Annotated in this window: 53 protein-coding genes; 35 read left to right on the forward strand and 18 right to left on the reverse strand. The window is 73.2% G+C overall.

The window, feature by feature from the left end:
- Positions 1-802: 802 nt before the first annotated feature.
- Positions 803-1,861, reverse strand: a complete 1,059-nt coding sequence (locus ACWEJ6_RS38950) for a Glu/Leu/Phe/Val dehydrogenase dimerization domain-containing protein (RefSeq protein ID WP_452430396.1) — start codon at positions 1,859-1,861, stop codon at positions 803-805.
- Between the two features lie 170 nt (positions 1,862-2,031).
- Entirely contained in the window at positions 2,032-3,891 is a 1,860-nt protein-coding gene (locus tag ACWEJ6_RS38955) for a trypsin-like serine peptidase (RefSeq protein WP_452430398.1), read from the reverse strand.
- Between the two features lie 331 nt (positions 3,892-4,222).
- Between ACWEJ6_RS38955 and ACWEJ6_RS38960 the strand changes: the two genes are divergently transcribed.
- A complete protein-coding gene (locus ACWEJ6_RS38960; RefSeq protein WP_452430400.1) occupies positions 4,223-5,191 on the forward strand; it encodes an NAD(P)-dependent alcohol dehydrogenase in 969 nt (322 codons plus the stop codon).
- Position 5,192: 1 nt separating this feature from the next.
- Here ACWEJ6_RS38960 and ACWEJ6_RS38965 read toward each other — a convergent pair whose 3' ends face one another.
- On the reverse strand, positions 5,193-5,921 hold the full coding sequence (locus ACWEJ6_RS38965) for a ThuA domain-containing protein (RefSeq protein ID WP_452430403.1): 729 nt from the start codon (positions 5,919-5,921) through the stop codon (positions 5,193-5,195).
- Positions 5,922-6,066: 145 nt separating this feature from the next.
- On the opposite strand from ACWEJ6_RS38965, the gene ACWEJ6_RS38970 reads away from it, so the two are divergent.
- Positions 6,067-7,137, forward strand: coding sequence for a hypothetical protein (locus ACWEJ6_RS38970; protein ID WP_452430405.1), 1,071 nt, complete (start codon positions 6,067-6,069; stop codon positions 7,135-7,137).
- Here the strand turns inward: ACWEJ6_RS38970 and ACWEJ6_RS38975 are convergent.
- Positions 7,077-7,682: a TetR/AcrR family transcriptional regulator gene (locus tag ACWEJ6_RS38975; protein ID WP_452430407.1), complete on the reverse strand. Its 606-nt coding sequence runs from the start codon at positions 7,680-7,682 to the stop codon at positions 7,077-7,079. The two genes, ACWEJ6_RS38970 and ACWEJ6_RS38975, sit on opposite strands and share 61 nt — an antisense overlap.
- Before the next feature lie 115 nt (positions 7,683-7,797).
- Between ACWEJ6_RS38975 and manA the strand changes: the two genes are divergently transcribed.
- On the forward strand, positions 7,798-8,967 hold the full coding sequence (gene manA, locus ACWEJ6_RS38980; protein ID WP_452430409.1) for a mannose-6-phosphate isomerase, class I: 1,170 nt from the start codon (positions 7,798-7,800) through the stop codon (positions 8,965-8,967).
- 59 nt (positions 8,968-9,026) lie between these two features.
- Positions 9,027-9,641, forward strand: coding sequence for a flavin reductase family protein (locus ACWEJ6_RS38985; protein WP_452430411.1), 615 nt, complete (start codon positions 9,027-9,029; stop codon positions 9,639-9,641).
- A gap of 13 nt (positions 9,642-9,654) precedes the next feature.
- Here the strand turns inward: ACWEJ6_RS38985 and ACWEJ6_RS38990 are convergent, their stop codons facing one another.
- Positions 9,655-10,338, reverse strand: a complete 684-nt coding sequence (locus tag ACWEJ6_RS38990; RefSeq protein ID WP_452430414.1) for a hypothetical protein — start codon at positions 10,336-10,338, stop codon at positions 9,655-9,657.
- Between the two features lie 266 nt (positions 10,339-10,604).
- On the opposite strand from ACWEJ6_RS38990, the gene ACWEJ6_RS38995 reads away from it, so the two are divergent.
- The 4 genes from ACWEJ6_RS38995 (at position 10,605) to ACWEJ6_RS39010 (ending at position 13,863) form a co-directional block, all read left to right on the forward strand.
- A complete protein-coding gene (locus ACWEJ6_RS38995; RefSeq protein ID WP_452430416.1) occupies positions 10,605-11,114 on the forward strand; it encodes an N-acetyltransferase family protein in 510 nt (169 codons plus the stop codon).
- A gap of 172 nt (positions 11,115-11,286) precedes the next feature.
- A complete protein-coding gene (locus ACWEJ6_RS39000) occupies positions 11,287-12,183 on the forward strand; it encodes an alpha/beta fold hydrolase (RefSeq protein ID WP_352363708.1) in 897 nt (298 codons plus the stop codon).
- 25 nt (positions 12,184-12,208) lie between these two features.
- Positions 12,209-12,670, forward strand: a complete 462-nt coding sequence (locus ACWEJ6_RS39005) for a nuclear transport factor 2 family protein (protein WP_352328301.1) — start codon at positions 12,209-12,211, stop codon at positions 12,668-12,670.
- Between the two features lie 113 nt (positions 12,671-12,783).
- A complete protein-coding gene (locus ACWEJ6_RS39010) occupies positions 12,784-13,863 on the forward strand; it encodes a hypothetical protein (RefSeq protein WP_452430418.1) in 1,080 nt (359 codons plus the stop codon).
- Positions 13,864-13,914: 51 nt separating this feature from the next.
- Here the strand turns inward: ACWEJ6_RS39010 and ACWEJ6_RS39015 are convergent, their stop codons facing one another.
- Together ACWEJ6_RS39015 and ACWEJ6_RS39020 are read right to left on the reverse strand one after the other, a co-directional pair.
- Entirely contained in the window at positions 13,915-15,165 is a 1,251-nt protein-coding gene (locus tag ACWEJ6_RS39015) for an MFS transporter (protein WP_452430420.1), read from the reverse strand.
- A complete protein-coding gene (locus ACWEJ6_RS39020) occupies positions 15,162-15,542 on the reverse strand; it encodes a MerR family transcriptional regulator (protein ID WP_352330857.1) in 381 nt (126 codons plus the stop codon). The genes ACWEJ6_RS39015 and ACWEJ6_RS39020 overlap by 4 nt, the downstream gene beginning before the upstream one ends.
- Positions 15,543-15,826: 284 nt before the next feature.
- Here ACWEJ6_RS39020 and ACWEJ6_RS39025 point away from each other — a divergent pair, with 284 nt between their 5' ends.
- The 17 genes from ACWEJ6_RS39025 to glgB are packed head-to-tail and all read left to right on the forward strand — an operon-like array spanning position 15,827 to position 34,718.
- Complete coding sequence (locus tag ACWEJ6_RS39025) at positions 15,827-16,072, forward strand: hypothetical protein (RefSeq protein ID WP_352363715.1); 246 nt, start codon at positions 15,827-15,829, stop codon at positions 16,070-16,072.
- Complete coding sequence (locus ACWEJ6_RS39030; protein ID WP_452430423.1) at positions 16,069-16,377, forward strand: Nif11 family protein; 309 nt, start codon at positions 16,069-16,071, stop codon at positions 16,375-16,377. The genes ACWEJ6_RS39025 and ACWEJ6_RS39030 overlap by 4 nt, the downstream gene beginning before the upstream one ends.
- Entirely contained in the window at positions 16,374-17,903 is a 1,530-nt protein-coding gene (locus tag ACWEJ6_RS39035; protein ID WP_452430425.1) for a GMC family oxidoreductase, read from the forward strand. Before ACWEJ6_RS39030 ends, ACWEJ6_RS39035 begins: the two co-directional genes overlap by 4 nt.
- A gap of 6 nt (positions 17,904-17,909) precedes the next feature.
- Positions 17,910-19,517: a GMC family oxidoreductase gene (locus tag ACWEJ6_RS39040; RefSeq protein WP_452430427.1), complete on the forward strand. Its 1,608-nt coding sequence runs from the start codon at positions 17,910-17,912 to the stop codon at positions 19,515-19,517.
- On the forward strand, positions 19,514-20,215 hold the full coding sequence (locus ACWEJ6_RS39045; protein ID WP_452430429.1) for an EthD domain-containing protein: 702 nt from the start codon (positions 19,514-19,516) through the stop codon (positions 20,213-20,215). The genes ACWEJ6_RS39040 and ACWEJ6_RS39045 overlap by 4 nt, the downstream gene beginning before the upstream one ends.
- Positions 20,212-21,039, forward strand: a complete 828-nt coding sequence (locus tag ACWEJ6_RS39050; RefSeq protein WP_357981149.1) for a type 1 glutamine amidotransferase domain-containing protein — start codon at positions 20,212-20,214, stop codon at positions 21,037-21,039. Before ACWEJ6_RS39045 ends, ACWEJ6_RS39050 begins: the two co-directional genes overlap by 4 nt.
- Before the next feature lie 9 nt (positions 21,040-21,048).
- The gene (locus ACWEJ6_RS39055) at positions 21,049-22,689 is read left to right on the forward strand and encodes a thiamine pyrophosphate-binding protein (protein ID WP_452430431.1); all 1,641 of its coding nucleotides are present in this window, start codon (positions 21,049-21,051) and stop codon (positions 22,687-22,689) included.
- Complete coding sequence (locus tag ACWEJ6_RS39060) at positions 22,686-23,285, forward strand: DJ-1/PfpI family protein (protein WP_397157748.1); 600 nt, start codon at positions 22,686-22,688, stop codon at positions 23,283-23,285. Before ACWEJ6_RS39055 ends, ACWEJ6_RS39060 begins: the two co-directional genes overlap by 4 nt.
- A gap of 8 nt (positions 23,286-23,293) precedes the next feature.
- Positions 23,294-25,096 (forward strand): AGE family epimerase/isomerase, encoded by a 1,803-nt coding sequence (locus ACWEJ6_RS39065; protein ID WP_452430434.1) that lies wholly within the window; start codon positions 23,294-23,296, stop codon positions 25,094-25,096.
- A gap of 11 nt (positions 25,097-25,107) precedes the next feature.
- A complete protein-coding gene (locus ACWEJ6_RS39070) occupies positions 25,108-25,467 on the forward strand; it encodes an STAS domain-containing protein (RefSeq protein ID WP_352363731.1) in 360 nt (119 codons plus the stop codon).
- The gene (glgX, locus tag ACWEJ6_RS39075; RefSeq protein WP_452430436.1) at positions 25,464-27,596 is read left to right on the forward strand and encodes a glycogen debranching protein GlgX; all 2,133 of its coding nucleotides are present in this window, start codon (positions 25,464-25,466) and stop codon (positions 27,594-27,596) included. Before ACWEJ6_RS39070 ends, glgX begins: the two co-directional genes overlap by 4 nt.
- A 19-nt stretch (positions 27,597-27,615) precedes the next feature.
- Entirely contained in the window at positions 27,616-27,936 is a 321-nt protein-coding gene (locus ACWEJ6_RS39080) for an anti-sigma factor antagonist (protein WP_352329001.1), read from the forward strand.
- Positions 27,920-28,351, forward strand: a complete 432-nt coding sequence (locus ACWEJ6_RS39085; protein ID WP_452430438.1) for an ATP-binding protein — start codon at positions 27,920-27,922, stop codon at positions 28,349-28,351. The genes ACWEJ6_RS39080 and ACWEJ6_RS39085 overlap by 17 nt, the downstream gene beginning before the upstream one ends.
- A gap of 9 nt (positions 28,352-28,360) precedes the next feature.
- Positions 28,361-29,533 carry a PP2C family protein-serine/threonine phosphatase gene (locus ACWEJ6_RS39090; RefSeq protein ID WP_358297562.1) on the forward strand — a complete coding sequence of 391 codons (1,173 nt, stop codon included), beginning with the start codon at positions 28,361-28,363 and terminating at the stop codon, positions 29,531-29,533.
- The gene (locus ACWEJ6_RS39095; protein WP_358297565.1) at positions 29,530-30,837 is read left to right on the forward strand and encodes an NDP-sugar synthase; all 1,308 of its coding nucleotides are present in this window, start codon (positions 29,530-29,532) and stop codon (positions 30,835-30,837) included. Before ACWEJ6_RS39090 ends, ACWEJ6_RS39095 begins: the two co-directional genes overlap by 4 nt.
- A gap of 3 nt (positions 30,838-30,840) precedes the next feature.
- Positions 30,841-32,823 (forward strand): alpha-1,4-glucan--maltose-1-phosphate maltosyltransferase, encoded by a 1,983-nt coding sequence (locus tag ACWEJ6_RS39100; protein WP_387682311.1) that lies wholly within the window; start codon positions 30,841-30,843, stop codon positions 32,821-32,823.
- Positions 32,823-34,718, forward strand: a complete 1,896-nt coding sequence (glgB, locus tag ACWEJ6_RS39105) for a 1,4-alpha-glucan branching protein GlgB (protein WP_452430441.1) — start codon at positions 32,823-32,825, stop codon at positions 34,716-34,718. Before ACWEJ6_RS39100 ends, glgB begins: the two co-directional genes overlap by 1 nt.
- A 22-nt stretch (positions 34,719-34,740) precedes the next feature.
- Here glgB and ACWEJ6_RS39110 read toward each other — a convergent pair whose 3' ends face one another.
- Together ACWEJ6_RS39110 and ACWEJ6_RS39115 are read right to left on the reverse strand one after the other, a co-directional pair.
- On the reverse strand, positions 34,741-35,379 hold the full coding sequence (locus ACWEJ6_RS39110) for a response regulator transcription factor (RefSeq protein ID WP_358297574.1): 639 nt from the start codon (positions 35,377-35,379) through the stop codon (positions 34,741-34,743).
- Positions 35,357-36,238, reverse strand: a complete 882-nt coding sequence (locus tag ACWEJ6_RS39115; RefSeq protein WP_397157765.1) for a sensor histidine kinase — start codon at positions 36,236-36,238, stop codon at positions 35,357-35,359. The genes ACWEJ6_RS39110 and ACWEJ6_RS39115 overlap by 23 nt, the downstream gene beginning before the upstream one ends.
- A gap of 331 nt (positions 36,239-36,569) precedes the next feature.
- Here ACWEJ6_RS39115 and ACWEJ6_RS39120 point away from each other — a divergent pair, with 331 nt between their 5' ends.
- The 3 genes from ACWEJ6_RS39120 (at position 36,570) to ACWEJ6_RS39130 (ending at position 39,922) form a co-directional block, all read left to right on the forward strand.
- The gene (locus ACWEJ6_RS39120; protein ID WP_397157767.1) at positions 36,570-37,721 is read left to right on the forward strand and encodes an IS701 family transposase; all 1,152 of its coding nucleotides are present in this window, start codon (positions 36,570-36,572) and stop codon (positions 37,719-37,721) included.
- A gap of 35 nt (positions 37,722-37,756) precedes the next feature.
- The gene (locus ACWEJ6_RS39125; protein ID WP_387682322.1) at positions 37,757-38,869 is read left to right on the forward strand and encodes a low temperature requirement protein A; all 1,113 of its coding nucleotides are present in this window, start codon (positions 37,757-37,759) and stop codon (positions 38,867-38,869) included.
- 90 nt (positions 38,870-38,959) lie between these two features.
- Positions 38,960-39,922, forward strand: a complete 963-nt coding sequence (locus tag ACWEJ6_RS39130) for a hypothetical protein (RefSeq protein ID WP_452430445.1) — start codon at positions 38,960-38,962, stop codon at positions 39,920-39,922.
- Positions 39,923-40,005: 83 nt separating this feature from the next.
- On the opposite strand, the gene ACWEJ6_RS39135 is transcribed toward ACWEJ6_RS39130, so the two are convergent.
- From ACWEJ6_RS39135 to ACWEJ6_RS39145, 3 genes are read right to left on the reverse strand one after another with little or no spacing between them, the layout of a single operon-like run.
- Positions 40,006-41,340: a sensor histidine kinase gene (locus tag ACWEJ6_RS39135; RefSeq protein ID WP_452430447.1), complete on the reverse strand. Its 1,335-nt coding sequence runs from the start codon at positions 41,338-41,340 to the stop codon at positions 40,006-40,008.
- A complete protein-coding gene (locus ACWEJ6_RS39140) occupies positions 41,337-42,008 on the reverse strand; it encodes a response regulator transcription factor (RefSeq protein WP_358297590.1) in 672 nt (223 codons plus the stop codon). The genes ACWEJ6_RS39135 and ACWEJ6_RS39140 overlap by 4 nt, the downstream gene beginning before the upstream one ends.
- 51 nt (positions 42,009-42,059) lie before the next feature.
- Complete coding sequence (locus tag ACWEJ6_RS39145) at positions 42,060-42,611, reverse strand: hypothetical protein (protein WP_452430450.1); 552 nt, start codon at positions 42,609-42,611, stop codon at positions 42,060-42,062.
- A gap of 260 nt (positions 42,612-42,871) precedes the next feature.
- On the opposite strand from ACWEJ6_RS39145, the gene ACWEJ6_RS39150 reads away from it, so the two are divergent.
- The gene (locus tag ACWEJ6_RS39150) at positions 42,872-43,747 is read left to right on the forward strand and encodes a diacylglycerol/lipid kinase family protein (RefSeq protein ID WP_452430452.1); all 876 of its coding nucleotides are present in this window, start codon (positions 42,872-42,874) and stop codon (positions 43,745-43,747) included.
- Positions 43,748-43,751: 4 nt separating this feature from the next.
- Here the strand turns inward: ACWEJ6_RS39150 and atpB are convergent, their stop codons facing one another.
- From atpB to ACWEJ6_RS39175, 5 genes are all read right to left on the reverse strand, one after another.
- Positions 43,752-44,528 carry a F0F1 ATP synthase subunit A gene (gene atpB, locus ACWEJ6_RS39155; RefSeq protein WP_364420372.1) on the reverse strand — a complete coding sequence of 259 codons (777 nt, stop codon included), beginning with the start codon at positions 44,526-44,528 and terminating at the stop codon, positions 43,752-43,754.
- A 135-nt stretch (positions 44,529-44,663) separates the two neighbouring features.
- Positions 44,664-45,257, reverse strand: a complete 594-nt coding sequence (locus tag ACWEJ6_RS39160) for a response regulator transcription factor (RefSeq protein ID WP_358297601.1) — start codon at positions 45,255-45,257, stop codon at positions 44,664-44,666.
- The gene (locus ACWEJ6_RS39165; RefSeq protein ID WP_452430455.1) at positions 45,254-46,750 is read right to left on the reverse strand and encodes a histidine kinase; all 1,497 of its coding nucleotides are present in this window, start codon (positions 46,748-46,750) and stop codon (positions 45,254-45,256) included. Before ACWEJ6_RS39165 ends, ACWEJ6_RS39160 begins: the two co-directional genes overlap by 4 nt.
- A gap of 140 nt (positions 46,751-46,890) precedes the next feature.
- On the reverse strand, positions 46,891-48,327 hold the full coding sequence (locus ACWEJ6_RS39170; protein WP_452430457.1) for an MFS transporter: 1,437 nt from the start codon (positions 48,325-48,327) through the stop codon (positions 46,891-46,893).
- Entirely contained in the window at positions 48,320-48,913 is a 594-nt protein-coding gene (locus ACWEJ6_RS39175) for a winged helix-turn-helix domain-containing protein (protein ID WP_352365705.1), read from the reverse strand. Before ACWEJ6_RS39175 ends, ACWEJ6_RS39170 begins: the two co-directional genes overlap by 8 nt.
- Positions 48,914-49,049: 136 nt before the next feature.
- Here ACWEJ6_RS39175 and ACWEJ6_RS39180 point away from each other — a divergent pair, with 136 nt between their 5' ends.
- The 6 genes from ACWEJ6_RS39180 to ACWEJ6_RS39205 all read left to right on the forward strand — a co-directional run bounded on the left by ACWEJ6_RS39180 (position 49,050) and on the right by ACWEJ6_RS39205 (position 54,215).
- On the forward strand, positions 49,050-49,472 hold the full coding sequence (locus tag ACWEJ6_RS39180) for a nuclear transport factor 2 family protein (RefSeq protein ID WP_452430460.1): 423 nt from the start codon (positions 49,050-49,052) through the stop codon (positions 49,470-49,472).
- A 178-nt stretch (positions 49,473-49,650) separates the two neighbouring features.
- A complete protein-coding gene (locus tag ACWEJ6_RS39185; protein ID WP_452430462.1) occupies positions 49,651-50,166 on the forward strand; it encodes a (2Fe-2S)-binding protein in 516 nt (171 codons plus the stop codon).
- Positions 50,163-51,170, forward strand: coding sequence for an FAD binding domain-containing protein (locus ACWEJ6_RS39190; protein ID WP_452430465.1), 1,008 nt, complete (start codon positions 50,163-50,165; stop codon positions 51,168-51,170). The genes ACWEJ6_RS39185 and ACWEJ6_RS39190 overlap by 4 nt, the downstream gene beginning before the upstream one ends.
- A 122-nt stretch (positions 51,171-51,292) precedes the next feature.
- Complete coding sequence (gene pip, locus ACWEJ6_RS39195; protein ID WP_452430496.1) at positions 51,293-52,264, forward strand: prolyl aminopeptidase; 972 nt, start codon at positions 51,293-51,295, stop codon at positions 52,262-52,264.
- A gap of 107 nt (positions 52,265-52,371) precedes the next feature.
- Positions 52,372-53,043 carry a LuxR C-terminal-related transcriptional regulator gene (locus ACWEJ6_RS39200; RefSeq protein WP_452430467.1) on the forward strand — a complete coding sequence of 224 codons (672 nt, stop codon included), beginning with the start codon at positions 52,372-52,374 and terminating at the stop codon, positions 53,041-53,043.
- Positions 53,040-54,215 carry a sensor histidine kinase gene (locus ACWEJ6_RS39205; RefSeq protein WP_452430469.1) on the forward strand — a complete coding sequence of 392 codons (1,176 nt, stop codon included), beginning with the start codon at positions 53,040-53,042 and terminating at the stop codon, positions 54,213-54,215. Before ACWEJ6_RS39200 ends, ACWEJ6_RS39205 begins: the two co-directional genes overlap by 4 nt.
- 157 nt (positions 54,216-54,372) lie before the next feature.
- Here the strand turns inward: ACWEJ6_RS39205 and ACWEJ6_RS39210 are convergent, their stop codons facing one another.
- Positions 54,373-55,182: a cytochrome P450 gene (locus ACWEJ6_RS39210; protein WP_452430471.1), complete on the reverse strand. Its 810-nt coding sequence runs from the start codon at positions 55,180-55,182 to the stop codon at positions 54,373-54,375.
- Positions 55,183-55,828: the final 646 nt, after the last annotated feature.

The raw sequence follows: 55,828 nt of genomic DNA on the forward strand, positions 1-55,828 counted from the left end.
AAGTCCAAGAGCCGTCCCGGCCTCGGGAGCCGTCCGGGTCGGGAGCCAACAGGGGCGGGGGCCACCGAGGGCGGGGGTTATCGGGTCGCCGGAGACCCGAGGCCCCGCCGGACTCTGGGCCGCCCGTGGTCAGAAGCGTCCACCCAAGTCCAAGAGCCGTCCCGGCCTCGGGAGCCGTCCGGGTCGGGAGCCAACAGGGGCGGGGGCCACCGAGGGCGGGGGTTATCGGGTCGCCGGAGAGCCGAGGCCACGCCGGACTCTGGGGCGCCCGTGTTCAGAAGCGCCCACCCAAGTCCAAGAGCCGTCCCGCTCCCGGAACCGTCCCGGCCTCAGGAATTGGCCGGGGGCGGGGGCGGGGGCTCCCAGATCACCAGAACCAAGAGACCGCCGCCGGAGCTGCCCGAACCTCGGGCACCCCGCCGGAGTGCAGAGCCGCCCGAACCTCGGGCACCCCGCCGAAGGCCGGAAGCCGCACGGACCTCGGGAACGCCGCCGCGCTCTGGGCCGTCCGAGTCCAGGAGCCGCCCCGTCCTCAGGGGTCGCCTGGGATGGGGCTCGGGGCGGGTCGGGCGGGAGGTGCTCGGTCGCCAGAGTCCTGGGCGGCGCCGCCAAGGTCAGAGGCGGCCCGGGTCTCGTGGGCGGCCAACCCCCCAGAATCCGCCACCCACTTGGGGCCGCCCGCTCAGGAGCCGCCGCCCGCTCAGGAGCCGCCGCCCGCTCAGGAGCCGCCGCCCGCTCAGGAGCCGCCGCCCGCTCAGGAGCCGCTGGCCGCTCAGGAGCCGCTGGCCGCTCAGGAGTCGTCCTAGTGGGAGGAGTCCTCAGGGTCGGGGGCCAGTGGTGGGGTGGGGGGGAGGTGCCAGGTTGTCAGGAAGGTCTTGGCCAGGGTGCAGGCGCCGGCGTACGGGCCCTCGGTATGGGACAGGGCGGCGGCGGTGATCTCCGCGACGCGGTTCTCGACCAGGTGGCCGACCTCGTCCGCGGTGGAGACCGTTCCTGCCCGTTCGGCGAGGTAGCCGATCGTGGCACCCGCGCCGCAGACGAAGTCCGCCAGCGTCACCACGCCCCGCTCCCCCAGCGTCCGCAGCCCCCGGGCGGTGTAGGGCACGTTCGCGGCCGGCGCGACCAGGCCGGCCCGCACCGTCGCCGCCCGCCGCGCCGACAGGGTGCCGGTCCGCGCCCCGGGAACCAGCACGTCGGCGGGCACCTCGTACAACGCCTCGGGTGGCAGCACGGGCAGGCCGAGCCGGGTCACGCAGGCGTCGCCGTGCTCGGCGCGCAGTTCCTCCAGGGCCGCGACGTCCAGGCCGGCGGGGTCGCTGACGCACCCGTGCAGGGTGGACAGGGCGACCAGGCGCGCGCCGCGCCGCGCCGCCTCGCGCACGACGGCGCTGCCCACCTTGCCGAAGCCCTCCACCGCGAGCGTCCGCCCGGCCAGGCCGCCGAGCGCCGTCGCGGCGGCCACGACCACGCCCAGCCCGGTGACGACGGTGTCCACCAGCTCGCCGCCGGCCTCCCCGTGCATGATCGAGTCGACCCGGTACCCGGGCAGCGGCGCGAAGTCCTGCGTCCGCGTGCCCAGGTCCGAGGAGGTGAGGAAGGTGCCCTTCTCGACCAGCGGCGCGACCTCCCGGCAGAAGCGCGCCACCGTGCCCGCCCGGTCGGCCGGCGAGGCCCGCAGCACCGCCTTGGCCCCGCCGATCCGCTCGCCGAGCACGGCCAGCTTGTACGTCATCGCCCGCGCCAGCAGCCCCGCCTCCTCGCGGGTGACGTCCGGCGCCAGCCGGGTGCCGCCCGCGCTGACCGGGCAGTCCAGGTCGAAGGCGATGCAGCCGTCCACCGAGACGAGTTCCATGATCCTCATCCGCGCTCCCCGCGTCCGTGCGAACCGTGCCTGCCGCCCAATCTCCGCGCCGCCCGGCCGCCTGTCCATGGGTCACCGTCGATCGGAATGACCGCCCGGAACACGCTCCAGCGCCGGGCCCCCTGGCCATGGGTCAGCCCTGGCCGGGAAGCCCGGACGCCTGTCCAGGGTCAGGGAGCGTTGTATCCCAAGGTGTACGGACCGGTGCCGGAATAGGAGTGCACCCGGTAGCGGTAGTAACCGGCCGCGCCGGTGTAGGTGAGCGTCTCGTCGGCTCCCGACCCGGCGCTCTGCGCGACCGTCGCCCACGTGGACCCGTTCCAGCGCTGCAGGTACAGGTCGAAGTCGGCGCCGGACGGGCCGTCCAGGCACGCCTGGTGCGGGCCGGTGACGGTGGTCTGCAGATACCCGCCGTCGGGCTGGTACTGCTCCGCCCCGGAGGCCAGCGTCCCGGACTTGGTGGTCTCGTAGCCGGAGCAGCCGCCCGCGGCGGCCACGGACAGGGCGAAGGTGAGCGTGTGGGTGGCGGCGGGGCCGGTGGCGGTGACCGTGATCACGTACATGCCGCCGGGCGTCTGCGCGGAGGTGGAGACCGTCATGACGGACGTGCCGCCCGACTGGACGGTGGGCGGCGCGAACGTCGCGGCGGCCCCCGCGGGCAGCCCGGCGGCGGCGAACTGCATCTGCTGGGGCCCGCCGCGCGTGACGGCGGTGGAGATGGTGGTCGTGGTCGACCCGCCCGGCGTGACGCCGCCGCTCGTGGGCGAGAGCGAGATCGCGAAGTCGTCGCCGCCGCCGTTCGGCGGGGTGTTGTCGATCATGCCGGAGATCTCGTTGTACACCTCGGTGATGCGCGTCCCCCAGTTGGGGCAGCCGCCGAGGTGGTGCAGCGCGATCACCTTGTGGCTGGAGGCGGCGATCACCGGGGAGCCGGAGTTGCCGCCGGAGGTGTCGCAGCGGTAGCCGGTGTTGACGCCCGACGACACCACGTCGATCTTGCAGGCCGCGCCGCCCTGCGTGTCCTCGTACAGGGACAGGCGCTTGGGCAGGGTGTCGCCGTGGCCGGGGATGTAGATGCGCTCGCCCGCCACCGGGGGACACGGATCGAGGTACAGGGTGCCGAACTGCTGGATCGCGGCGAAGTCGGCGACGCTGAAGAGCGTGTAGTCGAGCGCTTCGAGTGCGCTGGTCTTCAGGAACTGGCCGCCGCCGACCTTCGTCCCGGCGCCCGGGTTGTCGCCGCCGCAGGTGGCGCAGTCGTAGTCGAACTGGAACTCGCTGGCGCTCAGGTCGGCGGCGCTCTCCATGCAGTGGTGGTTGGTCAGCATGCGGTTGGTGTTGCCGACCCGCCAGGCGGTGCAGTAGCCGAGGCCGTTGAGCAGCTGGCGGGCCACGGCGCGGCTGCGGGCGTACTCGGTGGGGTTGCTGTCCTTGTAGCAGACCACGTCCCGCCGCGCGTCGGTGCCGCAGACGCTGAACGTCCGCGGCGTCAGGGCCGCGGCCTCCTGGGTGGTGTAGCCGCGGAAGTACCGGTCGATGCGCACGCCGAAGCCCTGCCGGGCCAGCCGGACGGCGTTGCGCGGCCCGGACGCGTGCAGGGTGACCACCGCCGTGTCGCCGTCCACGGAGAGCGCGGCGAAGCCGGGGACGCCGTGCAGCGTGTACCCGGAGCCGGCCGGGTAGCGCCCGCGGGTGGGGTCGCCGTAGTAGGTGTGGGTCTCGCGGCCGTCCGGCGAGGCGACGGTGACGTAGTCGCCGGGCACGAGGGTGAGCGCGGCGAAGTGCACCTTGACGTACCGGGAGCCGGGCCGGGTGACGCGCGTGCTCCAGCTCCGTCCGGCGGCGCCGTAGGGCAGGGGCAGGTCGGCGAGCACCTCCTCGCCGGCCGGGGAGACCCGGCTGCCGAGCTGCGCGTGCAGGGGTGCGGCGGCGGGGGCCTGCGCGAGGGCGGGGGCCGGGGTCGCCGGCGCGACGACGGCCAGCGCGGCGATCAACGCCGTGGCCGCCGCTCTCCATCGGGAAGGACTCATGCGGGGGACACCTCACGTGAGGGGTGACCGAAGCAGGCCGCCGATCGCCGGGAGCCGGGCCCGGTCCGGGCGCGTAGGCCGCGCCGGCCAGGGGCCGGCGGAGCCGGCGAACAGGCGGCCCGCCGTGGTGGGGGGTGGGCAGAGGGTAACTCCGCCTCCCATCCGTACCGTTATCGGTAGCGATACCGATATTTCGGGTTATCGGGTGGAAAGCTCCAGCGCGTCACATCAGGCAGCCCTCCCCGAGCCGACTGATGTACAAAATCATTGACATGATGTCCGCCTTCTTTTACGTTCATCATGTCTACTTTCTTTGACATGGAGACCTGCCTTGAAGGCCATCACCCGGCACGTCTACGGCCCCCCGGCCCTCACCGACCTCGACCGTCCCGCCCCCGGCCCCGGCGAAGCGCTCCTGCGCGTGCACGCCGCCTGCCTCGACCACGGCGTCTGGCACCTCGGCGCCGGGCTGCCCTATCCCGTCCGCCTCGCCACCGGGCTGCGCCGCCCCCGCTCGCCCCTCCTCGGCCGCGACGTCGCCGGGACCGTCGAGGCCGTCGGCCCGGGGGTCACCGGTCTGGCGGCCGGCGACGAGGTCTTCGGCGTCTGCGACGGCGCACTCGCCGAGCACGCCGTCGCCCGCGCGGACCGTCTCGTCCCCAGGCCGGCCGGTCTGTCGTCCGAGGCCGCCGCCGCCGTCCCGACCAGCGGGCTGACGGCGCTCCAGGCGCTGCGCGACCACGCCCGCCTGCGCCCCGGGCAGCGCGTGCTGGTCATCGGCGCGGGCGGCGGGGTGGGGACGTTCGCCGTCCAGCTCGCCAAGGCGCGGGGCGCGCACGTCACCGGCGTGTGCGGCCCCGGCAAGGGCGACCTCGTCCGCTCACTCGGCGCGGACGAGGTCGTCGACTACACCCGCCAGGAGCCGGCCGCCGGCCGCCACGACGTCGTCCTCGACACCGCGGGCAACCGTCCCCTGCGGGACCTGCGGCGGATGCTCACCCCGCGGGGCACGCTCGTGATCGTCGGCGGCGAGAACGCCTCCGGCCGCTGGCTGCACGGCACCGGCCGCCAGCTCCGGGCGACGGCGCTGTCGCCGTTCGTCCGGCACACCCTGCGCGCCCCGATCACCCGGACCGATCCGGCGGACCTGCGACACCTGGCCGGCCTCGCCGCGACCGGCGAGCTCACCCCCGTGGTCGGCAAGACGTTCGAGCTGGCCGGCTTCCCCGACGCGATGGATCACCTGCGGTCGGGCCACGTGACCGGCAAGGTCGTCATCGTCATGCCCGGCCCGAGGTAGGTCACCAGTCGCCGGCCTCGACGCGGGTGTTGCGCAGCGGTTCGCCCGCGTCCCCGGCCGGCGTCGCCCACAACACCGCGTTGGCCAGGATCCGCCGCACGCCCGGCTGGTGGAAGACCGGGTAGTTCTGGTCGCCGGGGCTGAAGTAGAAGACGCGTCCCTTGCCGCGCCGGTAGCAGCAGCCGCTGCGGAACACCTCGCCCCCGGAGAAGGAGCTGACGAACACCAGCTCGTCGGGCGCCGGCACGCCGAACGGCTCGCCGTAGGTCTCCTGCTCGGGGATGACCAGCGGCTGGGGCACGCCCGCGGCGATCGGGTGGGCCGGCTCCACCGTCCAGACCAGCTCGCGGTCGGCGGTGTCGCGCCAGTTGACCGTGCAGGTGGTGCCCATGAGGGCGCGGAAGACCTTGGAGTAGTGGCCCGAGTGCAGCACCAGCAGGCCCATCCCGGCCCAGACGCGCTCGCACACCCGCGCCACGACCTCGTCGTCCACCTCCTCGTGCGCCGCGTGGCCCCACCAGGTGAGCACGTCGGTGCCGGCCAGCGTCGCGGCGTCGAGGCCGTGCTCGGGGTCCTGCAACGTCGCGGTGCGCACGCGCACCCGCTCCCCCAGGTGCTCGCGCAGGCCGCCGGCGACCGCGCCGTGCATGCCCTCGGGGTAGCGGCGGCGCACCTCCTCCTCCCGCTGCTCGTGTACGTTCTCGCCCCAGACGGTCACGTTGATGCTCACGCGCGATGTTCTCCCTCCGGACCTTCCGCACCTGCCGTCCGGTCCTTACCCGCCCGTCCGCCGGTTCCGCCTCCGATGGGCGGGCGGAAAATGTCTCGCGGGAGGAAGAACGGTTTGGGTAGGTTCGCCAGTGACCATGGAAGTCATGCGAAGCCGCGCGCCGGACGGCCCTCCTGTCGAGATCGCCTGCGACGAGTCCGGCGCGGAGGGCGAGAAGCTCGTCGGCGGCAACACCGACGTGTTCGCCCACGCCGGCGTCTCCCTCGACGTGGCCGCCGCGGCCGACTGCGTGCGCGAGCTGCGTCTCAGGGCGCCCTCACCGGTCACCGAGTACAAGGCCGGGCACGTGCTGCGCGAGAAGAACCGGGCCACCCTGGTCTGGCTGCTCGGCCCGTCGGGCCCCATCCTCGGGCAGGCCCGCGTGCACCTGACCGACAAGGCGTACTTCGCCGTCAGCAAGGTGACCGACCTGCTCACCGGCCACCACTCCAGCCTCGGCCTCGACCAGGACGAACGCTCGGCCGCCCTGGCGGCCACCCTCTACCAGGAGGGCCGCCACGCCTTCGGCCCCGCCCGCTGGACGGCCTTCCTCGACGCCTTCAACCACCTGCTGCGGGCCAGGAACGGCCGCGGCCCCGAGATCTCCGCCGAGTCGGCCTTCGAGCTGGTCGCCGACCTGCGCACCACCCCCGGCCCGGCCGGCGAGATCATGGACGAGCTGTGGGCCGCCCGGCCGCTCGTGGACGCCTTCACCGCGCGCCTGCTCGACGACCCGCACGTCTTCCCCGCGCTCGACCCGCTGATCCCGGCCATCGCGCACGCGGTCGCCCACTGGGGCGCGGGCGGCCGGCCCGTCTCGGTGGTGCACGACCGGCAGACGACGCTGACCGAGGAGCGCATCGAGCGGCTGCGGCTGCTGCTGGCCCGCCCGGACGGCCCCGCCGGCCCGCTGGTGCTGACCAGCCTGACGCTGGTCGCCTCGCACCTGGACCCCCGCGTCCAGGTGGCCGACATCGTCGCCGGAGTGGCGCGCAAGATCGCCTCCGAGGAGCTCAACGGCCGCGGCGACCCCGAACTGACCGGCCTGCTCCGCCCGTACGTGGACCTCGCGTCGGTCTGGCCGGACGAACGCAGCCGGGCCGCGCTGATCGCGGGTCAGCCGAGCCAGGCGCGCGCCTCGGCGGCGGCCTCCGGGTCGAGCACCGGCTGGGAGTAGACCTCGATCAGCGTGCGCATCAGCAGGCGCTCGCCCTCCGGCGTGGACAGGTCGGCGCCCATGCCGCGGCAGACGTGCGGGTACAGGACCGTGACCGACAGCGCCATCGCGGCCATCACCGCCGCCCGCGCCCGCGGCGGCACGTCGGGCGGATCGGCGCGGTCCCGGTCGGCGGCGGCCAGCCAGCGCTCGCCGAGCCGGGTCATCTCGTCGAACAGCGGCGCGGCCCAGCCCTCGGTCAGCGCCCGCGCCAGATAGGCGCGGTAGGGGCCGAGCGCGGCCACCGGGTTGAAGCCGGCCGGCGGGCGGCCGGCGGCCTCGGCGTTGAGCCGGCGCACCGTCTTCATCAGGTGCTCGTCGCACGCCTCGCGCAGCGCCTGCTTGGAGCCGAAGTGGTGGCGGACCAGGCCGAGCGAGACCCCCGCCGACTCGGCGATGTCGCGGATCGTGGCCCGCTCGAACCCGTGCTCGCCGATGTGCCGGATCGCCGCGTCGCGGATGCGGGCCCGCGCGGTGAGGTCCTCCGGGTCCTGGACGGTTGTCATCACACCACCGATTCGTACAGCGGACTGTTCACGGGAAAAGCATCCTATACCGGCGTACAGCCACGCCCGGCCCCGGTCGCGCGGGAGGGGCCGCCGGCGACTACGCTCCTGCCCTGTGCCGACGTTCGAACTGCCCCTGCGCCTGGACACCACGATCCGGCCCTACGACTGGGGTTCCGTCACCGCCATGCCCGAGCTGTTCGGCACCGAGCCGACCGGCCGCCCGCAGGCCGAGCTCTGGATGGGCGCCCATCCCGCCGACCCGTCGATCGCCGGCGGCGTGCCCCTCGACCGGCTCATCGCGGGCGACCCCGTCGCCGCCCTCGGCGCGCCGGCGGTCGCGAGGTTCGGGCCCGCGCTGCCGTACCTGCTGAAGGTGCTCGCGGTCGCGCGGCCGCTGTCGCTCCAGGTCCACCCCACGATCGCGCAGGCCGAGGCCGGGTTCGCCGCCGAGGAGGCGCGCGGCGTGCCGATCGGCGACCCGGCCCGCACCTACAAGGACCGCTCGCACAAGCCGGAGATGGTCTGCGCGGTCACGCCCTTCCACGGGCTGTGCGGCTTCCGCTCCCCCGTGATCACCGCCGGGCTGCTCGCCCGGCTCGGCGTGCCGGGCCTGCAGCCCTGGATCGACGCGCTCGCCGTCCGGCCCGCCGGGCAGGCCCTGCGCACGGTCTTCGCGCAGATGCTGGACGACGCCTCCGCGCCGCTGCGCGCCCAGGTCGAGGACGCCCTCGCCGCCGGCTCCGACCCGGACCTGGCCCCGTACGCCGACATCGCCGCGGCCTGCCCAGGCGACCCCGGAGTCGTGGCCGCCCTGCTGCTCAACCACGTCGACCTGCGGCCCGGCCAGGCCCTCTACCTCGGCGCCGGCGTGCCGCACGCGTACCTGGGCGGCGTCGGCGTGGAGATCATGGCCAGCTCCGACAACGTCCTGCGCTGCGGGCTGACCACCAAGCACGTCGACGCGCCCGAGCTGATGCGGGTGGTCGACTTCACGCCCGCCGAGCCGCACCTGGTCGAGCCCGAGCGCCCGGCCGGCGGGGAGCGGCGCTACGTCCCGCCCGCCCCCGAGTTCGCCCTCACGCGTTACGACCTCGGCGAGGCCGCCTCCTTCGAGCTGCCCGCCGGGCTGCCCCGGATCGTGTTGTGCCTGGAGGGCGAGGCCCGTCTCGGCGAGCTGACGCTGCGGCCGGGCGAGTCGGCGTTCGTCCCGGCCGTCGCGGGCGCGAGCCTGTCCGGCAAGGGCGTGGCGTACACGGCCCAGCCAGGCGCCTTTACGATGTAGATCAGCGCGACGGGGACATTTCGGCCGGCGGTTGAACGTCGTCTTCCTAGGCTCCTGCCATGAACACGGCAACCCTCGGCCACGTCGCCATCGAACCCAGCATCCTCTACTTCGGCACCCCGGTCGTGCTGCTGAGCACGGAGAACCCCGACGGCACGGCCAACCTGGCCCCGATGTCGTCGGCCTGGGCGCTCGGCCGGACCGTCGTGCTCGGCCTCGGCGCCGACGGGCAGAGCGCGCGCAACCTGGCCGAGCGGCCCGAACTGGTCGTCAACCTGCCGGCCCCGCACCTGTGGCCGCAGGTGGAACGGCTGGCGCCGCTCACCGGCCGCGACCCGGTGCCCGACACCAAGGCGGCCGGCTGCCGCTTCGAGCCCGACAAGTTCGGCGCGGCGGGCCTGCGCCCCGAGCCCTCCGAGACCGTACGTCCGCCGCGCGTGGCCGAGTGCCCCCTCCAGCTGGAGGCGGCCGCGACGCGGATCATGCCGAACGAGTCCGAGGACTTCGTCATCGTCGAGGCCGTCGTGCGCAGGGTGCACGCCGACCCGCGGATCGTGATCCCCGGCACCCAGCACGTGGACCCGTCCGCGTGGAGCCCGCTGCTGTACAACTTCCGCCACTACTTCGGCCTCGGCCCGGAGCTCGGCCACTCCTACCGGTCGCAGACGGCCTGAGCGCCGCGGCGGGTCAGCCGGCCCCCGAGGCGCACCCGGCGTACGACCCGACCGGCGACGAGACAGACGACTGTGCCGAGGCCAGCGCAGAGGGCTCCTCCAGCCCGCGCGGCGGCGGCGTGGGACGGTCGGCCGCCACGGTCAGCACGAGCGGCCCGAACCGGCGCCACCACCCGTGCGCCACCCCGCGCCCGCCCGCGCGCACGGTCAGCCCGCTCCACCCGTCGCGGGGCCGCCCGCAGCCCAGCGACACCTCCAGCGCCCGGTGCTCGGCGCGGCGCAGCACCTGCGCCGCGCTCTCCTTGGCCGACCACAGCAGGCTGCCCAGCAGCGGGTCGTCGCCGGCGATCCGCTGCTCCTGGCGGGTGAACCGGTCGGCGACGAACCCCGGGCCGCGCGGCTCGACCAGTTGCAGGTCGCAGCCGACGGCCCCCGGCTCCAGGCCCAGCAGGCACACCGCCCATCCGGCGCGGCTGGTGACCGAGATGCCCACCGGCAGCGGGCGGCCGTCCCGCCACGCCTGCGCCGCGCCGTCGGGGCGGCGCCGCACGTCGGGGTCGCCGGCGGGGCCGGGGCAGACCAGGTGCAGCGCCTGACTGACGGTCCAGCGGGCGAGCGGGTGCTCGGCGGGCCGCCCGTCGCCCGTCCGGTCCTCCCCCGCCGGGAGTTGCCCCTCCCCGCGAGCCAGCCACCTCATCGAGCCTCCATTCCGCGCTCCCGCGCTACGGATGACCTCCGGCCGCGGCACGGCGGCCGGGATCGCGTGATCGACCGACCCGGCCGCCACGCCCGGACGGCCGTCTCGCGCAGCTTCTCCGCCCGCACCTCCTCGAACGCCTCGAACGTCTCGAACGCCTCGCGCGGCGGCGGACGCGCCGAGCGCCGCCCCGCGTGCGTGCATACCCGTACGTGCCCGCGCTCCGCCGCCGGACACCCGTGGGACCTCTCGACTAGTGTGATCTTGTGACCGGAATTTTCACAGTGTTCCCAGCCTCGCCGGGCGACGGTGAGACGCTGGGAGAGATCCACGCCGAATCCTGGAAGGCCGCCTACGCCGGCTTCTTCTCCCCCGACTTCTTCGACCAGGCCGTGCGCCACCGGCGCGGCAAATGGCACGACGTGCTCGCCGAGACCCCGGCGGGCCTGGTGCTGGCCGCGCTCGACGGGCGCCGGCTGGCCTTCGCCCACTTCGGGCCCTCGCCGTCCCGGGCGGGCGCGGCGGAGCTCCTCGGCTTCTACGGCCATCCCGACGGCTGGGGCACGGGCGTGGCCGCCGCCCTGATGACCGACACCCTGCGCCGCATCCGCGACGAGGGCTTCACCCGGGTGCACCTGTGGACACTGCGCGACACGCCGCAGGCCCGCCGGTTCTACGCCAAGAGCGGCTTCACCGAGTCCGGCGCGGCCCGCACCCACGACTACGGCGACGGCAACCCCGTCGAGCAGGTCGAGTACGAGCTGTCCTTCCGCTGACCGCAGCCTCCTTCCCACGCGTGCCGACTTGACAGAGTTCCCCGGCGTATTTCGCGGTGAATACCCCGGCGCGGGCTCTTTCGTTGACCGTCTCCATGGCCCATGGCAACCATTCTTGAGTATGGCCAAGCGGGCACGAGAAACGGTCGAGTGATCGCGTGAGAGGAATGGCATGAGCGCGAATGCTTTGTACGCCGGTCGAGACTGGAAACTCGACCACGACAAGCGAGTCAAGGTCAGCAACGCGGAACTTCGTTACACCGTCGTGGGGCGCGGCGAGCCCGTCCTGTGCATCCACTGCACCTCCATTTCGGACGGTCTCATCACGCCGCTCCTGAAGTACAACCCGGAGCTGCTGGACAAGTACCAGTTCATCAGCTATTACCGCGCCGGTTACAACGGCAGCACGCTGGAGAAGGACAGCCTCAGCATCGAGGAGGGCGCCGAGCACGCCAAGCAGCTCCTCGACCACCTCGGCATCGACAAGGCGCACGTCATGTCGTACTCCTTCGGCGGGGTGATCGGCTTCCAGTTCATGCTCTCCTACCCCGAGCGCACGCACTCGGCGGTGCTGCTGGAGCCGTACCTGCCGCGTGAGGGCGCCGAGGCCGAGAAGGCCAACAACGACGCCGTGATGACGGCCATCGAGCTGGTGCAGAAGGGCGACAAGCTCACCGCCGCCTGCGACTTCATGGCCGCCGTCTGCGGCCCGAGCTACCTCGGCTCCGTGGACATGACCTGCCCCCTCGACGTGTGGGAGCGGGTCGAGGAGTGCGCGGACGTCACGTTCAAGGTCGACTTCCCGGCGCTGGGCGGCTGGGGCTTCCGCATGTCCAAGGCCGACCAGCTCGTGCCGGACAAGCCGCGGATGCCGGTGCTGGCCGTGATGGGCCTGGACAGCGAGGCGGCCATGCCCGGCTTCCGCGAGGCGCAGCACTTCCTCATGAACTGGCTGCCCCAGGCCGAGCGCTGCGGCATCGTCGGCGCCACCCACGGCCTGCAGATCATGAACCCGAGAGCGGTCGGCGAAGGCGTCTCGGCCTTCCTCGCCAAGCACCCGATGCAGTAGCACCCGAGGCAGTGAGAGGAGAGCAATGTCGGATCTGACGGCTGAGCGACTGGCGGCGGCACATCAGGCGCTGCGGTCCGGCGACCGCGAGCGCGCGCTGGAGTACTGGCACCCCGACGTGCGGTTCCAGTCCCCCGGCAACCACCCGTACGCCGGCTGGCACGACGGCCTGGACGCCTTCATGGGCTTCATCAAGACCTGGCAGCGGCTGGCCGGCGGCACCCTGCGCATGGAGCAGATCGCCTGCCTGGTCAACCCGGTGGACGGCTACACCATCGACGTCAACCGGTGCACCGCCGTGCGCAAGCGCACCGGCTCGGACGGCACCTCCTTCTACGAGCACCTGCAGATGGAGGGGGTGGACCTGATGCGGTGGGAGAACGGCCGCATCGTGGAGGGCCGCGGCGGCATCTTCGGCGACGGGACCGCCAACTTCAGCTCGTTCTTCGGCCCGATCGGCCCCGACGGGCGCAGATCCGACGACTGAGCGGGCGATCCCCGGCGGGCCGGTCGGTACCGGCCCGCTTTCTCGTGCCCGGGGCCCGTCCCGGCCCTTCTTCGTGCCCCTTTTTCCGCAGGAACGCGCCCACAGGAGAAGACATGACCCGTTTCCGTGGCGTCCTCCGCGCCTCCGCCGCCGCCCTGGCCGTCATCGCCGCGCTGGCGGCGGCGACGCCCGCCCAGGCGCTGCTGGCCCCGTCCTTCCGGGCCGTGGACCCGCCCGGCGACCCCACCACCCTCTGGGAGGTGGACGTGCTGGACGCCGCCCACGCCTACGCCGTCGGCTGGCGCGGCTACGACGGCTCGCCGGACACCTCCGTGCTGCGCTGGGACGGCTCGTCCTGGAGCAGGCTGCCGCTCACCGCCGGGTACGACGTGCCGAGCCCGTGCTGCGTCGCGGCCGTCGCGCCGGACCAGGTGTACGTCACCGGCAGCAGGACCATCGCCGACGTCTCCTGGCCGCGCTCGGCGTACTGGAACGGCTCGGCCTGGTCGGAGATCCCGCCCCCGCCCGGCTGGACGCCCCGGCTGCCCGGCGACGAGTGGACCGGCCCGATCGCCGCCACCAAGGACGGCTCGCTCTGGTCGATCAGGTACAAGAACACCGGCGGCACCGACATCCTGCGCCTGCGCCAGGGCTCCTGGACGGTCTACCCGCGCACCGAGAACCTGGGCCTGCTGCGCGCCGTGGACGGCGGCGACCAGATCGTCTTCGCCGCCGAGAACGGCGTCGTCCTGTGGGACGGCACGGCCATGCGCTCGCTGGGCAGGCCGGGCGTCAGCCCCCGGGGCGTGTACGTCGAGGGCCCCGGCCGGATCTGGGTCAGCGGCTACCAGCCCCGTCCCAACCGGCCCGCCACCCCGGCGATCGCCCGCTACGACGGCGCCCGCTGGACCGTCTCGGCGCTGCCCGGCGACGCGGACACCGCGAGCATCAGCGGCGACGGCGAGGGCCACCTGATCCTGCCGAACAGCGGCGGCACCACCGCACCCGCCTACCTGTACTTCGACGGCGCGTCGTGGACCCGGGTCAGCGGCCCGGCCCGCCCGTCGGCCGGGTACGCCGGCGCGTACGCGGTGGACCGGGTGCCCGGCACGTCCACGATCCTGTCGGTGGGCGGCGCCAACGTGACCAACCTGACCGGGTTCGCGATCAGTGAGCTGATCAGCCCCCGCTGAGCGGGCGGCACGGACCCCGTGAGCGGGGAGGGACGGCAGGCCCCTCCCCGCTCACGCGCGCCCTCGATCCGCGCCGCCGGCGCGGATCGCCGCGAGGAGCGTGCCGGCCAGCAGCAGCGCCGAGGTGACCGTCAGGACCACGCCCAGCCGGTGCAGCCCCTCGTCGGTGGCGCGCTCGCCGTAGGTCACGCTGATCAGCAGCGCCGAGCAGATGGCCCCGGCGTACTGCGAGGTGCGCAGCAGGCCGGCGGCCATGCCGATCAGGGCGGGCGGCGCCTGGGCGTACATGGCGGCCTGGTTGCCGACGATGTTGAGCCCGTTCTGCACCCCGAAGACCATGCTGAGCAGGCACAACGACAGGATGGACGCGCCGCCGTCGAGCGCCGGCAGCCAGGCGCAGCCCGCCAGCAGGGCCGCGGCGCCGGCCGGCAGCATCCAGCGCGCCCGGCCCGACGCGCCGTCGGCCCGCGCGGCCAGCCCCGAGACCACCGCGCCCACGGCCGAGGTGGGCATCAGCAGCAGCCCGGCGACCGCCGCCGTCAGCCCCCTGCCCTGCTCCAGCCACTGCGTCCAGCCGTACAGGAAGCCGTAGGTGGCCATGAAGGTCACCGCGTTGCGCAGGTAGGTGACCAGCAGCGGCCGGTTGCCGGCCAGGTCGCGCAGGCTGCCGCCGCCGCCCGCGCCGGAACGCTCGTACGGCTCGTCGCGCGGCAGCCACAGCAGCGCCGAGACCACCCCGGCCACGGCCATCGGCAGGTTGACCAGGAAGATCCAGCGCCAGCCGCCGAGCGCGTCGAGCAGCCCGCCGAGCGGCGGCCCGAGCACCATGCTGACCTGCCCGGCCATGGCCAGCGCGCCCATCACCGAGGCGGGCGCGGCGCCGCCGGACCGCTGCGACCTGCGGCGGACCATGCTCATGGCGGCCGGGTAGGCGGCCGAGGTGCCGAGGCCGATCACCACGCGGGCGGCCACGAGCAGGCCGAGGGTCGGCGCCCAGTAGCCGAGCAGCCCGCCGGCCGCGACCGTGACCAGCCCGGCCAGGTAGACGCGGCGCGGGCCGAGCCGGTCGGCCAGCCGGCCCAGCACCGGCTGGCCGACGGCGGTGGCCAGGTACAGGGCCGACACCAGCCAGGAGGTGGCGTCGGCGCCCACGCCGAAGTGGTGGGCGATGGGCACGAGCGCGATGGCGATGATCGAGGAGTTGATCGGGTTGAGCAGCGAGCCGACCGAGACCGCCGTGACGAAGCGGGGGCCGAAGGCGGCCTGGCCGGGCTCGCTGTCCGGCCGCGGCGGCGCGGTCACAGCTGGTACTTCTCCTCTAGCTTCTCGTAGATGTCGATCTTGTAGTCGATGGCGGCCAGGTCGTCCTTGAGCTGGTCGATGCGCTTGGCCACCTCCTCGCGGTGGGTGAGCAGGATCTGCTTGCGCTCGGCGGTGGTGCTCTCGCCGGCGCGGACCAGCTCGGCGTAGCGGCGGACGTCGGCGATGGACATCCCGGTGCCGCGCAGCCTGGTCAGGAAGCGGATCCAGGCCAGATCACGTTCGGTGTAGCGGCGGTGCCCGTTGCCGCCGCGCGGCGGCGTCTCCCGCATCAGGCCGGCTTTCTCGTAATAGCGCAGCGCGTGGGCGCTGAGGCCGGTCTCGGCTGCGACTTCCGCGATCGTCAGGCTCTGACTCATACCGATCATTGTCGCCCTTCGAGCGCGATCCAAGTCAAGTGCATTCGCCGGAATTCCGGTGAATGCGGGTTCGGACTTGACGGAATGGGACCGGCTACCTCCATACCGCCCGGTCACCGCCGGGCGGCGCGTTGACGCGTTTTCCGGCGGCTGAACATGATTCATCCGTAGCGCCGGACGAAATGGTGGTGCCAATGGCGAAGAGCGAATTCGTGAGATTCCTCGGCGACCTCCGGGAGAATCCGCAAAGACGCGCTGAGTATAGCGCGAGAAATCTCAGTCAATTGTTGTTCCACGCCTCCGACGAGGGCTTCCGGTTCACCGCCGAGGAGCTGGTGTCGGTGGTCGGGGCCCTGGAGATCGAGGTCATCGTCGCCAAGGACGGCGAGTCCGTCGACGGCGGCAGCACGCTCTGGCGGCACATGTGGGGCAGGCGTTACCTGGACTACCTGCTCGATCACGTGGTGGCCAGGTTCGGCGAGCAGGAGCTGCGCGGGTTCGCGGCCGACGAGAGGCGGCCGGTGGCATGAGCGGGACGAACCTGATCGCGTTCCTGCGCCTGGCGGGCTCGCGCGCCGACGTGCTGGAGTCGCTGAAGGCGAAGAGCAAGGCGGAGGTCGTCGCCGCCGCGGCCGAGCACGGGCTGCCGTTCTCCGAGGACGACTTCAACGGCGTGGTGTGGGAGCTGGAGGAGCGCCTGGCCGACCTGCGCGGCGACGCCTTCGACGCCACCTTCCCGCTCTGGCGGACGATGTGGGGCCAGCACTACCTGGAGTTCCTGGTCGGCGACCTGCTGCCCGCGCTGGAGCGGGCCCGGCTGCTGGAGCCGTCGTGAGCGCCTACGACTACATCGTGGTGGGCGCGGGCAGCGCCGGCTGCGTCCTGGCCAGGCGGCTGCTGGACGCGCTGGGCTGCCGGGTGCTGCTGCTGGAGGCCGGCGGCCCGGACGACGCCGAGTGCGTGCACCGGACCGACGTCCCGTCGATGACGTCGATGTGGGGCTCGCCGGAGTTCGTGTGGGACTACGCCAGCACCCCGCAGCGGGAGCTGGGCGGCCGCGTCGTGCCCATCCCGCAGGGCCGCGTGACGGGCGGCGGCAGCTCGGTCAACGCCATGATGTACGTGCGGGGCAACCGCCGCGACTTCGACGGCTGGGCCGCGCTGGGCAACGACGGCTGGTCCTACGACGACGTGCTGCCCTACTTCAGGCGCTCGGAGGACTACCCGGGCGGCTCGCCGGAGTACCGGGGCGGCGGCGGCCCGCTGAAGGTCGTGGACTACGGCTCGCCGTCGGACGCCTCGCGCGCCTTCGTCCGGGCGGCGATCGCCCGCGGCCGCGCCGACGGCACGGGCGACTACAACGGCCCCCGGCAGGAGGGCCTGGCCTTCTTCTACCAGTCCACCCGGGACAAGGACGGCCGCCGCTCCAGCACGTCGGAGGCGTTCCTGCGGCCGGTGCTCGGCGAGCCGAACCTCACGCTGGAGACCGGCGCCGTGGTCACCCGCCTCACCGTCGAGGGCGGCCGGGCCACGGGCGTGGAGTACGTCAAGGACGGCCGTACGCACCGGGCCACGGCCGCGCAGGAGGTCGTCGTGGCCTGCGGCGCGCTGGGCTCGCCGGCGCTGCTGCTGCGCTCGGGCCTCGGCCCGGCCGCGCACCTGCGCGAGCACGGCGTCGAGGTGGTCGCCGACCTGCCGGGCGTGGGCCGCAACCTGCAGGACCACGTGCTGTTCGGCATCGGCTACGAGAGCCTGCGCGAGCTGCCCTTCCCCGAGCTGCTGGCCGAGGCGGGGCTGTTCACCAACGTCCTGGGCGGCGACGGGCCGGACCTGCAGTTCTTCTTCGGCCCGGTGCAGTTCATCGACGACCGGTACAGGACGGACGGCCCGGGGTTCACCTTCGCGCCGATCCTGCTGCAGCCGGAGAGCAGGGGCGAGGTGCGGCTGCGCCCCGGCGACCCGCTGCGTCCCCTCGTCGACCCGCACTACCTGGAGGCCGCCGCGGATCTGCGGCTGCTGACCGAGGCCGTCGTCCTGGCCAGGGAGCTGGTCTCGGACGCCGCCTTCGACTCCCTGCGCGGGCGGGAGCTGGCCCCCGGGCCCGGCGTGACGAGCCCGGCCGCCCTGGCCGAGTACGTGCGGGCCAGCGCCTCGACCGTGTGGCACCCGGCCGGCACCTGCCGGATGGGCCGCGACGACGAGGCGGTCGTCGGGCCCGACCTGCGGGTCCGCGGCGTGGACGGGCTGCGCGTGGCCGACGCCTCGGTCATGCCGGTCATCACCCGGGGCAACACCAACGCGGCCACGATCATGATCGCCGAGAAGGCCGCCGACCTGGTCGCCGCATCGGCGCGGAGGTGAGCTGAGATGACACAGAGCTTCGACTTCGTCGTCGTCGGCGGCGGCACGGCCGGATCGGTCGTCGCCGCCCGGCTGAGCGAGCTGCCCGGGGCCAGCGTGCTGGTCCTGGAGGCGGGCGACACGAAGGTCACGGACGCGGTCGAGGACCCGAGCCGGTGGAACGAGGTGCTGCTGACCGAGCTGGACTGGGCGTACATGAGCGAGCCGCAGCCGGGGCTCGGCGGACGCCAGGTCTACTCGGCGGCGGGCCGCGGCCTGGGCGGGACCTCGAACGTCTACCACATGATCCACACGCGCGGCCGTCCGGCGGACTTCGACGCCTGGGCCTACGACGGCTGCCCCGGCTGGTCCTACGCCGACGTCCTGCCCTACTTCCAGCGCCTGGAGGGCCAGCGGGACACGACCAACCCCACGGCGGGCCACGACGGCCCCATCAAGATCGTCAACGCCCGGGACATGGGCAACCCGGTCTCCCAGACGTTCGTGGACGCCTGCGTGGAGCTCGGTTACCCGCAGGTCGAGGACTTCAACGCCGACAGCTTCGGCGTCAGCTGGCACCACGTCGACATCGACGTCGACAAGGGCACCCGCTGCGGGGTGCGCGCCTCCTACCTGGAGCCGGCGCTGGAGCGGCTGAGCGTCGAGGTGGGGGCGCTGGCCACCCGGCTGCTGTTCGAGGGCGAGCGCTGCGTGGGCGTGGAGTACCTCAAGGACGGCGAGCTGCGGACCGTCCGGGCCGAGCACGAGGTGATCGTCAGCGCGGGCGCGATCCAGTCGCCCAAGCTGCTGCAGCTGTCCGGCATCGGCGAGGCCGGGGCGCTGGCCGCGCTCGGCATCCCGGTGGTCGCCGACCTGCCCGGCGTGGGCGCCAACTTCCACGACCACCCGCTGGTCATCGGCCCGATCGGGTACATGGAGGAGGCCGCGCCCGACCCGCGCGGGCAGGTCACCGAGGTCGGCCTGTTCTGGGGGTCGGAGCCGGGGCTGCCGGTGCCCGACATGGAGATCTGCCTGGTGCACCGGGCGCCGTTCGGCGACCAGTTCTTCGCCAACGTCATCAAGCGGGTGGAGACCGGGCAGCCGCTCACGCCGGTGCGCGAGCTGGTCGACCCGAAGATCGTGCTCACCCTGCCAGGGCTGGTCCGCCCGCTGTCACGGGGCAGCGTACGGCTGGCCGGCACCGACCCGACGGCCTACCCGCGGGTCAGCGCGAACTACTTCGCCGAGCGCTCGGACCTGGAGCGCACGGTGACGATGGTGCAGATCGCCCGCGACATCTACGCCAGCTCGGCCTTCCGGCGCGACTGGGGGCTGACCGAGGTCGCGCCCGGCCCGGACGTGCGCACCCGGGAGCAGCTCAGCGCCTGGGTGGTGGAGAACGTCGGCTCGTACTACCACTTCGCCGGCTCCTGCAAGATGGGCTCGGACAGCCTCGCCGTGGTGGACACCCGGCTGCGGGTGCGCGGCGTCGAGGGGCTGCGCGTCGCCGACGCCTCGATCATGCCGACGATCGTCTCGGCCAACCCCCACACCACCACCGTGATGATCGGCGAGCGCGCGGCCGAGTTCGTCGCGGCGGACTTCCTCCCGGCCCGACAGGAGGCCACGCGATGATCCACCAGTTCATCTTCGGCGCCCCCAAGCCCGGCTTCACCGCCCAGCAGTTCCAGGACTACTGGGTCAACGTGCACGCGGTGAAGTTCGCCAGCAAGATCAAGCAGATCAGGCAGTACCTGGTCGACACCCGCATCCCCTTCGAGGGCGACGTGGGCCGGCCGGCGCTGCCGCACCAGGGCATCGCCGAGATCTGGCTGGCCAGCGCCGAGGAGCAGCTCGCCTCGCTGCAGAGCGAGGAGTTCCTCCAGGGCGCCCGGCTGGACGAGCCCAACTGGGCGGCGTTCTGGTCGACGATCGTGGTGGACACCGTCGCCCACGAGCTGGTGCCCGGCCCCAAGCCGCGACCGGACAGCTGGGTGAAGGTCACCACGCTGATCAAGCGGCGGCCCGGCCTGCCGCTGGACACCTACCGCAAGCAGTCCCTGGAGTCCTACGCCGCCGCGGTGGCCGGGCTGCCGGGCCTGCGCAGGCACCTGCACTGCCACACCGTGGACGGCGCGTACACCTTCGGCGAGGCCGGCTTCGACGCCGTGGACCAGCTCTGGTTCGACGACGTGGACGCGCTGCGCGCCGCGCTGGCCTCGGCCCACCACGCCCGCCGGGTCAAGCCGGAGCTGGAGGCGATCGCCGACCCGGCCCACGTGTTCTCCATGACCTGCAAGGAAAACTGGATCATCCCCGGGGAGTCGGCATGACCAAGCGCGTTCTCGTGATCCTCTCGGAGTTCGGCTACTGGGGGGAGGAGCTCGTCGGCCCGCTGTCGGCCTTCGACGAGCGCGGCTACGACGTCGTGTTCGCCACGCCGACCGGCAAGCAGCCGCACGCCCTGCCGCCCAGCATGGACCCCGACTACGTCGACCCGCCGCTCGGCCGCTCGGTCACCACGCCCGAGGTGGCCAAGCTGACCCGCGACCTGGACGAGTCGGGCCGCCTGGCCAACCCGCTCAACCTGTCGGCCTGGGCGCCCGAGCGTCCCTACACCAGCAGCCCCGACTACCTGCGCCGGCTGGAGTCCTACCACCGGGCGGTGGCCAAGCTGGAGGCCGAGCTGGTGCCCTACGACGCGGTGCTGATCGTGGGCGGCAGCGGGCCGATCGTGGACCTGGCCAACAACGAGCGGGTGCACGAGATCGTGCTCGCGTTCGTGCGGGCGGGCAAGCCGGTGGCGGCCGAGTGCTACGGCGTGGCCTGCCTGGCCTTCGCCCGCGACTGGGAGGACCGCAAGAGCATCATCTGGGGCAAGCGCGTCACCGGCCACTGCAAGGAGTACGACTACAAGGACGGCACCGGGTTCCTCGGCGTGCCCGACTTCAACATGGGGCCGCCGCCGTACCCGCTGGAGTACATCCTGCGGGACGCCACCGGGCCGGAGGGCCGCTACATCGGCAACTTCGGCAGGGAGACCTCGGTCATCGTGGACTTCCCGTTCGTCACCGGACGCTCCACGCCCGACTCGTTCCTGACCGGGCAGAAGATCGTCGAAGTGCTCGAGGGCGGCCTGCGCCGCTTCGGCTGGTGATGGCGGGCCATGGCCAGGGACGGCAACACCGCGATCATCGAGCAGTTCCTCAGCGACGGCATCACGTACATGTTCGGCAACCCGGGGACGGTCGAGCAGGGCTTCCTCGACGCGCTGGAGGGCTTCGAGGACTTCCACTACATCCTCACCCTGCAGGAGACGGTGGCGGCCGGCATCGCCGACGGGTACGCCCGCGCCACGGGCGGCCCCGCGCTGCTGCAGCTCCACAGCGGTGTGGGGCTGGGCAACGCGATCGGCATGCTGTACCAGGCCAAGCGGGGGCACTCCCCGCTGGTGGTGGTCGCCGGTGAGGCCGGGGTCGGCTACGACGCGATGGACGCCCAGATGGCCGCCGATCTCGTGGCCATGGCCCGGCCCGTCACCAAGCACGCCATGCGCGTGATCGACCCGGGCTCGGTGCTGCGGGTGCTGCGCCGGGCGGTCAAGATGGCGATGACGCCGCCGCGCGGCCCGGTGTTCGTGGCGCTCCCGCTCGACGTGCTGGACCAGCCCAACCACGAGCCGGTCCAGCCGTCGGTGGTGCCGCACTCGGCCGCGCTGCCCGCCCCCGAGCTGGTCCGCCGGGCCGCCGGGCTGCTGTCCGGCGCCCGGTCGCCGATCATCCTGGCCGGCGACGGCGTGTCGGTCTCCGGCGCGCAGGCGGAGCTGACCCGGGTGGCCGAGCAGCTCGGCGCGGACGTGTGGGGCGTGGAGTTCTCCGAGGCGAACATGGACGGCCGGCACCCGCTCTTCCGCGGCCAGCTCGGCCACATGTTCGGCCAGGTCAGCGCGGACGCCGTCAAGGACGCCGACGCCGTGCTGGTGGTGGGCACGTACCTGTTCCCCGAGGTGTTCCCGTCGCTGAGCAGCCCGTTCGGCGAGGACGCGCGGATCGTGCACATCGACCTGGACTCGTACGAGATCGCCAAGAACCACCCGGTCACGCTGGGCCTGGTGGCCGACCCCCGGCTCACGCTGGCGGCGCTGTCGGCGGAGCTGGAGGGCACCCTCAGCAAGGCCGACCAGCGGGCGGCGGCGGCCCGGCTGGCCCGCCGGACGGCGGCGCCGCGCCCGGCGCCGGCCGAGGACTCGATACTCAACGCGTTCATGCGCGAGCTGGCGGCGCGGGCCCCCGAGGACGTGATCGTCTTCGACGAGGGGCTGACCGCCTCCGGCGTGATCGGCTCCTACTTCCCGCCGCGCGGGCCGGGGAGCTGGTTCCTGACCCGCGGCGGCTCGCTCGGCGTGGGCATCCCGGGGGCGATCGGCGCCAAGCTCGCCCGTCCGGACCGCACGGTGATCGGCTTCACCGGCGACGGCGGCAGCATGTACACCTTCCAGGCGCTGGCCACCGCCGTCCGGTACGACATCGCCGCCAAGTTCGTGATCTGCAACAACCACAGCTACCGGCTGCTGGACAACAACATCGAGGAGTACTGGCGCGGCCGGGGCATCCCCGGTCACCGCTTTCCTCGCTCCTTCGACCTCTCCTACCCCGACCTCCAGTTCACCGACCTGGCCAGAGGCTGCGGCGTGGACGGGCTGCGGGTGGAGAAGGCCGACCAGATCGAGGAGGCCGTCGAGCGGCTGCTCGGCCACGACGGCCCCTTCCTCATCGACCTCGTCACCGAACCGGGGAGGCCATTGTGAGCGGCATCGAGCCACGGGCCGGCGCGGCGCTGAACGGCCGCAAGATCGCTGTCCTGATGGAGAGCGACTACGTCGAGCCGGAGATCTTCTACTACGAGCGGCGCTTCGCCGAGGCCGGCGCCGAGGTGCACTTCATGACCCGCCTGTGGGGGCAGCCGTCGATCACCTTCACCGGCCACGAGTGGCGGGTGCCGTTCACCGTGGACCGCGGGTTCGAGGGCATCAGCGACCGTGAGCTGCGCTCCTACGCCGCGGTGATCGTGCCCTCGGGGATCGTCTCGGACCGGCTGCGCTTCACCGACGACGTCAACCGGCTGGCGCCGGCCACCGCGTTCGTGCGGCGGGCGCTGGAGGAGCCTTCGATCATCACGGGCGTGATCTGCCACGGCCTGTGGCTGATGGCCGCCGCCCCCGAGACGATGCGCGGGCGCAAGGTCGTCGCGCACAACAACCTCGTGGGCGACGTGCGGAACATGGGCGCCGAGTACGTGGACCAGGACGTGGTCATCGACGGCAACCTGATCACCGGGCGCAGCGTGTACCACTGCCATCTGTTCGCCCACACCATCATCGGCCAGCTCGCCGAGACGCTGTAGGAGCAACGATGAACTTCACCTTCATGGACACCGTGGCCGGGCGGGTCGAACGGTTCGACGCCGGCTCCGGCTCCTTCCGGCTGGCGACCATCGACGGCCGTACGGTCGAGGTGCGCCTGGACGGCGAGGTCTCGGCCGAGGTGCTGCGCAACCTGGGCGAGCCGTACGTGGACGCGGGCGACCACGTGCGCGACATGCTGACGCCGGGCCGCCACCTGTTCGTCTACGGGATCTTCTACCCCGAGGGCGAGGAGCCGGTCTTCTCGGCCAAGCGGCTGATCTTCCTGGGCCGCGGCTCCGGCGAGTACCGGTTCGAGCAGCCCGACTGGTGGATCAACCAGCTCGACGAGATCGCCGCGTTCTACCGCCGCGCCCAGTTCGGGCAGGGCCCGGTCGACTTCCGCGACTACCGGACGATCCTGCGCCTGGGCGGCGACAAGACCGCCAGCCACGTGCAGGAGACCGACACGATCTCGCGGCTGGTGTACGGCATGGCCTCGGCGTACCTGCTGACCGGCGACGACGCCTACCTGGAGGTCGCCGAGCGCGGCACCCGCTACCTGCGCGAGCACATGCGCTTCGTGGACCCCGAGAACGACGTCGTGTACTGGTACCACGGCATCAAGGTGGACGGCGAGCACGAGAAGAAGCTGTTCACCTCGGAGTTCGGCGACGACTACGACGCCATCCCGATGTACGAGCAGATCTACGCCCTGGCCGGCCCGACGCAGACCTACCGGGTCACCGGCGACAAGCGCATCGCCTCCGACGTCAATGCCACGCTGCGGCTGTTCGAGAAGTTCTTCCGCGACCACCGGCGCGGCGGCTACTACTCGCACGTCGACCCGATCCTGCTCAGCCCGCACCACGAGTCGCTCGGGCCGAACCAGTCGCGCAAGAACTGGAACTCCATCGGCGACCACGCCCCGGCCTACCTGATCAACTACTACCTGGCCACCGGCGACGAGCGCCACCTGGAGATGCTGGAGCGCACCTTCGACACGATCGTCGAGCACTTCCCCGAGCCGTCGAGCCCGTTCGTCAACGAGCGCTTCCACGACGACTGGAGCCACGACCTGACGCACAGCTGGCAGCAGGACCGCGCGGTCGTCGGGCACAACCTGAAGATCGCCTGGAACCTCATGCGCATGCACGGCGCCCGCCCCAAGGACGCCTACCGGGACCTGGCCGAGCACCTGGCCCGCACCATGCCGGCGGTCGGCAGCGACCAGCAGCGCGGCGGCTGGTACGACGTCGTCGAGCGGCACCGGTCCGAGGGGCAGCGGTGGCACCGCTTCGCCTGGCACGACCGCAAGGCGTGGTGGCAGCAGGAGCAGGCGATCCTGGCGTACCTGATCGTGGCCGGCGAGCTGGGCGGTGACGACCACCTGGAGCAGGCGCGCCAGGCGGCGGCCTTCTACAACGCCTTCTTCCTCGACCACGACGAGGGCGCGGTCTACTTCAACGTGCTGGCCAACGGCCTGCCGTACCTGCTCGGGACCGAGCGGTTCAAGGGCAGCCACTCGATGAGCATGTACCACTCCTCCGAGCTGTGCTATCTGGCGACCGTCTACACGCGGCTGCTGGTCACGCGGCAGCCGCTCACCCTGCACTTCAAGCCGGGCCCGGACGCCGAGCGCATCCTGCGCGTCGCGCCCGACCTGCTGCCGGCCGGGCGGGTGCTGCTCACCGAGGCCGAGGTGGACGGCAAGCCGTACGAGGTGCTGGACCCGGTGGCGATGACCGTGGAGCTGCCGGAGTCCACCGAGGCGCTGCGCGTCAAGGTGACGCTGACCCCGGTGCAGGAGTGAGCGTGCCGGCCATGGAGATCACGACGGACACGATCGGCCCGGTCACCGTGATCGGGCTCACCGGCCAGCTCGACAGCAGGTCGGCCCCGGCCGCGCAGGAGCGCATCCTGTCGCTGCTGCCGGACAGCCGGCCGGTGCTGCTCGACCTGACCGGCGTCAGCTACCTGTCCAGCGCGGGCCTGCGCACGATGCTGCTGGTCTACCGGCAGGCGCGGACCCTGGACAGCTTCATCGCCCTGGTGGGCCTGTCGGACGAGCTGCGCGGGGTGATGGCGGCGACCGGGTTCCTGCGCTTCTTCGTCGTCGCCGACTGCGTGGCGGACGCGCTGGAGATCGTCCGGGCCGCCGAGCCGCGGGAGGAGGCCACATGAGTGTGGAGACGCAGGGCGTGCCGGGCCGGATCGACTCCTTCCCGACGGCCGAGCTGGCCGGGTTCGGGGTGCGGGCGGGCCATCCGATGCCGTTCGGCGCCACGCTGGTGCCCGGCGGGGTGAACTTCTCGGTCTACTCCAGCGGCGCGAGCGCGGTGTCGCTGGTGCTGTTCCGGCGCGGCGAGCGGGAGCCGTTCGCCGAGCTGCCCTTCCCCGGCGAGTACCGGATCGGCGGCGTGTGGGCCATGACCGTGTTCGGCCTGGACCACGAGGGCGTCGAGTACGGCTACCGCGTCACCGGCCCGGAGACGCCGGCCCCTGGCGACCGGTTCGACCCGGCCAGGATCCTGGCCGACCCGTACGCCAGGGTCATGTCGGGCCGGGACGTGTGGGGCGCCGAGGTGGACTGGGACGACCCCTACCCCTACCGGTCGGTGCTGGTCTCCGACGACTTCGACTGGGAGGAGGACCGGCCGCTGCGCGTCGCGCCGGAGGACCTGGTCGTCTACGAGCTGCACGTGCGCGGCTTCACGGCGGACCCGTCCTCGGGGGTGTCGGCGCCGGGCACGTACGCCGGGCTGATCGAGAAGATCCCCTACCTGAAGGCGCTCGGCGTCAACTGCGTGGAGCTGATGCCGGTCTTCGAGTTCGACGAGTTCGACATGAGCCGGGTCAACCCGGTCACCGGCGAGCGCCTGTACAACTACTGGGGCTACTCGACGCTGGGCTTCTTCGCGCCCAAGGCCGGCTACGCGGCCACCGGCCGGTACGGCATGCAGTCCGACGAGTTCAAGAACCTGGTCAAGGAGCTGCACCGGGCCGGGATCGCGGTGGTGCTGGACGTGGTCTTCAACCACACGGCCGAGGGCAACGAGAACGGCCCGACCATCCACTTCCGCGGCCTGGACAACGCCACCTACTACATGCTCACGCCGGAGGGTTACTACTACAACTTCAGCGGCACCGGGAACACCTTCAACTGCAACCACCCGGTGGTGCGCGACTACGTGCTCGACTGCCTGCGCTACTGGGCCGGCGAGTACCACATCGACGGCTTCCGCTTCGACCTGGCCGCGATCCTGGACCGCGGCCAGGACGGCGCGCCGCTGGCCAACCCGCCGCTGATCGAGACGCTGGCCCACGACCCGCTGCTGCGCGACTGCCTGCTGATCGCCGAGGCGTGGGACGCGGGCGGCCTGTACCAGGTGGGCTCCTTCCCCGGCTACCAGCGCTGGTCGGAGTGGAACGGCCGCTACCGCGACGCGCTGCGCCGCTTCCTGAAGGCCGCCCCCGGCTCGGCCGGCGAGCTGGCCACCCGGCTGGTCGGCTCGCCCGACCTGTACGCCTCCCGCGGCACGCTGGCCTCGGTCAACTTCGTCACCTGCCACGACGGGTTCACGCTGGCGGACCTGTTCGCCTACGACGGCAAGCACAACGAGGCCAACGGCGAGGACAACCGCGACGGCAACGACGACAACCAGAGCTGGAACTGCGGCGCCGAGGGCCCGACCCAGGACGCCGAGGTGCTGGCGCTGCGCGGGCGGCAGGCCAGGAACGCGATGCTGCTGCTCCTGCTCAGCCAGGGCATCCCGATGATCCTGGCCGGCGACGAGGTCGGCCGCACCCAGCAGGGCAACAACAACGCCTACTGCCACGACGGCCCGCTGTCGTGGTTCGACTGGGGCCTGACCGAGCGCAACGGCGAGCTGCTGCGGTTCGTGCGCGAGTGCGTCGCCTTCCGCGCCGCGCACCCGATGGTGCGCGACCGCCGCCACCCGTGCGGCGACGAGGGCGCCGGCGGGCTGCCGCAGGTGTCCTGGCACGGCGAGCGGGCCGGCGAGCCCGACTGGTCGCCGGACAGCACGCTGGTGGCGATGCTGCGCAGCGGCCCGGCGGCCGGCGGCGGCGCGGAGCACCTGTACCTGGCCGCCAACACCCACTGGCAGGCGCGGGAGCTGGAGCTGCCCGCCCTGCCGGACGACGCGGTGTGGCACCTGTTCGCCGACACCGCGGCCGCCGCCCCCGGCGACGTCCACTCACCGGGCCAGGAGCCGCCGCTGGCCGACCAGCGGCGGATCGTCGTCGGCCCGCGGGCCGCGGTCGCACTGGTCGGCCGCGCCCCTCACTGAAATCCCCGAAGGAGATCCCATGTCGTTCAACGCGATCCTGACCCACGACGGCAGCACCGCACTGATCACGCTGGAGGGCGAGCTGGACGCCCTGACCGCCGAGACCTTCAGGAGGGAGGTGGAGCGCGCGGCCGAGGCCGCGGCCGAGCTGCTGGTGCTGGAGATGTCGCAGCTCAGCTACATGTCCTCGGCGGGGCTGCGCGGGCTGGTGTTCGCCCGGCAGAAGCTGGCCGACGACGTGCGCATCGTGCTGGTCGGCGCCAACGACGCCATCGAGCAGACCATCCGGCTGGTCGGCTTCCACCACAGCGTGGACTTCAGCGATGCGATCCCCGAGTAGGCAGGCGATGGAGCGGCTCAGGCGCCCCGCCGAGCCCGAGTCGCTGGACGAGCTGATGGCCTACGTGCAGACGCTGAGCGCGCTCGGCGGGCTGACCCGCACGCGCGCCCACTGGCTGCGGCTGGCCGCCGAGGAGCTGATCGTCAACATCATCACCCACGGCCACCGCGACCGGCCGGGCGAGCTGGAGCTGACCGGCGGGGTGGAGCCGGGCCGGGTGTGGCTGCGCCTGGCCGACTCGGCGCCGCCGTTCGACCCGACCGCCTACGAGGCCGTTCCCGACCTGGACCGGCCGCTGGGCGAGCGGCGGCCGGGCGGGCTGGGCGTCTACCTGGCCCGTACGGTCGCCGACCAGGTCCGCTACGAGTACAGCTCGGGTCGTAACCAGACGACCATCATCATGAACCGCGTCTAGGAGGTACCGATGGATGCGGAGGTGACCCTCGTCGTCAGTGGCCCATCACCAGCAGCGGAAGAGCTGTGCCTGCTGCTGGCCGCCGACGGCGCTCCCGTGGCCAGGCGCACCCCCGAGCAGCTGCTGGCCGAGGCGCCTCCGCCCACCGGTCTGCTGCTGGTCAACGCGAGCCTCGACGTGGAGGTCGTGCGCGAGGTGACGCGGGTCGTCCAGGCCGGCGCGCGGCCGCCCGTCGTGGTCGCGTTCACCGACGGCGACCTGCGTCAGCTCGAACCGCACGTGCTGGCGGGGCTGGACTACGTCGTCCCGCCCTTCGTGCCGGAGCTGCTGCACCGCAGGCTGCGGGCGGGCCAGGTGTTCGGCCGCTTCCCGGGCGCCGAGGAGGAGGCGCTGCTGAAGTACGAGCGCGAGCTGCAGATCGGGCGGGAGATCCAGGCGGGCTTCCTGCCCGACGCGCTGCCGGCCCGCGCCGGCTGGCAGCTCACCGTCCGGTTCCAGCCGGCCAGGGAGGTCGCGGGGGACTTCTACGACGCCCTGGAGCTGCTGGGCGGGTCGCGGATCGGGCTGGTGGTGGCCGACGTGTGCGACAAGGGCGTCGGCGCCGCCCTGTTCATGGCCCTGATCAGGACCCTGCTGCGGCACACCGCCGCGCACGTGGGGACCGGCGAGGCCGACACCGTCCAGGACGACGCCACGCCGCTGCTGCGCGCGGTGATCGCGACCAACGACTACCTGACCGCCAACCACCTGCGCCAGGGCTACTTCGCCACGCTGTTCTTCGGCGTGCTCGACCCGGTCACCGGCGCGCTGGTCTACATCAACTGCGGGCACAACCCGCCCATCATCCGCCACGCGGGCGGCGGCCACACCCTGCTGCGTCCCACCGGGCCGGCGCTGGGGCTGGTGCCCGACTCCGTCTTCGAGGTCGGCAGGGCCCACCTGGACCAGGGGGACCTGCTGTTCGCCTACACCGACGGCGTGCCCGAGGCTAGGGACGAGTCCGGCCGCTTCTTCAGCGAGGAGCTCATGCTGACCCTCGTCTCGCAGCCCGCCACCGGCGCGGACGACCTGCTGGACAGGCTCGAACGGGAGATCAGCGCGCACATCGGGTCCGCCGAGCAGTTCGACGACATCACCATGATCGCTCTACGTAGGACACCCACGGGGAAGTACGGACAATGAACGAGATCGCCGGAATCGCATTGGCGGGCGGACAGGGTCTCAGGGCCCGGCCGCTCACCCTGGAGGCCCCCGGCCACCTGCGGAGCAAGGCCACGGTCTGCTTCGCCGGACGGCCGGTCATCGAATGGCAGATCATGGCCCTGCGCGACCAGGGGGTCAGCGACTTCTACCTGATCGCCAACGGCCGGGAGAACCGCTACCAGGCCAAGGACGTGCTCGGCCACGGCGAGGGGCTGGGCGTGCGCGTGCGCTACTCGCGGCCCCGGATGGACTGGACCAACACCGGTTCCGGCGAGGCGACGCTGAGCAGCCTGGACTACTGGGAGCTCGACGGCCTGGCGCTGGTCTTCCCGACCGACTCGCTGTTCGAGTTCGACCTGGACGAGCTGGTCCGCCGCCACCGCGACAGCGACGCGGTGGTCACCGTGGCCGTGGTCGAGCGGCCGGCCGAGGAGGTGGCGGGCAAGTACGGCACGATGGTCACGGACGCGTCCGGGCAGATCCGGCGTTTCGTGGAGAAACCACCGCTGGCCGAGGTGCACGCCCTGGCCGCCGACCCGGCCCGGGTGCCCGTCAACGCCGGGCTCTACCTGGTCGACTGCGGGCGGCTGCGGAAGCTGGCCGGGGAGCCGGCGCTGGCCGAGCTGGCCCGCCACCGGCTCGACTGGGGGCACGACCTGCTCCCGTGGCTGGTGGAGGCCGGGCACCGGGTCGGCATCGCGCCCATCGCCAAGCTGGGCGACCTGGGCAACCTGCGCGACTATCTCGGCACGCTGACCGACGCGCTGAGCGGCGGCTACCCGCACGTGCTCAAGGGCATGCTGCGGGCCTACCCGGGCAACGTGCGCATCCACGAGTCCTCGCTGCGCCAGCGGGACGCGACGTCGGGCATGACGCTGGCCGAGAAGATCAGCGCGGGCCTGGTCAGGATCGGGCCGAACGTGCACATCGGCCGGGACGTCGAGATCGGCCCCGGCGTGGTCGTCTCCGACTCCGCGATCGGCGACGGCGTCGACCTGCACACCGGGTGCCGGCTGCAGCGGGTGGCCTGCCTGGACGGCGCGATCATCGGCCCCTGGGCGCGGCTCACCGACACCCACGTGGGGACGATGGTCACCGTCGAGTCGTTCGTGGACTGCGTGACCGTGCTGAGCGGCTACAGCGCGCTGGGCAACGGAGTGACGGTTCAGGCCGGCGTGCGGCTGTCCGGGGTGACGGTGTACCCGGGGCTGACCGTGCCGGCGCACTGCGAGGCCGCCGCCGGCACCTCGTTCGAGACCATCGCCGACCTGCAGGACGCGTGAGACATGACTGAGACGCTGGTGTTGACCGAGATCTCCGAGATCGCCGCGGGCCGCGTGCCCGTCGTGGGCGTCCGGCCCGTCGTGGCGGGCGGGTGCCGGCCCGCGCGCGCGGTGCCGGGCGAGCCGTTCGAGGTGTCGGCGACGCTGTTCCGGGAGGGGCACGGCGTGGTGGGCGCGAACGTCGTGCTCACCGACCCCGACGGCAAGCAGGCCGCATGGATCCCGATGGCGGCCGTCTCCCAGGGCTCCGACCGGTACGCGGCCGAGGTGTCCGCCCACCGGGAGGGCGAGTGGACGTTCCGGGTGGAGGCGTGGAGCGACCCGGTGGCGACCTGGCTGCACGTGGCCGAGGTGAAGATCCCCGCCGCGATCGACGTGGCCGTCACGATGGAGGCCGGCGCCCGGCTGCTGACCAGGGCCGCCGCCCAGCCCGAGGTGCCGCCCGCCGACGCCCGGCTGCTGCGCGTGGCCGCCGCGACGCTGCGCGACGGCGAGCTGGACCCCGAGGCGCGGCTGGCGATCGCGCTGGCCGAGCCGGTGCTGCGGACGCTGGCCCGCCGGCCGCTGCGCGACCACGTGACGGCCGGTGAGGACCTGCCGCTGCTGGTGGAGCGGGAACGGGCGCTGTACGGGGCCTGGTACGAGTTCTTCCCCCGCTCCGAGGGCGCCGTGGTGGACCCCACGGGGTGTCACCCGCCGCGCTCGGGCACCTTCCGGACCGCGGCCGAGCGGCTGCCCGCCGTCGCGGCGATGGGCTTCGACGTGGTCTACCTGCCGCCGATCCATCCGATCGGCCGGACCAACCGCAAGGGGCCGGGCAACTCGCCCATCGCCGGGCCGCACGACCCCGGCTCACCGTGGGCGATCGGCTCGGCGGCGGGCGGGCACGACGCCGTCCACCCCGACCTGGGGACGATCGACGACTTCGACTTCTTCGTGGCCAGGGCTGCCGAGCTGGGCCTGGAGGTGGCGCTGGACTTCGCGTTGCAGTGCTCGCCCGACCACCCGTGGGTACGGGAGCACCCGCGGTGGTTCGAGCACCGGCCCGACGGCAGCATCGCCTACGCCGAGAACCCGCCCAAGAAGTACCAGGACATCTACCCGATCTGCTTCGACGCCGACCCCGGCGGCATCCTGGCCGAGTCGCTGCGGGTGCTGCGCCACTGGATGGGCCACGGGGTGCGGATCTTCCGGGTGGACAACCCGCACACCAAGCCGGTGTTCTTCTGGGAACGCCTGATCGCCGAGATCAACCGCACCGACCCGGACGTCGTTTTCCTGGCCGAGGCGTTCACCCGACCGGCGATCATGCACACGCTGGCCGCGGTCGGCTTCCAGCAGTCCTACACCTACTTCACCTGGCGCAACGCCAAGCCGGAGCTGGAGAGCTACCTGGGCGAGCTGGCCGGGGAGGCGGCGGCGTACATGCGGCCGAACCTGTTCGTCAACACGCCGGACATCCTGCACGCCTACCTGCAGGAGGGCGGGCCGGCCGCGTTCCGGGTGCGGGCCGCGCTGGCCGCGACGGCCTCCCCGACCTGGGGCGTGTACGCCGGGTTCGAGCTGTGCGAGCGGGAGCCGGCCGCGCCGGGCAGCGAGGAGTACAAGGACTCGGAGAAGTACCAGTACCGGCCGCGCGACTGGTCGGCGGGTGGCACGCTGGCGCCCTTCCTGGCCGCGCTGAACCGGGTCCGCCGCCGCCATCCGGCCCTGCGCCTGCTGCGCAACCTGCGTTTCCAGCACGCCGACGACGACGCCGTGCTCTGCTTCGCCAAGCAGGCGGGCGAGGACACCGTGATCGTCGTGGTCAACCTCGATCCGCACCACGTGCGGCAGGCCACGGTGACACTGGACCTGCCCGACCTCGGGCCGTCCTTCCGGGTGCGCGACGAGCTGACCGGCGAGGTCTACCAGTGGGGGGCGCGCAACTTCGTGCGGCTGGACCCGTCCAGGCAGCCGGCGCACATCCTGACGGTGGAGCGGTGATGGACGTCCTGACCGGCGGGGGGCCGTCCGTGCTGGGCGAGCTGGACCTGCACCTCATCGGCGAGGGCAGGCACGAGGAGCTGTGGCGGGCGCTGGGCGGGCGCACCCGGACGGTGGGCGGCGTGGCGGGCGTCTCGTTCGCCGTGTGGGCGCCGGGCGCGCGCGAGGTGCGGCTGGTGGGCGACCTGAACGGCTGGGACGGCGCCGGGCACGCGCTGCGCCGGGCGCCTGGCGGCGGCCTGTGGGAGCTGTTCGTGCCCGGGGCCGGCGACGGCTGCCGGTACATGTACGACATCACCGGCGCGGACGGCCGGACCCGGCGCAAGGCCGACCCGCTGGCCCTGGCGGCCGAGCACCCGCCGCGCACCGCCTCGGTGGTCTTCACCTCGCGGCACCGCTGGCGCGACGGCGCGTGGCTGGCCGCCCGCGGCGACGGCCCGGCCCGCGAGGCGCCCATGAGCGTGTACGAGCTGCACCTGGGCTCCTGGCGGCGCGGCCTGACCTACCGCGACCTGGCCGAGCAGCTTCCCGGGTACCTGCGCGGCATGGGCTTCACCCACGTGGAGCTCATGCCGGTGGCCGAGCATCCCTTCGGCGGCTCGTGGGGCTACCAGATCTCCTCCTACTACGCGCCGAGCTCCCGCTACGGCACCCCGGACGACTTCCGCGCCCTGGTCGAGGCGCTGCACCTGGCCGGGATCGGGGTGATACTCGACTGGGTGCCCGCGCACTTCCCGCGCGACGACTGGGCGCTGGCCCGCTTCGACGGCGGCCCCCTGTACGAGCACCCCGACCCGCTGCGCGGCGAGCAGCCCGACTGGGGCACGCTCACCTTCGACCTGGGCCGCCCGCAGGTGCGCAACTTCCTCATCGCCAACGCCCTGTACTGGTGCGAGGAGTTCCACGTCGACGCCCTTCGCGTGGACGCCGTCGCCTCGATGTTGTACCTGGACTACTCCCGCCCGGACGGCGCCTGGCGGCCCAACGCGCACGGCGGCAGGGAGCACCTGGAGGCGATCGCGTTCCTGCGGGAGCTGAACGACACCGTCCACCGGCGCTGTCCCGGGGTGCTGACGATCGCCGAGGAGTCCACGGCGTGGGAGGGGGTGACCCGGCCGACGTCCGCCGGCGGGCTGGGGTTCGACTTCAAGTGGAACATGGGCTGGATGCACGACACGCTCGGCTACATGCGGCGCGACCCGGTGCACCGGCCGTACCACCATCACGCGCTGACGTTCGGGCTGACGTACGCGTACGCCGAGGACTTCGTGCTGCCGCTCAGCCATGACGAGCTGGTGCACGGCAAGGGCTCGCTGGCCGGGAAGATGCCGGGCGACGAGTGGCAGCGGCTGGCCAACCTGCGCGCGTACCTGGCCTTCATGTGGGCGCATCCGGGCAAGAAACTGCTGTTCATGGGCCAGGAATTCGCGCAGCGCGGCGAGTGGTCCCATGACCGCGAGCTGGACTGGGCGCTGCTGCGCGACCCGCGGCACAAGGGGGTGCGCGACCTGGTCAGGGACCTGAACCGGCGCTACGCCGCCACCCCCGCGCTGTGGCGGCTGGACTGCTCCCCCGGCGGCTTCACCTGGATCGACGCCGACGACGCCGGTTCCAGCGTCTACTCCTTCGTGCGCTGGGACCGGTGGGGGGCGCCGCTGGTGTGCGTGAGCAACCTGTCGCCGGTGCCGCGGCACGGGCACCGGCTGGCGCTCCCCTCCGGCGGGCGCTGGCACGAGGCGCTCAACACCGACGCCGCCTGTTACGGCGGCGGGAACCTCGGCAACCTGGGCTCGGTCACCTGCCCGGAGGGGGGTGCGGTCGCCGAGGTGCTGCTGCCGCCGCTGGCGACGCTCTGGCTGGTCCCCGGAGAGGAGGCGTCGGAGCGTCAGCGGTGACGCGGCCATGGCGGAGGAGGCGTCAGAGCGTCAGCAGTGAGGCGGCCATGGCCTTGTTCACCGCGTCGAGGCGGGAGGTGGCGTCGAGCTTGGTGAAGATGTTGCGCAGGTGACGCTTGACCGTGCCTTCGGCGATCATCAGCCGGGTGGCGATCTGGGCGTTGCTGAGGCCCTGGGCGGCCAGGGACAGCACGCTCAGCTCCCGCTCGGACAGCTTCCCGGCGCGCGGCCGGCCGGACATCATCAGGCTCTCCCGCGACACCGACAGGACCACGCGCTCGGCGTCCGCGCAGACGCCGCGGATGGCCTGCACCAGCTCCTCCCGGCCGACGCTCTTGAGCAGGTAGCCGCGCACGCCGTGGGCGATGAGCTCCTGCACCAGCACCGGGTCGTCGTACATGCTCAGCACGATGACGCGGGACCGGGGCGAGACCCGGTGGATGTGGGTGGTGGTGCGCACGACGCCGTCGCCGGGCATCTCCACGTCGAGCACCACGACGTCCGGCCGCAGCGCCTCGGCCGACTTCACCGCCGCGCGCGCGTCCCCCGCGGTGGCGACGACACGAAGGTCGGGTTCGAGCTCCAGCGTCTGCTTGAGCGTCTCCCGCAGGATCGTGTGGTCGTCGGCGATGAGGACGTCAATGCTGCCTTCTCTTTGCATCCGATGTTTCCTTCGGCCGCTCGTCCCGGACAGGCCGGACAGGGGCACGGAAGACGACCTCGGTGCCCTTCCCGGGGGTGCTCTCTATGGTCACCAGGCCGCCCAGAGCGACCCCGCGCTCGCGCATGGAGGTCAGGCCGTTCCCCTGTTTCGCGCGCCAGCCCGAGAAACCCCGGCCGTTGTCCCGCACAATTGCTGTGATCCGGTCGTGCGCAATCTTGACGCACACTTCGAGCAGGTCGGCGCCCGCGTGGGAGATGCTGTTGGTAATGGCTTCGCGTAATATCAGGAATAACTCGTCCCGAATGCGCGGAGGCAGGCCCTCGACATCGCCGATAAGGGTGATTCGATGCTCCAGCCGCGGGTCCACAATGGTCGTCATCAGCCGCACAAGCGCTTGCTCCATTCCCGGCCAATGGGCGTGAACGCGCAGGTCGGATATGACGTCGCGGATTTCCTGGTGGGCTCTCAGCAGCGCGGCCTTCGCCTCCTTCACATGCACCGGGAAACCGTCCGTACCACGTGCGTGACCGATTTCGGCGAGCTCCAGCTGCCGGCTCGCCACGCTGATCTCGTGGCCCACCCGATCGTGCAGGTCGCGGGAAATTCGCCGCCATTCCCGGGCATCGCCGCGGCCGCCGTCCGTCGCCCCGGCCAGGGCCCCGGGAGAACGGTCCGTACTGGCCTTGAGCCGGGCCACCATCAGGTCGAGGAGCTCTTCCGCCAACTCCGCGCACTCGCCGGGAGCGGCCCCGGAAGTTGATTCTTCAATTTCGCCGCACAGCTGTGCCAAGATCGCAGCCTTATGGGCCTCGATCCGTTCGGCTATCACAACCGTGGGCTGGATGTTGCACTGCACTGGTCATCCCCCGTAGTGTGTGTCGCCTTACTCAGTCACCGGCGCAGATCCCCGCATCATATGATCACATGATTCCGGCGGATGCAAGAGTGCACTCCAGACTCATCGGGCGGCAAGTCCTTTACCCGCACATCCTGACTGAGGCCGCGTGTGATGTAATACCGGGTTATCGATGAGCACCAGGCAGATGCCTCCGGGAGTACTCCCTTTAATACTCCCGGACAGCTCCGCTGCCACCTTGGTGTTACTCTCTTGTGCGAACCAAAACTTAACTGCGATCCTGACCGCGTTCGCCATTACGGATCTTCTCTAATGCAGGTGAGGGGCGGTCATGAGAGAACTCGCGGTGAACGAGCGTGAAGAGTTCGCAGAATTCTTCGGTACGATATTCGGTTCACTGCCGCGCTCCGACCAGCGTAGCGCGGCCGAGTCGTACGTGCTGGGGCTGCTGCACGCGGGCGGGCGCAAGTCCATCCAGCGCATCGCCGACGAGGTGGGCGGCCCGCACAACGGCCAGTCGCTCCAGCAGTTCGTCAACCAGAGCCGCTGGGACCCGCGCCCGGTCCGCCGCACCGTCGCCGACGTGCTGGCGGCCGGCGCGCCCCCGGCCGCGTGGCTGGTGGAGGAGGTGGCCTTCGCCAAGCACGGCCGCTGGTCGGCGGGCGTCGAGCGCCAGTACGTGCGCGGCCTCGGCCGCACGGTCAACTGCCAGGTGGGCGCGGCCGTGCTGATGAGCTCGGGCGAGGCGGCCGTGCCGGTCAACTGGCGGCTGTGCCTGCCGCAGTCGTGGGAGGCCGACCACGACCGGCGGGCCCGGGCGCACGTGCCCGACCAGGAGCGGCACCGGCCCTTCGGCGAGCACGTGATCGACCTGGTCGACGACCTGACGCTCGACTGGGGCACGCCCGTCGCGCCGCTGGTGGCCGACCTCACCCACGTCCGGGGCGTCGCCGACCTGCTGCGCGGCCTGGAGGACCGCGGCCTCGACTACGTCGTCGAGGTCGACGCCCGCCACCGGGTCCGGGCCTCGATGAGCGTGGTGCGCGGGGGCGGCCCGCGGGCCCGCGTCGCGCTGGCCGAGGCGGCGCAGGCCGCGGCCGGGGCGGAGCGGCGCACGGTGGCCTGGTGGGAGGGGCCGCGGGGGCGGTCGCTGCGTTCGCAGTTCGTCCTCCTGCCGGTCTCCGACGACCACGCGCGCTCGCGCAGGCTGCTGGTGGAGTGGCCGCTCGGCCGGCCGCGGCCGCGGGCGTTCTGGCTGACGAACATGTCCGTGCCGGCGCAGGAGCTGGTCGCGCTGGCCAAGTCCCGCTGGCGGGCCGCCCACGCCATCGGCGAGCTGGCGGGGGGCTTCGGGCTGTTCGACTACGAGGGCCGTTCCTTCCACGGCTGGCACCACCACGTCACGCTGGCCTCGGCCGCCTACGCCTTCGACGTGCGCTGGCGGCTGGCCGCGGGCGCCGAGCCCGCGCTGCTGCCCGCGTGAGCACCCGCACGACGTACGAGGAGTCACACCGCTCGATGAAGCCGAAAGCAGACAAGCAAGTCACCTGGGTCGAGCTCTTCTTCGACCTGGTGTTCGTGTTCGCCGTCACCCAGCTGTCCGACCTGCTCCACCGCGGCCACGGCTGGGGCAGCGTGGGGCAGGCCGTCGTCGTGCTGGTGCCGACGTACTGGGCCTGGGTGGGCATGGCGGTGCACGCCAACACCCGCGACGTCAACAACACCCCCGACCGGCTGGGCATCCTGGCGCTCAGCCTGTGCGGCCTGTTCATGGCGCTGGCCACCCCCCTGGCCTACGAGGAGCGCGGCCTGATGTTCGGCGCCGCCTACTTCGCCCAGCGCTCGCTGCTGGCCGCCCTGTACTTCCGCGGCCGGCCGTTCGAGCTGGTCAACCCCTTCACGCTCTCGGTGTGCGTGACCGGGCCGCTGCTGCTGGCCGGGGGCCTGCTGGACAGCGGCGCCCGGGTGTGGGTCTGGGCCGCGGCCGCCGCCATCGACCTGGCCGCGCCGGTGCTGACCCGCAGCCACCTGGTGCGGGTCAACTTCCACCCCCATCACTTACCCGAGCGGTTCGGCCTGTTGCTGATCATCGCGATGGGCGAGCCGATCCTGGCCATCGGCGCGCAGGCGTCGGCGGCGCGCCCGCTGGCCGTGGGCTCGATCGGCGCGGTCGCCGCGACGTTCGTGCTGGCCTGCGCGCTGTGGTGGGTGTACTTCATCTTCGCCGCCGAGTCGCTGCCCAAGGCCCTGGACGAGGCCGTGATCCGCACCGACCTGATCCGGCGGGTCTTCTCCTACGGCCATCTCGCCTTCATCGGGTCGATCATGGCGATGGCGGTGGGCATGGCCGAGGTCGTCTCCCATCCGGGCCAGGTCTTCGCCCCACCCGTGACCGCGCTGCTGTTCGGCGGCTGCGCCCTGTACTTCGCGACGTTCTGCTACGCCCGCTGGCACATCTTCGGCAAGTGGTCCGGGCCGCAGCTCGCCATGCCGGTGGCCAGCCTGGCGATCATCCCGATCGCGTTGCAGACGCCGGCGCTGCTGTCCGTGGCCGCCCTGGTGCTCGTGGTGATGACGTTCAACTTCCTGGAACATTCGCGGGCCAGATCCGAGTCCGACGCCTTGACTTAGCGCGCGCTCTAACCGGCAGGGTGAGGGCGGCGGCGCCCGTCGTGCGGGCCGCCACCAGGACCTGAGCCGGGTGGACAACTGAGGAGCGTCATGAAGAATCCCGCTGTTCGAGTCGCGGTCGCCTACCTGGTGTCCGCGGTCGTCGGCGCCGTGATCATCGGCTCGTTCGTCGGAGCGCTGCACCACCCGGTTCCGCACGGGGTGCCGCTCGCCGTGGTGGGTCCCGACGCCGCCCGGCTGGAGCAGGCCGCGGGCGGGGCCGTGGACGCGCGCCCGTACGCCGACGCGGCCGGCGCGCGGGCGGCGGTGCTCCGGCGCGAGGTCGAGGCCGCCTACCTGGCGGGCGAGGGCCGGCTGCTGGTCGCCAGCGCGGGCGGCGACACGGCGGCCCCGCACTTCACCGCCCTGATGCAGCGCGCCGCCGGACGGCAGCTCGCGGTCGAGGACGTGCGGCCGCTGGCCGAGGGCGACTCCTCCGGCGTGTCGGGCATGTTCTACGTGCTGGGCCTGCTGCTGACCGCGCTGGCGACGACCGTGCTCACCATGCGCATGCAGCCGATGATGCACCGGGGACTGCGCCTCGCGGTGCTCGCGCTCGGCGCGGTGACCGGCGGCCTGGCGCTCACCTGGGTCGTCGACGGCCTGCTCGGCGCGCTCACCGGCGCCCCGCTCGGGCTCCTGGCCGTCTCCGGCGCGGTGATCTTCCTGGTCTCGGTGGCGGTGAACGGGCTGATGCGCCGCTTCGGGCCGCGCGGCGTGATCGCGGCGGCCGTGCTGTTCATCCCGATCGGCCTGCCGGCCAGCGGCGGCCCGTTCGGCGCCGCGTTCATCGAGCCCTGGTACGCGGCGCTCGGCTACGTGCTGCCCACCCGGTCGGCGCTCGAACTGGTGCGCAGCGTGGTCTACTTCGACGGCGCCGCCCTGGCCGTCCCGCTGACGGTGCTCGGGCTGTGGGCCGTGCTCGGCCTGGCGCTGATGGCGCTGCCGCCGCGCCCGATGCCTCGGCCCGCCGCGCCCGCCACGCCCGCGGTGCCCGTCGCCGGGGCTCACTGACCGCCGGACCGGCCACCGGCCCCTGGACCGGCGCGGCCGCGGGTGCGGGGGTCCGCGCCCGTGGTCGCGCCCTCAGTGTCAGGTCACGCGCTCGGCGGCAGCGCGAGGACCAGCCGTACGCCGGGCCGCAGCGGCTCGGCGCGCACCGATCCGGCGTGCGCCTCGGCGATCTGACGGACGATGGCCAGGCCGAGCCCCGAACCCGGCAGGGAACGGGCCGACTCGGCGCGGTAGAACCGGTCGAACACGAACGGCAGGTCGTGGGCCGCGATGCCGGGGCCCTGGTCGGCCACCGACAACGAGCCCGAGGCGTCCACCCGTACCAGGACCACGCCGCCGGGCGGGCTCCACTTGATCGCGTTGTCCACCAGGTTGGAGACCGCCCGTTCGATCGCGTCGGCGTCGGCCGTCACCAGGCACTCGGCCAGCTCACCGCGCAACCGTACGTGCGGGGCGCGGGCCGCGGCCCTGGCCAGCACGCGTCCGGCCACCAGGTCGAGCCGCACGTCCTCCAGGTGCAGCTCGACGTCGCCGTGCCTGGCCAGCTCGACCAGGTCGTTGACCAGCACCCGCAGCTCCTCGGCCTGGACGCGGGCCTCGTGCACCAGGGCCGGGGCCTGCGGGTCGGCCGTGCCGCGCCCCTCCTCCAGCAGCTCCAGGTTCGTGGTGAGGCTGGTCAGCGGCGTGCGCAGCTCGTGGGAGGCGTCGGCGACCAGGCGCCGCTGGGCCAGCACGGACTCGCGCAGCGCGTGCGTCATCGTGGTGAACGAGCCGGCCAGGCGGGCCACCTCGTCCCGTCCGGCGCCCATGCCCTCCAGCCCGTCGGCGGTGAGGGTGCCGGTGGCGGTGGCCCGCTCCACCACGGCCGTCAGCCGGGCGACGGGCCGCAGCGCCCGGCCGGCGAGGAGACGCGCGCCCGCCGCCGCGACCAGCGCGCCGCCCAGGGTCAGCGCGGCCAGCAGCAGCTTGAGCGCGTTCAGCGTCTCTTCGTCGCGGTTCAGCGGGAACGCCGTGCGCACCAGGACGCCCTTGCCCAGGTTGAGCGGGGCGGTGTAGAGCCGGTAGCGCACGCCGTCGTGGGTGACGTCCCGGAAGTAGGGGGGCAGCTTGCCGAACGCGACCGCCTGGTCCTGCTCGGCCAGCGGCACGAACCCGTCGGTCGGGCCGGTCAGCAGCGGGTCGGGGCAGAACTGCAGCAGCGTGTTGCCCACCGGGAGGGGCCTGGCCGGCAGCGGCGAGTCGGCGGCCTTCAGCGACTCCAGCAGCCGCGGCGCCTGCCCGGCGGCCAGCACCAGCTCCCCGTCGTGCTGGCCGGCCAGCCCCGCCGCGGCCGCCGGGTAGACCACCAGCGAGACCGCCAGCAGCGCGGCGGCCACCACGGCGGCGACCGTCAGCGCGACCCTGGTGCGCAGCCTCACGGCTCCTCCCGCAGCACGTACCCCAGGCCGCGGACGGTCTGGATCAGCCGCGGCTCGCCCCCGGCCTCCAGCTTGGCCCGCAGGTAGCTGATGTAGACCCACAACGCGTTCGAGGACGGCCCGAAGTCGTACCCCCAGACCGAGTCGAAGATGACCTCGCGGCTGAGCACCCGGCCCGGGTTGCGCAGGAACACCTTCAGCAGGGTGTACTCGGTCCTGGTCAGGTCGAGCGGCCGGCCGCCGCGGCTGGCCCGGCAGGCGGCCGGGTCCAGCTCCAGGTCGGCGTGGCGGAGCAGCCCCTGCGCGGGCGCGCTGCGGCGCAGCAGCGCGCGCAGCCTGGCCCGCAGCTCCTCCAGCGCGAACGGCTTGACCAGGTAGTCGTCGGCGCCCGCGTCCAGGCCCGCGACCCGGTCGCCGACCAGGTCGCGGGCGGTGAGCATCAGGATCGGGGTGCGGTCGCCCGCGGCCCGCAGGCGGCGGCACACCTCCAGGCCGTCCAGGCCGGGCATCATGATGTCCAGCACCACCGCGTCCTGACGTCCGCCGCCGGCCGCCTCCAGGGCGCGCAGGCCGTCGGCGGCGACGCTGACGTCGTAGCCCTCGCGGGTGAGCGCGTGGGTCAGGGAGCGGCGGACCGCCTCGTCGTCGTCGGCAACAAGGACGTGCATGGTGCCACTCTCCCCTCCGCACCCCCGGCTGAGGAAGATCGGTGCCGGTCTCTATGCGGGCTCGGCACCGGCCAGCGCGCGTTTGACGTTCCGCAGGGCCTGCTCCAGCCGGTCCGGCGTGGCGCCGAGGTGCTCGGCCACCGCGCCGAACCCGGCCGAGTCCGGGTCCACGCGGCCCTTCTCCGTCAGGGCGTCCAGCTCCTTGACGGCGCGCAGGGCGCGGTCGTACCCGACGCCCAGCTCGGCCGCGAGCGCCTTGGCGAACGCCTCCTGGGAGATGCCGTGGTCCTTGTTGTCCGGTTTGCCGGGCTTTCCTGGGTGGTCCGTCTTTTCGGGGCCGCAGCCGGGCCTGCCGTCGCGCGGCTTCCCGCCGCCGGGGTCCTTCCGCACGCCGGTCCGTACATCGGTCCGGACGCCGGCCTTCACACCGGCCTTCACGTCGGCGGTCCTCTCGCCCGCGTGGTCCTTGGCCACGTCGGCGGGCGAGCACGTCGACGAGACCTGGGCACACGGGCCGGCCGCCGCGGCCGGCACCGCCCCGGAGGCGGCCAGCGTCAGGGCCGCCGCCGTCCCGAGGGCCAGCGCGGTCTTTCGTGGGTTCATGTCGGTTGCCCTTCTGGCGGCCGGTCCCCGGTGGCCCGGCCCGCTGCGGCAACTCAACCGCGGCCACCTTCACCCCACCGTCGGGGAACCTTAGGAACGCCATAGAAGCCGTCGGGAACCTTCAGGAACGCCACGGAAAGCGCGCCGTCGCGTCCCGCGCGCCGGACCTGCGCCCCGCGAACGGGTTCGGGCGGCGGGGCATTGTGCCAGGCGCCCGGGGAAGAGACCGATCCGCCCAGCGGAAGGGAAGGCGAGGACCCGTGAGACTTCTGGTGATCTGCAACCGGCAGGCCGGCGGCGTCGGCGACGACAGCACGCGGGAGGTGCTGCGGCTGCTGCGGGCGGAGGCCGACGTGCGGGTCTGTGACGGCGACGCGCGGGAGGCCGCGCGGTCGCACGACGACCGGGTCCCGGTGGTGATGGGCGGCGACGGGAGCGTGCACGCGCTGGTCGCCGCGCTCCTGGAGCACGGCCGCCTGGACGCCGGCCCGGTCGGGCTGATCCCCATGGGCACCGGCAACGACCTGGCCCGCACGCTGGGCATCCCGCTCGACCCGGCCGAGGCGGCCCGCGTCGTGCTGGCGGGACACGAACGGCCCGTGGACCTGCTGATCGACGACGACGGCGGCATCGTGGTCAACGCCGCGCACCTCGGCGTGGGCGCGCACGCCGCCGAGCGGGCCGCGCCGCTGAAGCCGCTGCTCAGCCGGGCCGCGTACGCGGTGGGCGCGGTGCTGGCGGGCGCGGGGACGGGCGGATGGCGGCTGCGGATCAGGGTGGACGGCGCCCAGGTGTGCACCGGACGCCGCCGCGTCCTCATGGCCGGCGTCGGGAACGGCGCCACGATCGGCGGCGGCACGCCACTGACCCCGTCGGCCCGGCCCGACGACGGGCTGGCCGAGGTGGTGGTCTCCTACGCCACGGGACCGCTGGCGCGGCTGGCCTTCGCCACCGGGCTGCGCCGCGGCCGCCACCCCGCCCGCCCCGACGTGCAGACCTTCCGGGGCAGGCGGATCACCGTGGCGGGCGGGCCCGTCCCGGCCAGCGTGGACGGTGAGCTGGAGCAGGTGGCGGAGCGGCGTACCTGGATCGTGCGGCCGGCCGCCTGGCGGGTCCTGGCGCCGCCGGCGTCCTGACCGGTCAGTGCTCCGGGTGCAGGGACTGGCCGAGGTACATGGCGGTGAGCATGGTGAACAGGTACGCCTGCAGGAACATGACGAAGATCTCGAACGCGGTCAGCAGGCACGTCATGAACACGCCCAGCACGCCCACCGCCACGCCGCCCACGGTCGGCCGCTCCACCAGGAACCAGTAGCCGACCGCGCTGAAGAAGGCCAGCAGCGTGTGCCCGGCGAACATGTTCGCGAACAGCCGCACGGCATGGGTGAACGGCGCGGTGACGAAGATGTAGAACAGTTCGAGCGGCGCGTACAGGGTGATCGCCAGGGCCTTGGGCAGGCCCTCGGGGAACATCGCGTTCCTGAGGTAGCCGGCCAGGCCCTGGTGCCTGAAGCCGAGGTAGAGCTTGAGCAGGTAGACCACCCCGGCCAGCACCCAGGGGAAGGCGACGTGGGCGGTGACCGGGAACTGGAGCAGCGGGATCACGCCCATCACGTTCCAGAGCAGGATCAGCAGGAAGAGCGTGAGCAGCAGCGGCATCCAGCGGTCGGCGTCGGCGCCCAGCGACGGGCGGGCGATCTGGTCGCGGACGAACAGGTAGGCGTACTCGCCCGCGTTCTGCAGGCCGCGCGGCACCAGCCTGGGCCGGGAGAAGGCGCCCCAGGCCAGCGCGCACACCACGAGCACGCCGGCGGCGGCCAGCAGCACCGGCTTGGTGAGCCAGAGCGGCGCGCCGTCCCACAGGGCGGGGTAGTCGAACAACTCCGGTCCGGGCGGGCGGAAGTCGTCGGAGGGCATGGCGAAGCTCCTCTTGAGAGGTTGCGGGGTTACGGGCTTGCGGGGTTACGGGTAACCGGCTCGCGGGGTTCCCGGGTTGCGCGCTTGCGGGCTTGCAGGGTTGCGGGCTTGCAGGGTTACGGGGTGGCCGGGGGGTCAGAGCCAGCCGCGGGACTCGGCGACGCGGGCGGCCTCGGCGCGGTTGCGCGCCCCGGTCTTGGTGATCGCCGAGGACAGGTAGTTGCGTACGGTGCCCTCGGTCAGGAACAGGGTGCGGGCGATGTCGGCGACGGTCGCGCCGCCGGAGGCGGTCCGCAGCACCTCGGCCTCGCGCTGGGTGAGCGGGCTCGGCCCGACGGTCAGGGCGGACACCGCCAGCTTGGGGTCGATCACCGTCTCGCCGGCCATCACCCGCCGCACGGCCGCGGTCAGCTCGGCCACCGGCGCGTCCTTCACCACGAACCCGGACACGCCGGCGTCGAGGGCGCGGCTGAGGTAGCCGGGGCGGCCGAACGTGGTGACGATGACCACCCGGTGGCCGCGCAGGCGTTCGGCGACCTCCAGGCCGGACATGCCGGGCATCTCGATGTCGAGCAGGACCACGTCGGGGCGGTGCTCGGCCACCGCGGGCTCGACCAGGTCACCCCGGCCGACCTCGGCCACCACCTCGATGCCGTCCTCCAGGGCGAGCAGCGCGGCCAGTCCGCCGCGGACGAGGTCCTGGTCGTCGGCGATGAGGACGCGGATCACGGCACCTCCAAGGGCACTCGGGCGTGCAGCCGGTAGCCACCGCCGGGCAGCGGCCCGGCCTCCAGACGTCCGCCGGCGGCAGCGATCCGCTCAGCCAACCCAGTCAGCCCATTACCCCCAACACCCCCGCCCCCCTGAACCACCGCTCCCCCAGCCCCGACCCCGCCGGCCGCGCCCCCTTCAGCCCTGCCCCCTTCAGCCCTGCCCCCTTCAGCACCGGAGAGGCCCCCCTCAGCCCCGGATCCGCCTCCGTCGGCTCCGATGCGGGCGGCACCGCCCCTGCCGACAAAGCCTCCGTCCCCCGTGAACCCGGCCCCTTCGGCCCTGGAACCGAGTCCTTCGGCGCGGGACCCGCCCTCTGCGGCTCCGGGGCTGGCGGCACCGCCTCGGTCGGCCACGCCTCTGAAGGCCGCAGGCCCGGCCTCCTCGGCTCTGGTCCCGAGCCCTTCGGGTCCGAGGTTGGGGGTGTCGTCGCTGTGGGCCGGGTATCCGGCGGATTCGGGGCCGGGGCCGTCGTCGCGGATCTCGACGGTGGCGGTGTGGTCGTCGACGGCGAGGTCGATGTGGCAGTGGCGGGCTCGGCTGTGGCGCACGACGTTCGTGGCGGCCTCCCGTACGGTCCAGGCCAGCAGCGTCTCGGCGGCGGCCGGGACGGGCCCGGCGGCGGGCGAGACCTCCAGCCGGATCCCGGCCAGGTCCAGGCTGTGGGCCGCCGTGCGCAGCTCGCCCGACAACGAGGGGGCACGGTAGCCGGCGACGGCGTGGCGCACCTCGTCGAGCGCCTGGCGGGCGGCGCGTTCCACGTCGGCCATCTCGCGGGCGGCCCGTTCGGGGTCGGTACGGGCCAGCCGGGCGGCCAGCTGGCTCCTGATGGTGATCGAGGTGAGCGTGTGGCCGAGCGTGTCGTGCAGGTCGCGGGCGAAGCGCAGGCGTTCGTTGTCCACGGCGAGCCGGGCGACGTGGGCGCGGGCGGCGTCGAGCCGGGCGACCATCTCGCCCAGATGCTTCAGGCTCGCCACCGTCACCGCCTCGACCAGAATCACCAGCGGTACCCACCAGACCTGCTCGAACGGCCGCCCGTACGCCGTCAGCGCGGCCACCACCACGACCATCGTCACCGCCGCCGACACGGCGAAGGCGACCCGCGAAAGGCAGGCCGACAGGGCGCTGACCACGAACACGAACCCGACGTACGCCCACGGCGCCCGCAGCACCGGCAGCAGCGCCAGCGCGGCGGCCACCAGCCCCACCGGCGCCCAGGTCAGCGTCGCCGCGCCCAGGGCGCTGAGCGCCCGCCACATGATGCGCAGCCAGCACGCCACGAAGATCGCGACCGCCGCGACCACCCACACCACGGCGAGCACGCCGGGACGCGAGGAGAAGAACGACCACAGCGGCCACACCACCAGCAGCAGCCACCCGCACGACCCGGCGCGCGCCGCCGTCCGGCCCCGGCCGAACTCCACCTCCCGCACCGCCGCCTCACCCGTCACAGGGCCCGACGGTAACGCCCGGCGGCCGGCGCGGCGACCGCGGGGAGCCGCCGTCCTTGAGTTTCAGCATGGGACCAGCCTGCTGGGAGTGGCGGCGCCGGGTGTAGTGCCGACAGTCAGAGACGCCTCCATGACAAACGTCATGATTGACTCCCGCCGGAAGCGGCACGCCCGGGGTGGGGTGCGCGGTTCGTCAGCACGAGCACGCCCGCGGTGACGAGCCCCGCCGCGTGCAGACACAACGCGGGAACGATGCCGACGACCTCGCCCAGCACCCCGGCGGCCGCCATGCCGAGCAGCGAGGTGACGGCCTGGGCACTCGCGAGCAGCCCGATGAGGCCGCCCCGGCGCTCGTCGGTGGTGGCCGTCTGGGCCAGCGTCGCGAACCCGGCCATCGCCGCCGCCGCCGGGACCCCGGCCAGCGCGATCAGCACGAGGGCGGGCCACAACGCGTCGAGGGCGAGGGGGTAGGCGAACAGCGCCAGGTCGAGCAGGCCGAACGCGACCGTGCCCCAGCCGAGGAGCACCCGTGGCGCGGGGTCGCGCCGGTGCAGGGCCACGGCCAGCCCACCGGCCAGCCCGCCGACCGCCTGCACCGACAGGAACAGCCCGTACGCGTCGCCCTGGCCGCCCAGCACATCGGCCACGAAGGGGGCGGCGAGCGTGGCGAAGATCCCCTCGCCCAGCCCCGTGATCACCATGTACGCGACCAGCAACCGGATGCCGGGACTCCCCATGGCCGACCGCAGCCCGGAGGCCCACTGGGCGCGGACGGACGGCGCCCGCGCCACGACCGGCGACCTGATCGGGACACGCAGGGTCGCCTGCAGGACCGCGGAGATCCCGAAGCTGGCCACGTCGAGCAGGACGATCGCGGGCAGCCCGCCCGCCGTGACGGCGACGCCGCCCAGCATCGCCCCCAGCAGCCGGGCGAGCTGACCGCTCTGGCCGTGCAGGGCATTGGCCCGGACCAGCCCGGACGCGGGCACGAGCTGCGGGATGAGCGCCCGTTGCGCCGGGGCGAGCAGGGTGCCGAGCACGCCGGTCCACAGGGCGACCGCGTAGACGATCCAGACCTGGGCGGGGCCGCGTACCGCCAGCAGGGGCAGCAACCCGAGCCCGAGCAGCACGTCGGTGACGACCAGCAACCGGCGGCGGTCCCAGCGGTCGGCCAGCACCCCGGCCACGGACCCGAGCAGGACGTGGGGCAGCCGGGAGACCAGCAGCATGATCGCGGTGGACAGCGTGGAGCCGGTCAGGCGGTAGACGTGGAACGCCAGCCCGGTGCTGATCACCCAGTCGCCCGTCTGGGACACGACGGACGCGACCAGCAACCGCCCGAACCCCCGCCCGCCGCCGGGCGACACCCACCCGCCACCGCCCCGCGCCGGCCACCACCGCACCCCGGCCTGCCGCGCCGACCACCACCGCAGGCCGCCGTCCCGCGCCGGCCACCACCGCAGGCCGGCCTGCCGCGCCGGCCGCCGACGAGCCGCGCCCTCCCGGCCCGGCGGCTCCTCGGCCGTTCGCCCACCGGCATGGCCGGTCTCCCTCGCCGGGGAGCGTCGCTCAGTCACCGGAGGCCGTCGGAGCGAGCGGGATCACCATCTGCGTCACCAGCACGGGCCGGGCTCCTTCCGGACGGGCCGCCGCGTCGTCCACGCGGGCCATCAGCGGCCGCAGCAGATCGGCGACGGCCTCGCCGAGCGCCGTGATCTCCTGCGGGGTGACGTAGAGGTAGGTGTTGCCGATGCCGCCGACGCCCCGCCAGGGCTCCTCCTCGCCCCGCCGCGCCTCCTGCCACTCCACCAGCCGCGACAGCGCCCGCTCGGCCAGGACCTGCTCCAGCAGACTGCGGGCGGCCGACCGCTCGGACCCGGTGACGTCGTCGTCCCACACCTGGACGCTCGCGGTCACCTTCCAGGGCCGCTCCCGCTCGTCGCGCGCCTCGGCCTGCTCCACCAGGCCGTATTTGGCCAGTTGCCGCAGGTGGTAGGAGGCCAGCGCCTGGCTGATCCCGACCTCGCGCGCGGCGTCGGCGGCGGTGGTCGCCCCCGACCGCAACAGCAGCTCGTGCAGCGCCAGCCGGACCGGATGGGCGAACGCCCGCATCGCGGCCGGATCGTCGAGCACCAGCCGCCGCCCCGCAGATTCCAAAGACATGCTTGGAATGTTCCGCCACCCGCCCCGGCGATGTCAAGGATTCCTTTGGAATGCCGGCCGGGATACCGCCGGGGTACCGCCCGCGGTTACCTCCGGGGTAATCGACGGCGTTCAGGCGGGCCGCGAGACTGGGGGCATGAAGAGGGACACGCGGGACATCGTGCAGGAGTTGTTGCGGCGGATCGGCGAGGGCGATCCGGAGCGGGTGGCCGAGTTGTTCGCCGAGCCGGTCGACTGGCAGCTCAGCTGGCCCGTCGAGGGGCATCCGGCGGTGCCGTGGATCCGGCCCAGGTCCGGGCGGGCCGAGGTGGCCGAGCACTACCGTTCGCTGGCGGCGCATCACGTGCCGGAGCTGAACGGCACCACGGTGCGGCAGATCCTGGTCGACGGGCCGGACGCCGTGGTGCTGGGGCAGATCGTGCAGACCGTGCGCGCGACCGGCGTCGCCTACACCACCCCGTTCGCGCTGCACCTGACCGTCGAGGGCGGCCTGATCACGCGCAGCCACATCTACGAGGACAGCCTGACGGTCGCGGAGGCCATGACCGCCAAGGGGTGACCCCTTGGGAATGCCGGTGGGGGGCGCGGGCGACGGCGACGGTGGGATCCTCGCCCGATGATCCGCATTCGGCAATGCCCGTCACCGTTTTGCCCCTCGACCGGCGCACGGACCACGTCGTCCCGCCCAGATGCGGGTTACCGTGATCGCCACAGTCCGTACGGCCGGAGGGATTGGGATGGACGGCCGCGCCCCGCTCCCCCTGCGCGTCAACGGCCGGCCGCACGAGCCGCCGGCGGACCCGCGCGTGTCCCTGCTCGACTTCCTGCGCGAGCACCTCCGGCTGACCGGCACGAAGAAGGGCTGCGACCAGGGGGCCTGCGGCACCTGCACCGTCCTGGCCGACGGCCTGCGGGTCTACGCGTGCCTGCTGCTGGCCGTCCAGTGCGAGGGGATGGAGATCGTCACCGTCGAGGGCCTGGCGGACGACGAGGTGGGCGCGCGGGTGCAGGAGGCGTTCGTCCGGCACGACGCCCTGCAGTGCGGGTACTGCACGCCCGGCCAGGTCTGCTCGGTCGCCGGGCTGCTGGCCGAGCTGCGGGACGGCGTGCCCAGCGCCGCGACGCCCGACCTGACCGCTCCCCCGCGCGAGCTGACCGACGCCGAGCTCGGCGAGCGCATGGCGGGCAACCTGTGCCGGTGCGGGGCGTACCACCACATCGCCGCCGTCGTCCGCGAGGTCGCCGCGAGGTGAGGGAGTTCGCCTACCTGCGGGCGGCCAGTGTGGCGGAGGCCGTCGCGATGATGGCCGCGATGATGGCCGCGACGCCGCCGGGCGGCGGCCCGGCCCGCTACCTGGCCGGCGGGACGAACCTCGTCGACCTCATGCGGGAGGAGGTCGAGCGGCCGGGCCGGGTGGTGGACATCTCGCGCCTGCCGCTGTCGGCCGTCGAGGACCTGCCCGGCGGCGGGCTGCGGCTCGGCGCGCTGGCCGGCAACACCAAGGTCGCGGCCGACCCACGGGTGCGGCGCCGCTATCCGGTGCTCGCCCGCGCCATCCTGGCGGGCGCCTCGCCGCAGTTGCGCAACCGCGCGACCGTGGGCGGCAACCTGCTGCAACGTACGCGCTGCCGCTACTTCTACGACACCGCCGCCGCCTGCAACAAGCGCGTGCCCGGCGCGGGGTGCGACGCGCTGGAGGGCTTCAACCGCGCGCACGCCGTCCTGGGGGCGAGCCCGAGCTGCGTCGCCGTCCACCCCTCGGACATGTGCGTGGCCCTGGCCGCCCTCGACGCGACCGTCAACCTGACGGGGCCGCGGGGGACGCGGAGCGTGCCGTTCACCGGCTTCCACGTCCTGCCCGGCCGGACGCCGCAGGTGGAGACCGTGTTGCGGGACGGCGAACTGGTCACGAGCGTGGACCTGCCGCCCGCGCCGCCGGGGCGCGGGGCGTACGCGAAGGTCAGGGACCGGGCCGGGTTCGCGTTCGCGCTGGTGAGCACGGCCGTGCTGCTGCACGTGGAGGACGGCCGGATCGTGTTCGCGCGGGTCGCGCTCGGCGGGGTGGCGCACAAGCCGTGGCGCGCCCACGCCGCCGAGGACCTGCTGACCGGCGCCGTCCCGGACGCGTCCGCCTTCGCGCGGGCCGCCGGCGTGGCGCTGGCCGAGGCCCGGCCGCTGCGGCACAACGCCTTCAAGCCGGTGCTGGCCGCACGGCTGCTCCGCCGCACGCTCACCGAACTCGCGCGCCCGTCGTAACTCGGCCGCGCAGCGTGAATCGGCCGCACACGCAGATCGGCCGCACAGCGTGAATCGGCCGCCCTTGCGCGAATCGGCCGCGCGCCGGGCGGCCGGGGCGAGTAGGTCTGGTAGCCATGACGCTGATGACGTTCTACCCGCCCGTCGAGCCCTACGAGAGCGGCCTGCTCGACGTCGGCGACGGCCAGGAGATCTACTGGGAGACCTGCGGCGACCCCGGCGGCAAACCGGTCGTCCTCCTCCACGGCGGTCCGGGCGGTGGGCTGCTGCCCGTGCAGCGCCGGTTCTTCGACCCCGCCGCCTACCGGATCGTCCTGTTCGACCAGCGCAACTGCGGGCGCAGCCGCCCGCACGCCGCCGACCCCGGGGTGTCGCTGGAGGCCAACACCACCTGGCATCTGGTCGCGGACATGGAGCTGCTCAGGCGGCGGCTCGGGATCGACCGCTGGCAGGTGTTCGGCGGTTCGTGGGGGGCGACCCTGGCCCTGGCGTACGCGCTCCGCCACCCCAGCCGGGTGACCGAGCTGGTGCTGCGCGGCGTCTACCTGGCGAGCGCGGCCGACGAGGCGTGGGCGTTCACCGGTTCGGGGGCGGCCCGGCTGTTCCCGGCGGAGTGGGCGGCCTTCCGGGACGCGATCCCGCAGGCCGAGCGGGACGACCTGCTCGGCGCGTACCACCGCCGCCTGTTCGACCCGGACCCCGAGGTGCACCTGCCGGCGGCGCGGGCGTGGGCGGCGTGGGAGCTGGCGGCCAACACGCTGCTGCCCGCGCCTCCCCCTCCGCTGACGGACCGGGAGGTGCTGGGCTTCGCCCGGATCGAGGCGCACTACTTCACCCGGCGCTGCTTCCTGCGGGAGGGCGAGCTGCTCGACGTGGCGGCGATCCGGGACGTCCCCTGCGTCATCGTCAACGGCCGCTACGACATGAAGACGCCGCCCGACGCCGCCTGGGAGCTGCACCGCGCCTGGCCGGAGGCCGAGCTGCGGATCGTCGAGGACGCCGGCCACGGCGGCGCCGAACCCGGCACGCTGCACGAGCTCGTCAGAGCCACCGACGGCTACCGTCCGAACGCCCGTGCACCACAGGGTTCATGATCTACAATACGAACTTGTAGTGGTTTTGCAGGACTTGCTGGTCTTGCACGCTTCTGCTCACCGTTGTTGACATGTCACCTCGTTCGCAGCCTGCCGCGGAGCAAGACGTGATCCGGATCGCCGTGATCGACGACCACGAGCTGATCCGCCATGGGCTGGAGTACCTCCTGCACCGGCACGAGGACCTGCAGGTGGTGCTGCGGGGCTCGTCCGTCGGGGACCTGCGCGGCTTCGACGCCGGGTACGACGTGCTGATCCTCGACCTCTACCTGGCCGAGGACCGGCCGTGCCTGGCCGCGGTCAAGGAGTTGTCGGCCGTCACGCGGGTCCTCATCGTGTCGGCCTCCGGACGGCCCGCCGACGTGCTGGCGGCGATCCGCTGCGGAGCCAACGGGTACGTCACCAAGGACGCCCCCTCCGAGCTCATCGTCGCCGCCGTGCGCACGGTGGCCGCGGGCGGCTTCTACCTGTCGGCGGGCCTGGCCGACATCCTGCAGAGCGAGCTGGACGACAACGCCCGCCCGCCCGCCGCGGCCGACGGCTCCGAGGACGGCTCGGACGGCGGCGAGGCCCGGCCCAGGCTGTCGGCGCGGGAGGAGGAGACACTCTCCTACATCGCCCAGGGCTTCACCCATGCCCAGGTGGGCCGCCGGATGGGCGTCAGCAAGGCCACCGTCGACACCTACGTCGAGCGCATCAGGGCCAAGCTGCAGGTCGGCAACAAGGCCGAGCTCACGCGCGCGGCGCTCAACCGGCTCGAACGCCGCGACCGGCCGTGAGCCCCCCGCGCCCGCCCGGGACGGCGGTCGCCGGCATGGAGCGCAGCCGGGCCCTCACCATGGTGGTCGTCCGGGTGGGCGCGCTGGTGTTGTGCGGGTCGCTGGAGGTGCTGGGCGACGGGCGGTGGCTGACGCTCGGGCCGCTGCCGTACCTGCTGGGGGCGATGGGCGCGGTCAGCCTGCTGGTGTGCGTGGTCACGGCGGCCCGCGCCGCGCTCGCGCCGCGCGCGCTGCTCTGCGTGGACCTCGGCCTGGTGACGGCGGCGGTGCTCGCCGCCGGTCACTACGCGGGCTCGCGGGTGACCGACGGCTGGCCGGGCACGGTCCTGCCGTACGTGCTGCTCGTCGGCATCATGGCCGGCATCTCCTTCCGCACGTTCCCCGTCGTGCTGGCGTGGACGGCGGCGTTGGGCGGCGCGCTGGTCCTCGGGTACGTCCAGGCGGACCTGGCGTGGTGGGCCGGGCTGCCGCACGTCGCCGGGCTGACCACGAACGCCACGATGGCCGCGTACGTCATGCGCATCCTGTTCAGGACCGCCGGCGACCTGGACCGCGCCAGGGCCGAGGAGCTGCGCCGCTCGGCGCAGCTGTCGCAGGAGCGCGAGCGCGGCAGGACGGCCCGCGTGCTGCACGACCGCATCCTGCAGACCATGGAGGCGCTGACCCGCGACGGCTGGATCGCCGACGACTCGGTCAGGGCGCGGGTGGCGGAGGAGTCGCAGTGGCTGCGCGCCTTCCTGCGCGGCGACGACGGCGACCCGGCCGAGGACGTCGTGGCCGCCCTGGAGGAGGTCGTGCGGCAGGCGGTCGGCAGCGGGCTGCGGGTGGAGTTCAACGCGGGCCGGCTGCGTTCGGCGCCGGAACGCGAGGGCATGCCGGCCGAGGTCGTCGAGGCGCTGAGCGGCATCCTGCGCGAGGCGCTGACGAACGTGCGCAAGCACGCGGGCGTGCGGCACGCCGTGGTGCGGGCCGAATGCCGGTCCGGGACGCTGGCGCTGAGCGTGCTCGACCACGGCAGCGGCTTCGACCCGGACGCGCCGACGACCGGCCTCGGCATCGCCCGTTCCATCCGGGAGAGCGCCCGCGCGGTGGGCGGCAGCGCCGACGTCGAGACCGCTCCCGGCGAGGGGACGCTGGTGTCGGCACGCATCCCGCTGCCCTCGGCCGAATGACGTCCCGCCAACACACCACAGGTCGCATGACAGATCTGCGCGAGCCGGCCGCCCGCAGCCGCTCCGGCCCGGCCCGCGTCGGCAGTGGCATCCACCCACCCGTGGCAGCTACTCCGACCAGGTGCACGCGCCCGAGGTCCGGGCGCGGGCCCAGCGATCAGTGACGGCTCTCGGCTGGATGACGGGGAGACAAGCGCACGGGGAGTGACTGGATGGAGTTGGAGAACAGAGACGGAACGGGGACGAGGTCGCCGGCGGGCACGGCCAGCCGCATGTCGGGGTAGCGATCGAAGAGCGCGGCCAGCGCGAGCGTGACTTCCAGACGGGCCAGTGAAGCGCCTGGGCAGGCGTGGGGGCCACCTCCGAAGGCCAGATGCCTGCTGGACGGCCGGCGCCAATTGAAGTCATCGGCATCGGCGCCGTGCTGGGCACGGTCACGGCCGAGGAGGCTGTAGGGGGCCAGGATGGCGTCACCGGCGGGGATGGTGACGCCCGCGAGGGTCAGGTCGGTGCGGGGGTAACGCGCCATGAAGTTGCCGATCGGTGCGTCCCAGCGCAGGACCTCTTCCACCACGGCGGCCCACGTGTCCGCCGGATTCGCCGCGGCCTGCTCCAGGACGGCACTGAGCTGATCCGGGTGGGTCAGCAGGGCGCGGACCGCGTTGAGGAGCAGGCTGAGGGTGGTTTCGTGACCGGCGGCGATCATCAGCCACAGCGTGCCGACGAGTTCGGCGTCGGTGAGCGCGTCAGGGTCGTCGCGTTGGAGTGCGATCAGGTCGGTGGTGAGGTCGGCTCCGGGTTCGTCGTGGTGCTGCCGGACGAGCTCCGTGAGAACGGTGGTGATCCCGGCCTGTGTCTGGATGACCTCGTGCGGGGGTGTGGTGGACCGGAAGATGGATTCGACCAGGTGACGCAGGTGGAGACGGTTGCTCTCGGGCACGCCGACGAGTTCGCAGACGACGGCCATCGGGATGGGATAGCGAAGTGCCGGCGCAGGTCGACGGCGCCGGTGCCGTCGGCGTGGGCGGGCAGCGCGTCGATGACCTCGGTGATGAGGGCGGTGATGCGGGGGCGCATCTCCTGCAGGCGCCGGGCGGTGAGGGTGCGGGTGACCGGCCGGCGCAGCCGTTGGTGGGCGGCGCCGTCGGCGGTGACCATGTTGGTGACCTTGAGCATGCCGGTGAGAGGCCAGTCGTCGGGGATGGCGCCGTTGCGGACGCAGGTCCAAAGGCGCCAGTCCTTGCTGATGCCGGGGTCGGTCAGGACACTGTGCAGGAGGTCCTGGTCAGTGATGGCCCATGCGGGGATCTCTCCGGGCAGCACGACGCGTACGACCGGTCCGGCGGCACGTAACCGGGCGGCTTCACCGTGGTGGTCGGCGCCGCTTTCGTCCAAGGTGATGACGGGGACCACGTGATCGCCGGATGCGGCCGCTGCGGCGTCGTCGGGGTTGGTGGCGGGAGTGGGCTGATGGGAAGCGGGCACCGAATCCTCCAGCACGTCGGGGTGGCGTGAGCGGCTGCGACGGGGCGGCCGCCGAGGGCGGTGGCGCGCGGGCATGTGGGTCATCGGTGTGTCCCGCCTCGGTACCTCATCGGCGCCTCGTCGATGCC

This window comes from Nonomuraea sp. NPDC004702 (assembly GCF_053601695.1).

Excerpts from the sequence above, each read along its gene's own strand:
- ACWEJ6_RS39110 (WP_358297574.1), bottom strand. The coding sequence starts at position 35,379 with ATGCAAAGAGAAGGCAGCATTGACGTCCTCATCGCCGACGACCACACG.
- ACWEJ6_RS39145 (WP_452430450.1), bottom strand. The coding sequence starts at position 42,611 with ATGAACCCACGAAAGACCGCGCTGGCCCTCGGGACGGCGGCGGCCCTG.
- ACWEJ6_RS39175 (WP_352365705.1), bottom strand. The coding sequence starts at position 48,913 with ATGTCTTTGGAATCTGCGGGGCGGCGGCTGGTGCTCGACGATCCGGCC.
- ACWEJ6_RS39005 (WP_352328301.1), top strand. The coding sequence starts at position 12,209 with ATGTCGGATCTGACGGCTGAGCGACTGGCGGCGGCACATCAGGCGCTG.
- ACWEJ6_RS39045 (WP_452430429.1), top strand. The coding sequence starts at position 19,514 with ATGATCCACCAGTTCATCTTCGGCGCCCCCAAGCCCGGCTTCACCGCC.
- ACWEJ6_RS38975 (WP_452430407.1), bottom strand. The coding sequence starts at position 7,682 with ATGACAACCGTCCAGGACCCGGAGGACCTCACCGCGCGGGCCCGCATC.
- ACWEJ6_RS39055 (WP_452430431.1), top strand. The coding sequence starts at position 21,049 with ATGGCCAGGGACGGCAACACCGCGATCATCGAGCAGTTCCTCAGCGAC.
- ACWEJ6_RS38970 (WP_452430405.1), top strand. The coding sequence starts at position 6,067 with ATGCGAAGCCGCGCGCCGGACGGCCCTCCTGTCGAGATCGCCTGCGAC.
- ACWEJ6_RS39095 (WP_358297565.1), top strand. The coding sequence starts at position 29,530 with ATGAACGAGATCGCCGGAATCGCATTGGCGGGCGGACAGGGTCTCAGG.
- glgX (WP_452430436.1), top strand. The coding sequence starts at position 25,464 with ATGAGTGTGGAGACGCAGGGCGTGCCGGGCCGGATCGACTCCTTCCCG.
- ACWEJ6_RS39050 (WP_357981149.1), top strand. The coding sequence starts at position 20,212 with ATGACCAAGCGCGTTCTCGTGATCCTCTCGGAGTTCGGCTACTGGGGG.
- ACWEJ6_RS39080 (WP_352329001.1), top strand. The coding sequence starts at position 27,616 with ATGTCGTTCAACGCGATCCTGACCCACGACGGCAGCACCGCACTGATC.
- ACWEJ6_RS39070 (WP_352363731.1), top strand. The coding sequence starts at position 25,108 with ATGGAGATCACGACGGACACGATCGGCCCGGTCACCGTGATCGGGCTC.
- ACWEJ6_RS38950 (WP_452430396.1), bottom strand. The coding sequence starts at position 1,861 with ATGAGGATCATGGAACTCGTCTCGGTGGACGGCTGCATCGCCTTCGAC.
- ACWEJ6_RS39065 (WP_452430434.1), top strand. The coding sequence starts at position 23,294 with ATGAACTTCACCTTCATGGACACCGTGGCCGGGCGGGTCGAACGGTTC.
- atpB (WP_364420372.1), bottom strand. The coding sequence starts at position 44,528 with ATGCCCTCCGACGACTTCCGCCCGCCCGGACCGGAGTTGTTCGACTAC.
- ACWEJ6_RS38985 (WP_452430411.1), top strand. The coding sequence starts at position 9,027 with ATGAACACGGCAACCCTCGGCCACGTCGCCATCGAACCCAGCATCCTC.
- ACWEJ6_RS39185 (WP_452430462.1), top strand. The coding sequence starts at position 49,651 with ATGGACGGCCGCGCCCCGCTCCCCCTGCGCGTCAACGGCCGGCCGCAC.
- ACWEJ6_RS39130 (WP_452430445.1), top strand. The coding sequence starts at position 38,960 with ATGAAGAATCCCGCTGTTCGAGTCGCGGTCGCCTACCTGGTGTCCGCG.
- ACWEJ6_RS38990 (WP_452430414.1), bottom strand. The coding sequence starts at position 10,338 with ATGAGGTGGCTGGCTCGCGGGGAGGGGCAACTCCCGGCGGGGGAGGAC.
- ACWEJ6_RS39000 (WP_352363708.1), top strand. The coding sequence starts at position 11,287 with ATGAGCGCGAATGCTTTGTACGCCGGTCGAGACTGGAAACTCGACCAC.
- ACWEJ6_RS39140 (WP_358297590.1), bottom strand. The coding sequence starts at position 42,008 with ATGCACGTCCTTGTTGCCGACGACGACGAGGCGGTCCGCCGCTCCCTG.
- ACWEJ6_RS39040 (WP_452430427.1), top strand. The coding sequence starts at position 17,910 with ATGACACAGAGCTTCGACTTCGTCGTCGTCGGCGGCGGCACGGCCGGA.
- ACWEJ6_RS39090 (WP_358297562.1), top strand. The coding sequence starts at position 28,361 with ATGGATGCGGAGGTGACCCTCGTCGTCAGTGGCCCATCACCAGCAGCG.
- ACWEJ6_RS39120 (WP_397157767.1), top strand. The coding sequence starts at position 36,570 with ATGAGAGAACTCGCGGTGAACGAGCGTGAAGAGTTCGCAGAATTCTTC.
- ACWEJ6_RS39020 (WP_352330857.1), bottom strand. The coding sequence starts at position 15,542 with ATGAGTCAGAGCCTGACGATCGCGGAAGTCGCAGCCGAGACCGGCCTC.
- ACWEJ6_RS39210 (WP_452430471.1), bottom strand. The coding sequence starts at position 55,182 with ATGGCCGTCGTCTGCGAACTCGTCGGCGTGCCCGAGAGCAACCGTCTC.
- ACWEJ6_RS39030 (WP_452430423.1), top strand. The coding sequence starts at position 16,069 with ATGAGCGGGACGAACCTGATCGCGTTCCTGCGCCTGGCGGGCTCGCGC.
- ACWEJ6_RS39180 (WP_452430460.1), top strand. The coding sequence starts at position 49,050 with ATGAAGAGGGACACGCGGGACATCGTGCAGGAGTTGTTGCGGCGGATC.
- ACWEJ6_RS38955 (WP_452430398.1), bottom strand. The coding sequence starts at position 3,891 with ATGAGTCCTTCCCGATGGAGAGCGGCGGCCACGGCGTTGATCGCCGCG.
- ACWEJ6_RS39125 (WP_387682322.1), top strand. The coding sequence starts at position 37,757 with ATGAAGCCGAAAGCAGACAAGCAAGTCACCTGGGTCGAGCTCTTCTTC.
- ACWEJ6_RS39085 (WP_452430438.1), top strand. The coding sequence starts at position 27,920 with ATGCGATCCCCGAGTAGGCAGGCGATGGAGCGGCTCAGGCGCCCCGCC.
- ACWEJ6_RS39100 (WP_387682311.1), top strand. The coding sequence starts at position 30,841 with ATGACTGAGACGCTGGTGTTGACCGAGATCTCCGAGATCGCCGCGGGC.
- ACWEJ6_RS39010 (WP_452430418.1), top strand. The coding sequence starts at position 12,784 with ATGACCCGTTTCCGTGGCGTCCTCCGCGCCTCCGCCGCCGCCCTGGCC.
- glgB (WP_452430441.1), top strand. The coding sequence starts at position 32,823 with ATGGACGTCCTGACCGGCGGGGGGCCGTCCGTGCTGGGCGAGCTGGAC.